Genomic DNA, 57,671 nt, shown 5'->3' on the forward strand with positions numbered 1-57,671 from the left:
GTGTGCGTATGGATGACGCATTGCACGTCATGGCGCGCCCCGTGCACGGCGCTGTGGATAACGTAGCCGGCGGCATTGATGCCGTACTCGTCCTGTGGATTGCTCAGCACCCGGCCGTCCAGGTCGATCTTGACCAGGCTGGACGCGGTGATTTCGTCGTACATCATTCCGTAGGGATTGATCAGGAGGTGATCATCCGAGCCGGGGATGCGGGCGGTGATGTGGTTGTAGATGAGGTCGCTCATGCCGAAATGCGCGACCAGCCGGTAGCAGGCGGCCAGCTGGATGCGGGTATCCCGTTCCTCGGGGCTCATGGCGGAAACCGTGCTCATGGTTATTGCTCTCCCATTCAGTCCGTGGCTTTGACGTTGAAGTCGCGGACCACCTTGCCCCACGACTCGTATTCCGTTTTCATCATGGCGCCGAAGGCGGCGGGCGACGGAGTGGTGCGGACCTGAGCGCCCAGGTCCGCCAGCTTGTCGCGCACCGCCGGGTCCGCCAGCACCGCATTGACTTCCGTGGCCAGCTTTTCCTGGATCCGCGGCGGGATGCCGGCCGGGGCGATCAGGCCCAGCCAGGCGCCCATATCGAAGCCGGGGAACCCCTGCTCGGCCACGGTGGGCACGTCCGGCAGGCTCGGGACCCGCTCGGGCGTGCTGACCGCCAGCGCCTTCAGCCGGCCGGCCTTCACCAGGGCCAGCGAAGACACCATGGTATCGAAGGTGGCGTAGGTCCGCCCGCCCACGATGTCCGTCTGCGCCTGGCTGCTGCCCTTGTAGGGTACGTGGATCATGCTGGCGCCGGCCTTGGCGAGCAGGACGGAGGTCACCAGGTGGCTGGTGGTGCCCACGCCGGTCGTGGCGTAGGTGTACTGATTCGGCCTGGCCTTCACCGCCGCGAGGAATTCGCTCAGGTTGTGGGCGGGATTGTCCGGGCTGACGACGAACAGGTAGGGCAGCCAGGTCAAGAGGCCGATGGGCGCGAAGTCCTTGCGCGCGTCGTAGTTGAGGTTGGGATAGACGTGAGGGTTGATGGCCTGCGGCGCGGAGGCGCCGATCATCAGCGTGTAGCCGTCAGGCTTGGCGCGCGCGCCCAGGCCCGCGGCGATGGAGCCGCCCGCGCCGGGCTTGTTCTCGACGATGAACTGCTGGCCCAGGCGCTGGGCCAGGCGGTCGCCCAGCATGCGCGCGACGGTGTCGGTCGCCGTGCCGGGCGGGAAGCCCACCAGGATGGTGACCGGCTTGGCGGGATAGGGGGCCTGCGCGCACGCCGGCCCGGCCGCCGCCCATGCCGCCCCGGCAAGCAAGGCCGCCAGCGCGGCGCGGCGCCATGAAGGACGAGCCGTCCCGGGGGCGGGTTGCCTCCCGCCTCGCGTTATCGCATTGCGCATCGTTGTCTCCAGTCATTGTTCTGATGGCGGGAGAGCGCCTGCGCCTGCCCGCAACGGGCTCCTCTCGGGTAGCCCGTCGCCGTCCACGGTCGCACAAGCCCGGGCAGCCTTCAATGATGCTGGCGGCCAAGCAGATAGCTCGAAATGGCATAGACGGCGGACGCCGGGCAGGCGTCCGCCGGAGGGATCAGGCCGTCAGGCTGATCCAGGTCGTCTTCAGGTCGCTGTACTTGTCCAGCGCGTGCAGCGATTTGTCGCGGCCGAAGCCCGATTGCTTGACGCCGCCGAAGGGCACGGTGATGTCGCCGTCGGCGTAGCAGTTGACCCAGACCAGGCCGGCGCGCAGGCGGCGCGAAAGCCGGTGGGCGCGCGACAGGTTGGCGGTCCACAGCCCGGCGCCCAGGCCGTAGACCGAGTCGTTGGCCAGCCGGACCGCATCGTCCTCGGTGGCGAAGCGCTGGGCCGCGAGCACGGGGCCGAAGATTTCCTCGCGCACCAGGCTGTTGCCCTGTTCCGCGCAGTCGAAAATGGTCGGCTCGATGTAGTAGCCGCCGGTGGCGCCCCGGGCCTGGCGGCCGCCCAGGCGCAGGCGAGCGCCTTCGGCGGCGCCCGCCTCGATGCGGGCGAGCACGCCGCGCATCTGCCGTTCGTCGACCATGGCGCCCATGGCGGTGGCGGGATCCAGCGGGTCGCCCGGCTGCAGCGCGGCGGCGTGGACGGCGACTTTCTCCATGAAAGCGTCGTAGATGCCGTCCTGGACGTAGAGCCGGGATCCGGCGATGCAGACCTCTCCCTGATTGGAGAAGATGCCCAGGGCGGCGGCCAAGGCGGCGCGGTCCAGGTCGGGGCAGTCCTCGAACACGATGTGGGGCGACTTGCCGCCGCACTCCAGCCAGACGCGCTTGAGGTTCGACTGCCCCGAATACTCCATGAAACGCTTGCCGGTGGCCGTGGAGCCGGTGAAGGCGATGCAGTCCACGTCCGGGTGCAGGCCCAGCGCCTGCCCGGCCTGCGCGCCCGTGCCGGGCACCACGCTGAAGACGCCCGCGGGAATGCCGGCTTCCTCCGCCAGCGCCGCCAGGCGGATCGCCGACAGCGAGGCCTGCTCGGCCGGCTTGAGGATGACGCTGTTGCCGGCGGCCAGCGCCGGCGCGACCTTCCAGGCGGCCATCATCAGCGGATAGTTCCAGGGCACCACGGCCGCGACCACCCCCAGCGCCTCGCGCGTGATGGTGGCCAGCGCGTCCGCGCCGGTGGGCGCGATCTCGTCGTAGATCTTGTCTATGGCCTCGGCGTACCAGGCGTAGCAGCGGGCGGTTTCTGGCACGTCGAAGGCGAGCGCATCGCGTATCGGCTTGCCCATGTCCAGCGTTTCGAGCAGGGCGAGTTCCTCGCGGTGCGCTTCGATCAGCGCCGCCAGGCGCAGCAGGCGTTCCTTGCGCTGGCGCGGGGCCAGGCCGCTCCACACGCCGGCCTCGAAGGCGCGGCGCGCGGCCAGGACCGCGCGGTCCACGTCGGCCGCGCCGCAGGCGGCCACGTCGGCCAGCTTGCGGCCGTCGATGGGGCTGGTGGACGCGAACGTGGCGCCGTCCGCCGCGTCGCAATAGGCGCCGTCGATGTAGGCGCGGCCGTTGAACGACAGGGAGGCGGCCTTGGCGCGCCAGTATGCGGTGTCTTGGGTCATGGCTATGCCTGCTTGTGGTTGGCGCGCGCCACCATGGCGTCGAGCAGCACGTTGCAGCCGGCCTCCAGGTCGGCGGGCTTGGCGTCTTCGATTTCGTTGTGGCTGACGCCGTCCTTGCACGGCACGAAAATCATGGCCGTGGGCGTGACGCTGGCCATGTAGACGGCGTCGTGGCCGGCGCCGGTGACGATGTCCATGGCGGCCAGGCCGCGGCGGGCCGCGCCGTCGCGCACCTTGCCCACCAGATCGGGATCGAAGGGCGTGGGCGCGAAGTACTGCACGTCCTTGACGTCCACTTCCACGTTGTGGCGTTTGGCGATCTCGGCGCAGGTTTCCTTCCAGCGCTGGTCCATCCGGGCGAGCGTGGCCTCGTCCTCGTGGCGCAGGTCCGCGGTGAAGCGCACCTGTCCGGGGATGACGTTGCGCGAGCCGGGATGCGCGTGGATTTCCCCGACCGTGCCGCGGCCGTGCGGCTGGTGGTCGTTGGCGATGCCGACCACCGCCTGCAGCAGGTAGCTGGCGGCGTACAGCGCGTCGCGGCGGATCGGCATCGGCGTCGGGCCGGCGTGCATTTCCATCCCCGTGACGACCACGTCGTACCAGCGCAGGCCGAGCGACCCGGTCACCACGCCGACCACTTTCTCTTCATGCTCCAGGATGGGGCCCTGTTCGATATGCGCCTCGAAGTACGCGCCCACCGGGCGTCCGCCCACGGGATCGGGCCCGGCGTAGCCGATCGCGGCCAGTTCGTCGGCCACCGACTTGCCGTCGCGGTCCGTGGCGGTAAGCGCCACTTCCAGCGGGAATTTGCCGGAGAACACGCCGGAACCCATCATCACGGGCACGAAGCGCGAGCCTTCCTCGTTGGTCCAGATCGCCACTTCCAGCGGCGCCTCGGTCTGGACGCCATGATCGTTCAGGGTGCGGATGACCTCGAGCCCGGCCAGCACGCCGTAGCAGCCGTCGAACTTGCCGCCGGTGGGCTGGGTGTCGATATGGCTGCCCGTCATGACGGGAGGCAGGTCGTTATTGCGGCCGGCGCGGCGCGCGAAGATATTGCCCACCTGGTCCACGCGCAGCGTCATGCCGGCTTCGCGCATCCAGCCCGTGACCAGATCCCGGCCCTGGCCGTCCAGCGCGGTCAGCGCCAACCGGCAGTTGCCGCCCTTGGGCGTGGCGCCGATCCGGGCCAGATCCATCAGCGACCGCCACAGCCGCTGTCCGTCGATAGAGATAGTCGTCGTCATGTCGAAAGTCCTTGCTAGTCAGTGGGCGGCGCGGGCCAGCGCCGCTTCGCGGATGCCCATCAGCGTTTCGCCCGGCGAGATGCCGTTGGCGTCGTACCGGATCTCCAGCAGCGCCGGAAGGTTCTCGCGCTGCGCGAAGGCCAGCGCCCGTTCGAAGGCCGGACCGAAGTCGGCGGTATTTTCCACGGCCTCGCCAAAGCCGCCGTAGCCGCGGATGATCTGGGTGAAATCGGGGTTTTCGAAGGACAGCGCGATGGCGCGCGCCGGGAACTCGCGTTCCTGGTGGGCGCGGATGGTGCCCCAGATGCCGTTGTTGAACACCAGCACCACCACGCCCAGGCGGTATTGCAGCGCCACGCCCAGTTCCTGCATGTTCATCTGGAAGCAGCCGTCGCCGGCGTAGCAGACCACGGTGCGCTTGCGGTCCTCGAGCTTGGCGGAGATGGCCGCGGGCAGCCCGTAGCCCATGGATCCGACCGTGGGCGTGAGGCTGGTGCCGGGGCCGGCGTAGCGGCGGTAGCGGTGCGGGTACAGGGCGTAGTTGCCAGCGCCCACCGTGATGCAGGCGTCGGCCGGGACATGGGCGTCGACATAGGCGGCGGCCTCGTCCAGGCTCATGGGCCCGGGCGAAGGCAGCGGCGCCAGGCTGTCGACGAGCTCCTGGTGGGCGGCGCGCACGGCTTGCCCGCGAGGCACGGCGTGGCCGGGCGCCAGCGTGGCGGCGGCGGCCGCGAAGCTGGCCACGTCGGCCACGATGGCCTGCGTGGGCGAGAACACGCGGCCGAGTTCGCCGGCCTCGGGATAGACGTGGATCAGTTTCTGGCGCGGCAGCGGGCTTTCGATCACCGTATAGCCTTCGGTGGTGGCCTCGCCCAGGCGGGTGCCGACCGCCAGCACCAGATCGGCGTCGAGCAGGCGCTGGCGCAACGCGGGCGTCATGGCCCAGCCCACGTGGCCGGCGGCATTGGGATGGCGCTGGTCGAAGGCCTCCAGGCGGCGCCAGGCGGTGCCGACCGGCAGCTCGAAGCGCTCGGCGAAACCGGCGATCTGGTCGATGGCGTCCTGGTTCCAACCGTTGCCGCCCAGCAGCAGGAAGGGGCGCTCGGCCGCGTCCAGCAGCTGGGTCATGCGCGCCAGGTCGGCCGCGCCCGGATGGCTGCGCACGCGGGTGTAGCGGGGCAGATCGGCCACGCTGGCGCGGCCCCACAGCGTGTCTTCCGGCAGCGCCAGCACTACGGGGCCCGGCCGGCCGCTGGTGGCCACCGCGAACGCGCGCGAAATGTACTCGGGGATGCGGTCGGTGCGGTCGATCTGCGCGACCCATTTGGCCATCTGGCCGAACATGCGGCGGTAGTCGATTTCCTGGAAGGCCTCGCGTTCCATGAAATCGTTGCCGACCTGGCCGACGAACAGGATCATCGGCGTGGAGTCCTGGAAGGCCGTGTGCACTCCGATGCTGGCGTTGGTGGCGCCGGGGCCTCGCGTCACGAAACAGATGCCGGGTTCGCCAGTCAGCTTGCCGTAGGCCTCGGCCATGTACGCCGCGCCGCTCTCCTGGCGGCAGACGACGGCCTCGATGGCGTCGGTGTGCTCGTTCAGCGCGTCGATGCAGGGCAGATAGCTTTCACCCGGGATCATGAAGATGCGGCGCGCGCCATGGATGCGCAATTGCTGCATCAGGATCTGGCCGCCGTTGCGTTCGGGGATTGCGGCTGGCGTCATTCGGTGTCTCCTTGTTGCGGGACGGCCTGCGCGCGGCGCTCGGCGGCCCATCGTTCGAATTGGTAGTGGCGCGCCAACAGGCGGCGCGCGGTGTTGTAGGTGGGCGGGTCTATGCGTTCGGCGTCGTTGCGGCCGGCGCGTTGCGCTTCGTGGCGCGACACGCAGTCGTGGGCGGCGGCGACCTCATCGGGCGCGGGCGTGAACACGGCGTGGATCATCGGCACCTGTTCGGCCACGGTGGCGCACTTGGACTTGAGGCCCAGGCGTCGCGCCCAGCGCAGGTCCGCTTCCAGCGCCGGCATGTCGCGATAGTTGAACGGGCAGTCGATGGGCAGGACGCCCGCCGCCGTGCAGTCCACCAGGAAGCGGGCCCGCAGGTGATGCAGCTCGATGCCGTCCTTGCCGCGCTCGGCGCCCAGGCTGGCCGTCAGGTCTTCCGCCGCCAGCAGGCACGCGGACACGCGCGGGCTGGCGGTGAGAATGTCGTACGCGCGATGCACGCCCAACGCGGATTCCAGCGTGGGCACGATCTCGGTGCCGCCGGCGGGCAGGCCCAGTTCGGCCTCCAGCGCGGTGATGGCCTGGTCCAGCGCCGCGATCTGCGCGGCGCTTTCGGCATGCGGAAGGAACACGGCGTCCGGCGCGCCGGGCATGACGCCGCGCAGGTCGGCCAGTCCGTCCTCGTCGAGCTTGTTGATGCGCACGGCGGCCACCACGCCCTGGGCGCGGCAGCGGGGGAACAGCGCGGCGATGCGGGCCCGGGCGGCCGGACGGTCGCCCGGCGCGGTGAATTCCTCCAGGTCGGCCACCAGGGCGTCGGCGCCGCTGGCCAGGGCGGCCGCTTGGACGTCCGCATCCATGCCGGGCACGAACATCCAGCTGCGGCGCAGGGCCGCGGGGCGCAGGGTGGGTTTAGCAGGGTTCATTGCACATGCCTCGGCAGGAAGAGCACCAGTTCAGGAACGAAAGTCAGCAGCAGCATGACCGCGGTCATGGCCAGCATCATCCAGGACAGCGGGCGCAGCGTCTGCATCATGTTGATCCCGCCGATCTTGCAGGCGGCCATCAGGTCGACCCCGACCGGCGGCGTGTTGGCGCCGATGGCCATGTTGATGGACAGCAGGATGCCGAAGTGCACAGGATCAATGTTGTAGTGCGCCAGGACCGGCATGACAACGGGCGCGACGATGATGATGACCGGGATCGCCTCCATGAAGGTGCCCAGCAGCAATAGCACCACCGTCAGCACGAGCAGCACCGCGACCCGGCTGTCGGTCCAGTCGACCAGCAGCGAGGACAGGGCCTGGGGCACCTGTTCCGCCACCAGCACCCAGGCGAACAGGCCCGACGCGCCGATGATCAGCAGGATGGAAGCGCTGCTTTCGCCGGTGGACTTGAGGTTGTCCCACAGAGACTTGAGGCTCAGCGTGCGGTACCAGAAGAAACCGATCAGCAAGGCGTAGACGATGGCGCTGGAGGCGGCCTCGGTCGCGGTGAAGATGCCGAAACGGATGCCGCCGATGATCAGCACTGGCACCATCAGCGCGGGCAGGGCGTCGACCGCGGCGGCGCGCAACTCGGGCCAGCTGAACGGCTGCCCGCCGGCCCAGTTGTGCTTGCGCGCCTGCCAGATTGCCACGCCGATCAGCGAGAGCCCCAGCAGGATGCCCGGCACGATGCCGGCCAGGAACAGCTTGCCCACCGAGGTGTCGGTAATGGTGCCGTACACGATGAGCACGATGCTGGGAGGGATGATGGTGGAGGTGGCGCCGGCGCTGCCCACCAGCGCGCAGGAGAACCCCTTGTCGTAGCCGCTGCGCGCCATGGCGGGCAACAGCAGGCTGCCGATGGCGACCACGTCGGCGACGCCCGAGCCGGACAGCGCGCCGAACATCAGGCAGGCCAGCACCGCGACGACCGCCAGCCCGCCCTTGATGTCGCCGACGATGGCGGCGCACAGGCGGACGATGCGCTGGGTCAGGCCGGCGCCGTTCATCAGCTGGGCGGCCAGGATGAAGAGCGGAATGGCCAGCAGCGTGAAGCTGTCCAGCCCCACCACGTATTGCTGCGCCGCGACCATCATGGGCGCGGAGTCGTAGACGGCCAGGTAGGCCAGGCAGGAAAGCACCAGGCCGAAAGCGATGGGCATGTCGATCAGCACCGTGACCGTGAACACGCCCATCAGGAAGAGAGCACCCGAAGACATTTTTGTCGATCCTTTACTGCTGCGGCGGGGCCGGGGAGAACATTTGCGCCAGGTGCACGACCACGGTGATCGCGCAGGCGAAGGGCAGCGCCAGGTAGACCGTGCCGGCCGACACGTCCAGCGCGGGCAGGGTCTGGTCCATCGTCAGCTCGGCCAACTGCCAGCCGGCATAGCCCAGCGTGGCCAGCCCGATGATGATGAGGGCCTGGTTGAGGCGCTCGAACGCGGCCAGGACCCGGGGATTGCGCACCATGAAGGGCAGCAGGCCCGCCATCAGGTGCGAGCGTTCGAAGCTGCAGGTGACGCCGCCGATGAAGGCGGACCAGACCAGCACCAGGCGGGGCAGCTCCTCCGCCCAGTGCGGCGTGGTGTGGGTGACGAAACGGGCGAACACCACGTAGGAGATCAGGATCGCCAGCAAGGCCACCGCCAGGGCGGCGAAGGCCTTGCTGATGCCCGACAGGATCGCGGACAGTCGGTTCAGCATTACTTGGCCTCGCGGTACTTCTGGACCAGCGCCATCAGTTCGGGGCCGTAGGTGGCCGAATAGGTCTTCCAGACCGGTTCGACGGCGGCGGCGAAGGCAGTCTTGTCCACTTCGTTGACCTGCATGCCCTTTTCCTTGAGCTGGGCGATGAACTGCTGGTCGCCGTCGCTGATCATCTTGCGCTGCGCGTCGCGCCACTTGTCGGCTGCGGCCTGCACCACCTGCCTGTCTTCGGCCGACAGGCGGTTCCAGATCGGCTTAGAGATGATCAGGTTCGCCGGTCCCCAGACGTGGCCGGTCAGGGACAGATACTTCTGCACTTCGAAAAAGGACGAGGTGTAGATGATGGACAGCGGGTTTTCCTGGGCATCGAACACCTTTTGCTGCAACGCGGAGTACAGTTCGCCGAAGGCCAGCGGAGCCGGGTTGGCGCCCAGCGCGGTGAAGGTATCCAGGCGCATCTTGTCGGGCGTGACGCGGGTCTTCAGGCCGGCCAGGTCGGCGGGCTTGGCCACCGGGCCGCGGTTGTTGGTGACGTGGCGAAAGCCGTTCTCCCACCACGAGACGATGACCAGGTTCTTCTTGTCGGCCAGCTTGGCCAGCGCGGCGCCGAGCTCGCCGTCATAGGCCTTGTAGGCCTGCGCGGAGCTGGACCAGGTGTAGGGCAGTTCCACCACGCCGAACTTCGGTTCGATCGGCTGCAGCGAACCGGAGCCGATGATGGCCGCTCCCTGGCTGCCGATCTGCAGGCCTTCGAGCATGGTCTTTTCATTGCCGAGCTGGCCGCTGGGGAACAGCACGAAGTTGACGCGGCCGGCGGTCTTTTCCTTTACTTCGGCGGCAAAGCCCTCCGCAGCCTTGTTCCAGCTGTGGTTGGGGGCCAGCACGTGCCCGAGCTTGATGTCGAGGGCATGCGCGGACAGGGGCGCCAGGCCGGCGAGTGCGAGCAGGGCGGCGGCCAGCAGGGTCTGTTTCTTTTGAGGAGCGGTGGTCATGGCGGAACTCCAGGAGCAGGGTGGGTAAGGGTTGGTTCGGATGGGCGGCAGGGTCAGTAGGACTGGGCGCGCATCGAGGCGGGCCGTCCGGGCAGGGCGATGCGGGCGCCGGTGTCGGCCAGGCCCTCGTCGCTCACGGCGAGCACCTGCATTTCGGCATCCAGGAAATTGCCGACATACAGGTAGCGGCTATCGGGACTGAAGGCCAGGCCTTCGGGCAGCGCACCGACTTCGATGGCGCCTGCGCGGGTCACGGACAGTCCGTCTATGCGCAGCAGCACGATCTGTCCGCGCGGATGGTGGAACCACTCGCTGGACGGGTTGTTCGAGCCTTGCACGATGGCCACGGCTGCATGGCGGCCGTCGGGGCTGATGGCGATGCCTTCGGGGCCGTCCTCGACCATGATGCGGTCGATCACGCGGGGCGGCGTGGCGCGCAGGTCCACCACGCTGATGGAATCCGCATGGCCGTCCGAGGCGGTCGGGCTGCCCATGTCCACCACCAGCGCCAGGGCGCCGTCGGGCGACACCACCAGGTTGAAGGGAACGAGGCCGGTCGTCATGTCCTCGGCGGGATCGTGCGTCACGCGGGGCATGCCGCCGATGTCGTCGATGCGCAGCACGGCCAGGCGGTGGGTGTCCATCTTGACCGCGTAGGCGCGGCGGCCGTCGGCGGCAAAGGACACCGCCACCACCGGCGTGCCCATATCGATTTCCCCGCAGACCTCGGCACGGCCATCGGCGATGCGCAGCACCGATACGGAGCGGCCGGCCTTGTTCGCCACCAGCGCCAGCGTGCCGGCGCGGTTGATGGACAGGCCCGAGGGCTGCAGGCCGACCTGGAGCTTCTGCTTCACCTGGGGCGGCCGGGCCACGAGGTCGATCACGTACAGATCGCGTCCGGGCTCGGGCTCCCAGCCCGCGCCGTCGGCGCGTTCCGGCCAGGCCATGGAATCGGCGACCAGGCCCAGGCGCTGGTCCGGCGTGACCGCCAGGTTGACCGGCGGGCCGAACAGCGAATTCGGCAGCGGCAGCGTGGCGATCAGTTCGGGCTCGGCCGGGTTGGCGCCCGCATCGAAAACGCACAGGCTGTCGTTGCCGGGCGCAAGAAAGCGGATCCGGCCGTCGTCCCAGGTGACCTTCTGGTCGTTGCCGACGAGCAGGAGCTGCGGGCTCGCGGTACGGTTCATGCCGCCATCTCCTGGAGCTCGGGCACGGCCAGCGTGGCGCCGATCAGTTTCTGGGTATAGGGATGGACCGGCGCGAAATACACCTGCCCGGCGGGCCCGCGCTCGACCACGCGGCCCCCTTGCAGCACCACGATCTCGTCGGCGATGTGCTGCACCACGGCCAGGTTGTGGCTGATGAAGAGATAGCCCAGGCCGCGCTCGCGCTGCAGTTCCATCAGGAGATTGAGGATCTGCGCCTGGACGGAGACGTCCAGCGCGGAGGTGGGCTCGTCGCAGATCAGCAGCTGCGGTTCCAGCATCAGGGCGCGGGCGATCGCCACCCGCTGGCGTTGGCCGCCGGACAGTTCGCGCGGGTAGCGCGCCGCGAAGGCCGGCACCAGGCCCACGGCGTCCATCATCCGGCGCACGGACGCGGCGCGCGTCGCGGCGTCGCCCATGCCGTGCACACGCAGCGGCGCAGTGAGGATTTCGTTGATGGTGCGGCGCGGGTTGAGCGAGGAATAGGGATCCTGGAACACCATCTGGATCCGCCTGGCGCGGGCGCGGGCGGGCATCGCCGCCAGCGGCCGGCCGTCCAGCAGGGCGCGGCCCTGGGACGGGGCCAGGAGGCCCAGCATCAGCTTGGCGATGGTGGACTTGCCGCTGCCGGATTCCCCCACCAGGCCGACGGTGCGGCCGGAGGGCACGAGCAGGTCGATGTCGTGCAGGATGCGGGGCGCGGGACGGCGCGAGAACAGGCTGGCGCGCCCATACTGGAAAGACAGGCCGTGCAGGCTGACGCTGGCGCTTTGGGAAGAATGTAGAGTCATGCCGAGAGGGCTCCGTGGCGCAGCGCGCCGGGTTTCACGCAGTAGCAGCGGTGGCCGCCCTCGACGCGGGCCGTGAAAGGCTGGCCGCAGCGCGGTTCGGCCGCGGGGCAGCGCTCGCGGAACGCGCAGCCGACGATGGCGGCGTCCAGCGAAGGCACGGCTCCCGCGATGGTGGGCAGCTCGGCCCGCGGCTCGGTGCGGCCGGGCTGGGGGATGCAGTTCAGCAGCATGGCCGTGTACGGATGGCTGGGGCGCTCCAGCACGGCCTGCACGCTGCCGGACTCGACGATGTCGCCGGCATACATGACGATGACGTGGTCGGCGATGCGCGCGACCAGGCCCATGTCGTGCGAGATGAACACCATGCCCAGGCCGAACTCGGCCTGGATGTCGCGCAGCAGGTCCAGCAATTCCGCCTGCACGGTCACGTCCAGCGCGGTGGTGGGTTCGTCCGCGATCAGCAGCTCCGGCCCGCACATCAGCGCCATGGCGATCATCACCCGCTGGCGCAGGCCGCCCGACAGCTCGAAGGGGTATTGCCGCATGCGTTCCTGCGGATTGACGATGCCCACGCGGCGCAGCAGGTATTCGGCGCGCTCGGCGGCCTCGCGGCGGCTGACGCGCTTGTGGCGGCGCAGCACGTCGATCAGCTGGGTGCCGATCGGGAACACCGGGTTGAGCGAGGTCATCGGATCCTGGAAGATCATGGCGATGCGGGCGCCGCGCAACTCGGCCAGCGCCGCGGGCGCCAGCCTGGCCAGATCCTGGCCGGCGAACTCCAGCGCGGCCACGCGGCGGCGGGCGGCCGCCGGCAGCAGGTCCAGCAGCGCCAGGGCGGTCAGGGATTTGCCGCAGCCCGATTCGCCCACGATGCACAGCGTCTTGCCGCGCTCCAGGCTGAAATCCACGGCGCGCACCACGTGCTTGACGTGGGTGGGCGTCTGGATGTCGATATGCAGGTCCTGGACCCGCAGCAGAGGGTGGCTGGTAGCGTTCATGGGGTCAGCCCTTTTTCATTTGGACGGCGCGCAGGGATTCGCCCACGCGGTTCACGCACAGCACCAGGACGAACAGCACGACGCTGGGGATGACGACCAGCGAAGGCTGGAACAGCATGTTTTCCTTGCCCTCGGCGATCATCAGGCCCAGCGAGGGCATCGGCGCCGGAACGCCCAGCCCCAGGAACGACAGCGAGGCCTCCAGCGTGATGGCCATGGCGGCGTCCACCGTGCCGATGATGAGCAGGTTGCCCACCAGGTTGGGCAGGATGTCGCGCCAGATGATCTGCAGATGGGTGCAGCCCTGCAGGCGCGATGCGGTGACGAACTCGGCGTTGCGCAGGCCGGCCGCCATGGTGCGCGCCACCAGGGCGTACCGTTCCCACAGCAGCAGGCCCAGCACCAGCACCACGACGGTGAGCGAGGCGCCCACCACCGACACCACGGCCAGCGCGACCAGGATGATGGGCAGGGCCAGGCGGGCGGTAATGAGGAAGGAGACGGCGCGGTCCACCGGGCCGCCGAAGTAGCCGGCGACCACGCCCAGCGTGGTGCCGATCAGCCCGCCCATCAGCGCCACGGACAGGCCGATCAGCGCCGATACGCGCACGCCGTACAGCGCGCGCGCCAGCACGTCGCGGCCGAGCTGGTCGGTGCCCAGGATGTGGTTCCAGTTGCCGTCCTCGCCCCAGACGGGCTCCTGCAGGCGCGCCAGCAGGTCCTGCGAGTATGGGTCGTGCGGGATCAGGTAGGGGCCGATCAGGCCGGCCAGAACCAGCAGCGCCAGCATGGCCAGGCCGAAGCGGCGGCCGTAGAGGGCCGCGCGCTCGCCGCGGGAGACGGGGGGCAAAGTAGAGGCGATACTGCTCATGACGACACTCGCACGCGGGGGTCGAGCCAGCCGTTGATCAGGTCGGCGACCAGGGTCAGGACGATGTAGATGAGGGCGAAGATCAGAATCAGCGCCTGCATGGTGGGAAAGTCGCCGCGCAGGATCGAGGTCCAGGCCAGCAGCCCGGCGCCATTGATGGCGAACACGGTTTCGATGACGACCGAACCGGCCAGCAGCGTGCCCATCTGGGCGGCGGCCAGAGACACCAGCGGCCGCAAGGCGTTGCGCAGCGCGTACTTGAGCACCACGCTGGGGCCGCCCAGGCCCATCGCGCGGGCGGTGCGTATGTAGTCGGTGGCCAGCACGGTTTCCATTTCCGACTTCATCAGGCGCAGCATCGCGGGCATGGCGAACAGGCCCAGCGCGACCACCGGCATGATGTAGTGCTTCCAGCTGTCGAAGCCCGAGGCCGGCAGCCACTGGTTCCGGACGCTGAAGACGATGATCAGGAGGAAGGCCAGGCAGAACGGCGGCATGGCCTGGGCGCAGGCCGACAACAGCATGGTGGCGCGGTCGGCCAGCGAACCCTTGCGCAGGCCGGCCAGCACGCCCAGCGGAATCGCCAGGAGCAGGGCGAACAGCATCGCGGCCAGGCCCAGCTTGGCGGTGGCGGGGAAATGCTGGCCCAGCAGTTCGGCCACGGGCCGGCTGAAGTAGAGGCTGTCGCCGAAATCGCCGCGCGCGACGCCCGCCAGCCAGCGGCCATACTGCAGCAGGATCGGATCATCGAAGCCATGCAGCTGCGATAGGCGCGCGGCGTCGGCCGCGCTGCCTTCGCCGGCGAGGCGCGCCGCCGGGTTGCCCGAGGCGAACACCAGCGAAAAACTGATCAGCGACACGAATACCACCAGCAGCGCGGACACCAGCAAGCGGCGGAACAGGAATGCAATCATGGGTCAACCTTTCGGTGGCCTTCTCCCCGGAGCGCGCAGGCGCCGGGGAGAAGGGCCGCGCCGGGCGGGCCGGCAAACCGGATCAGTTCCAGGCGGCCTTGTAGAAACGCGGGAATTCGTCGCCGTCGACCGAGAAGTTCAGGTCCTTGGACTGCACGGCGTTGAGCGAGTGGTTCCACAGGGGCACCCAGTAGGCCTGTTCCGCCACGATCTTCTGCGCCGCGCCGTAGTTCTTGGCGCGCAGCTCGCGGTCCACCGTGGTGTCGGCGGTTTCCAGGTACTTGATGACTTCGGGGTTGCGCGCCTGGTCGTCCGGTCCGCCGCGGAAGAAGTTACTGGTGGACAGGGCCGCGTCGGCGATGCCGTAGGAGCCCCAGTTCGACGACAGCATGGCGATCTTGCCTTCGCGCCAGTTGGTCATCGCGGTGCCGTATTGCTGTTCGACCAGGTTCAACTTGATGCCCGCCTGGGCCATCTGCGCGGCGGCGGCGTCGAGGATGGCGCGCGGCGGGGCGGAGATCACCAGGTCCAGCGTGACGCCGTTGGGGTAGCCGGCCTGGGCCAGCAGCTGTTTGGCGCGCGCCGGATCGTACTTGTAGGCCTGGACGTCGCCGGCGCAGCCGAACTGGGCCGGGTTGCAGGCCGCGTTGATGACCTTGGACGCGCCGCCCACCAGCGCGCGGCGGATGGCCTCGCGGTCGATGGCGTGGTTGATGGCCTGGCGCACTTGCTGCTTGGCCAGCGGCGACTTGCCGTCGTCGAAGCGCGGGTTCAGCGAGATGTAGCTGATGCGCATGATGCTGCTGCTCTTGACCGTGACGGAGGGCTGTTTCTCCATGCGCTTGGCCACGTCGGGCGGCACGCGCCAGATCCAGTCCAGCCCGCCGGAAAGCAGTTCGGCGTACTGGGTGTTGGCGTCGGGCAGCACCCGCACCACCAGCTTTTGCACGGCCGGCTTGGCGCCGAAGTAGTCTTCGTAGCGTTCGTACACGTAGCGGCTGCCGGGCTGGCTTTCCACCAGGCGGTACGGGCCGGTGCCGATGGGCTTGGCGCCCATGTCGGACTGGTTGGCCTCGTAGTATTTGCGCGGATAGATCGGCAGGTTTTCCGACAGCATTTCCAGCGCCAGCGGGTACGGCGTCTTCATCTTGATGCGCACCGTGTCGTCCGACACCTTCTCGGCCTTGGCGATCCACGCGACCTGATTCTGGAAGCGGGCCTTGTAGCCCTCGGACGACACGAGGTTCAGCGTGTACAGCACGTCGTCGATGGTGAGCAGCGAGCCGTCGTGGAATTTCACGTCCTTGCGGATGGGCAGTTCGATCGTCGTGTCGTCCACGAACTTGTAGCCCGTGGCGATGGCCGGGCCGAACTCGCCGGTATCCTGGTTTTTCTGCAGCAGGCCCGAGAAGACCATGCGCGCCAGCGCCAGGCCGGGGCGGTCCGATTCCTTGTAGGCGTCGAGCGTGGCCGGGGCCGCGTCGAAGGCGATATTGAGGGAGTTGTCGGCCTTGTTGGCCTGGGCGGCGTGGACGCCAAGCGCAAGTAGCGCCGCGCTCACTAGCTTTACGGTACGGGTCGGCTGCATGTTTTCACCTTGATATGTTTTAGTGGGGCACTGCGGGTGCTGCGGTACTGCGTATCGACGGGCAAGCCGCTCCCCTTGCCGCGGGCGGCGCCAGGGCGCCGGCGGTGCATGCACTGTCGCTTGGGAGAGGCGGGCGTCTGCCGCCCGGCGGGGATTAGCGGGTCATCGTGTCATCGGATCCCAACGTTGCCGAAGTCTTCCCGCAGGCGCGCCAGAATGCCGACCAGGTGGTCGTGCATGGCGTGGCGCGCGCGGATGGGATCGCGGTCGACGATGGCCGCGAGGATGCGTTCATGCTCTTGCTGGGCTTCGCTCCACACCTTGGTGGTCACGAAGTGTTCTTCCAGCCGGTGGAATACGGGGCTCAGCGTGCTCAGATGCCAGATATGGGAAATCGCGGCGGCCAGCGCGGCGTTGCCGCAGGCCGCGCCGATCGCGCTGTGGAAGGCGCGGTCGTGCTCGCTGGGCGATTCGGTCAGGGACATGCCTTCGTGCGCCGCGCGGATCGCCGCGATCTGCGCCGGCGAAGCCTTCTGCGCCGCCAGCGCCGCGCATTCGGGTTCTATCAGCAGGCGGGTTTCCAACAGGTCGAACGGCCCGATGTCCGCCCCATCGGCGGGCGCGGGCGCTTGCGGCGCTTCTTGGTAGTGGCCGTCCTCGCGCATCGCATTGACGAATACGCCGGTGCCGACCCGCACTTCCACGTAGCCCTCGATTTCCAGCGCGATCAGCGCTTCGCGCACCGACGCGCGGCTTACCTGCAGCTGTTCGGCCAGTTCGCGTTCGGCGGGCAGCCTGCCGCCCGCGGGGAAATCGCCCGCCTTGATGCGCGCGGCGATCTGGTCGGCGATCATGCGATAGAGGCGGGTGGAGGCTACGGCCTGGAGAGCGGTCATTGTTGCGTCGGTAGGGTTGGTCGGGACGTAGAGCGTAATGGGTCTGCCAGGTCTTGTCTTGCCCAGGGGCGGCGTTCCGCCACAGTGTCTGGATATCTGGTGGCCCAGTGGTCAGGCCACTGGACGAAATGTACCGGAGGTATCCCGGCTTGTGAACCGGGGCGGACGGCAATTCTTTGATTCCTAGGGAAAACCACTAGCGGGCCGGCCGCGCCAGACGCGCGCGGCCCGCACGCGGAAGGAGAGGTTCAGGCGGAGGCCAGCCCTGCGAAGAAGCGGGATGCGTTCGATTCGAGGCCTTCGATGTAGTAGCCGCCTTCCTGCACGATCAGGCTGGGCAGCTTCAGGGCGCCAACCTCCCGGCCCAGCCGCTCGAAGCCATTTTCGCTGACGGCGACCTTGGCCTGCGGGTCTTTTTCGAAGATGTCGAAACCCAGGGACAGGACCAGCGCGTCCGGCTGGAACAATTCGATGGCGCGCCGCGCCTGCTGGAGCTTTTCGAAGAACACGGATTCGGGCGAGCCGTGCGGCATGGGCAGGTTGATGTTGTAGCCGTAGCCTTCGCCCGCGCCTCGCTCGTCTTCGTAGCCGGCGACCACGGGATAGAAGTTCTGGGGGTCGCCGTGTATGGACACGTACAGCACGTCGCTGCGTTCGTAGAAGATCTCCTGGATGCCCTGGCCGTGGTGCATGTCGGTGTCCAGGATCGCCACGCGCGGAAACCGGGGGATGAGGCGCTGCGCGGCGATGGCGGCATTGTTCAGGTAGCAGAAGCCGCCCGCGGCGTCGCGCCGCGCATGGTGGCCGGGCGGGCGGCAGATGGCGTAGGCGTGGCGGTCCCCGGCCAGCAGCGCGTCGGCGCCAGCCACGGCGCATTGCGCGGACCAATAGGCGGACTGCCAGGTGCGCGGCCCCACCGGGCAGCTGCCGTCCGCCAGGTAGCGGGCGGCCTGGGCGAGCACGCCGCGCAGCGCGTTCGGTTCGCGCACGAAGACGTTGGACACGACCTCGTCGCCCCAGTCCTCGGGCAGTTTTTTCCAGTCGGCGTGCGCTTCCTGCAGGAAGCGCAGATAGTCCAGCGTATGCACGGCGGAGATCGGGCCGGCGCCTTGGTCGGGCGGCGGCTGCACATCGAAGCCCAGGCGGCGCGCGGCCTGGGCCAGCGCGTCCAGCCGGGAAGGCACTTCCTGCGGAGTGCGCATCTTGCCCCGCGAAAAATAGGTCTGCGGATGGTGCAGTTTCTGATCGTCGTGGAAGTACGCCTTCATGCTTGATGACCCTTGATCTGGAGGTGGATGCGGCGAGGCCCGGGGCGGTGCCGCGCCGGCTGCGGGACTTGCCGGGAAGTGATGACGTTATACGTCCGTATCGTCCCCAAGCAAAACGGATTTCCGCGGACGCGGTCCGGATCAGGGTAATCCCGCGAGGGCCGAGCGCCTAGCTGGCCAGCCGTGGATTGAAGGCGTCGTTCAGCGCGTCGCCCAGCAGGTTGAGCGACAGCACGGTCAGCACGATGGAGAGACCGGGAAGCGCGGCCAGGTACCAGGCGGTGCGCAGCATCTCGCGCGCGTCGCCGATCATGCTGCCCCAGGACACGGCGTTGGGATCACCCATGTTCATGAAGGAGAGCGCCGATTCGATGAGGATGGCGTTGGCTACCAGCACCGAGGTCGTGACGATCACGGGGGGCAAGGCATTGGGCAGGATTTCCAGGAAGGCGATGCGGAAATGACTGAACCCGATGCTGCGGGCGGCCTGCACGAATTCCGCCTCGCGCAGGGCGCGGAACTCGGCGCGCACCAGCCTCGCCACCACGGGCCATGAGGCCGCGCCGATGGACAGCGCAATCACCGCCACCGACGGCCGGCCGATTGCGACGATGACCACCACCAGCAGGAACGAAGGAATGGTCTGCAGCAGTTCGGTGATGCGCATCAGCACGGCGTCGGTCCAGCCGCCCGCATAGCCGGCGGCCGCGCCGACCGCGATGCCGATGGCCAGGCTCAAAAGGGCGGCGGTGACGCCCACTGTCAGCGATACCCGGGCGCCGTGCGCCAGGCCGGATGCGATGTCGCGCCCCATGGTGTCGGTGCCCAGCCAGAATTCCGGGTCCTGGCCGGGCCACAGAATGGGAGGGCCGACCATGTCCAGGGGGTCATGGGGAAAGAACCATGGCGCGGTGGCCGCGGCCAGCAGGATCAGTAGCAGCAGGATGGCGCCCATCGCCGCGGCGGGATTGGCCAGCAGGCGCCGCAACGCGCCTTGGCGGGAATGGGGCCGGCCGGCGGCGGGCAGGGAGGAGGAATTCGCATGCATGGCGTATCGGGGCGGGGGAATGGCGTCAATGGGCGCGGATGCGGGGGTCCAGCAAGGCGTGCAGCAGATCGACGAGCACGTTCGCCAGGATCACCAGAAGGGAGGACAGGATCAGGATTCCAAGCAGGACGACGTAGTCGCGGGCCATCACCGATTCGTATGCCAGGCGGCCCAGGCCGGGCCAGCTGAAAACGGTCTCGACCACTACGGCCCCGCCCAGCAGCGTGCCGAAGTTCAGTCCGGCCACCGTGGTGACGGGAATCAGCGCGTTGCGCAGGATGTGGCGCCGCGCGACCGTCCAGGGAGCGAGGCCCTTGGCCCGGGCCGTGCGCACGAAATCCTGGCGGCTGACTTCCAGCATGGAAGCCCGGGTCAGGCGCGCGAAGATGGCGACGTAGAAACCCGCCAGCGCCAGGGTCGGCAGTACCAGGTGGCGCGCCACGTCCAGCGCGTGCGTCAGGCCGGTGGCGGCGGAGCCGATGGTGGATACGCCGCCTGGCGGCAGCCAGCCCAGCTGCACCGACAGCAGGATGATGGCCATCAGGCCCAGCCAGAAGCCCGGCGTGGAATACAGCAGCAGCGCTGCCAGCGACAGCACTCGGTCGGGCCAGCGGCCCGCGAAACTGGCCATGAGCGCGCCCAGCGCGATGCCGGCCGCCAGCGCGCAGCCCAGGGCGCCGAACATCAGCAGGACCGTATTGCCGAGCCGGCTGAAGATCAGGTCCGACACCGGTAGGTTGTACCGGGGCGAGACGCCCAGGTTCAGGCGGGCCAGGTTGCCCACGTAGGCTTGCAGTTGCCGCAGCACGGGCTGGTCCAGGCCGAAATGGCTGCGCATGGCGGCCATGCTGGCCTCGGTGGCGGAGCCCGATTCGGCCGCGATCACGTCGGCGGCATCGCCCGGCACGGCCTGCAGCAGGAAGAAGCTGAGCAGGACGACGCCGATAACGGTCGGGACCGCCTGCAGGAGGGAGCGCGCGATTGTCCGCGCGGCGCGTAGCGTAGTCATGGAGGCGTTCCGCGGCGCTTTATTGCAGGTACACGTCCGCCAGATTCGACTCCACCCCGTCGGCGGTCAGCGAGTGGTCATGGACGCGTTGGTTGGCGATGGTGATGAATTCCGGCTGGTACAGATTGAGGTCCGGCACTTCGCGCGCCACGATCTGCTGGAACTCCTTGAACAGTTCGACGCGGCGCGCCGGATCGTTCTCCACCGCGGCGGCCTCCAGCAGCTCGTCCACCTTGGGATTCCGGTAATGCGTGCCATTGGAGAACGGCACGCCCTTGATGAAGTTCTTCGACCAATACAAGCGCTGCACGCCCACGGTGGGATCGAACAGATTGCTGGCGCCGTTGGTGGTGAAGGCGAAATCGCGGTCGGTATAGACCCGTTTGATGAAGGCGGACGCATCCTGTGAACGGACGGCCACCGCGATGCCCACGCGCGCCAGCGTGGTGCGCAGGTAGTCGGCCAGGCGGGCGCCGTCCGCGCCGATCGGGTTGTAGTCCAGCGGCACGCGGAAGCGCACGCCATCGGCTCCCTTCGGGTAGCCGGCCTCGTCCAGCAACGCATTCGCGCGCTTCAGGTCGTACGGGTAGGGCGAGGGCGCTGGATCGTTGTAGGCCTTCAGGCCCGGCGCGATGGGGGAATAGGCGACCTGGCCCACGCCGTAGTTCACCACCTTCAGGATCACGTTGCGATCCACCGCGTGCGCGACCGCCTGGCGGACCTTTTCATTGCCGAAATGCGGGTCGTCCAGGTTGAACTCCAGCCGCGTGACGTTGTAGGAGTAGCTGTTGCCCTTGGTCTCGAAGCGCAGCGACGGCACGGTCTTCAGGCGCGCCAGGTCGGCCAGCGGGACCGGCGTGCGGTAGCCGAGGTCGGCCGTGCCGGTCTCGAAGGCGATGGCGGCGGCGGCGGGGTCGGCCACGATGCGCACGATCAGGCGGTCGATATAAGGCTTGGGCTTGTCCCAGTAGTCCGGATGGCGTTCATAGACGATATGGCTGCCGCGCACCCATTCCTTGAACTTGTAGGGGCCGGTGCCGATCGGCGCGGACGTGGCGGGATTGGTGAGCGGGTCGGTGCCCTCGTAGATGTGCTTGGGCACGATGGGCGTTTCGGTGGCGACGAAAGCGCGGATCAGGTAGGGCGCGGGCCGGGACAGGCGCAGGACGACGGTATGGTCGTCCGGCGTTTCGATGGCGGTCACGTTGGCGAAGGTGTTGCGGCCGCGCGGATGGATGCGCTTGAGCAGGCCGATCGAATACGCCACGTCCGCCGCGGTGAAGGGCTGGCCGTCATGCCACTTCACACCCTGGCGCAGGGTAAAGGTATACACGGTGCCGTCCGGGCTGATCTGCCATGCGGTGGCCAACTGGGGTTCGGGCTTGAGGTCGTAGTCGTACTTGAGCAGGCCCTCGGTCACCTTGGCGCTCACGCTGAGGATCGGGGTGGCGACATTGCCTACGGTCACCAGGGCGGTGGGCTCGGACGGCAACAGCAGCGTCAGCGTGCCGCCGCGAACGGGTTCGGCCTGGGACGCGGGGGCAAGGGCCAGCAGTGCGCCGGCAAGGGTCAGTTGTAGAAACGAACGGCGAGGGAAGGTCATGATGGGTAATTGAGATCGATGTCGAGTGGGGCGCACGGGCATGGCCGGGGCGCGGGATCAGGGTTGGGTGGCTGTCCGGCCATATGCCTGCGTGGCCTGGGCGGGGCTGACCAATCCGTCGCGCAGGTCGAGGTCCAGGCGCGCCGGGTCGCGGGCGGCGGGATCTCCCAACCCGCCGCCCCCGGGCGTATGCACCACCAGCCGTTCGCCCGCGGGCACCAGTTGGCGGCCCTTGGCCTGCAGCGGCCGGCCTCCGGCAAGCGCCAGCTGCCCGCCAGCGCCGGCCCGGCCGCCCAGCGCGCCGCGCGCCGGATGTTTCACGCGGTCGAAGGCGGCGGCGATGATCATCGCGGCGTCCGGATCGGCGTGCCGCAGCACGATCGTCTGCCCCAGGCCGCCGCGCACCGTGCCGGCGCCGCCCGAGTCCTGGCGGTATTCCTTGCGCTCGAAGACCAGGGGGTTGGCGCTTTCCAGGATTTCGAGCGACACGTTGCGCACGCCGCTGGGATAGGACGTGGCAGACAGCCCATCCTTGCCGGGCCGCGCTCCCGTGCCGCCGGTCGAGAAGCTCGTCGCATTGAAGCGCGGACCGGCCAGCAGCGCAGCCTGTTCCTCGGGCGCCGCGCCGGCCAGCGGCTCGCCGCCGACCAGATGCAGGTTCCACAGGGACGAGGCGCCTTCGGCGGGCACCTGGTCGGGGCGCGCCTGGCGCAAGGCGCCGAAGACCGCGTCGGGCAGCAACTGCCCGATGATGTGGCGGGCGGTCACCGCCGCGGGAAAGCGCGCATTCAGGATCGAGCCCTCGGGCGCGGAAACCTCGACCAGGGAAAGCGAGCCGGCATTGTTCGGCACGTCGGCGCCGATGAGGCAGCGGATGCCGAATGAGGTGTAGGCATCGGTATACGCCTTCACCACGTTGATGCCGCGCGCCACGCTGGGCGAGCTGCCGTCGAAGTCGACGCGGATCCGCTCGGCCTCGATGGTGACGCTGGCCTGCAGCGTGATGGGAGCGTCGTAGCCGTCGATCACCAGCGTGTTGCGCCAGGTGCCCTGGGGCCATTGCGCAATGGCCTGGCGCATGGCGCGCGCCGATTGCTCGATGATGTATCCGCCCAGCGCTTGCAGGTCGGCCAGCCGGAACTCCGCCAGCAAGGACTTCAGGCGGCGCCCGCCGATATCGTTGCAGGCGACCAGGGCATACAGATCGCCTTCCACCTGCTCGGGTTCGCGCACGTTGGCGCGGATGATGGCCAGCACGCCCGGGTCCGCCTCGTGCCGGCGGAAAAAGCGCAGGATGGGCAGGAACAGCCCTTCGTGGTAGACCTCCAGCCCATCGGCGCTGCTGCCGATGCCGCCGATATCGATCACATGCAGGGTCGAGGCGAAGAGCGCAACCAGCGCGCCTTCATGGAACACGGGCGACACCATCGTCATGTCGAACAGATGGCCGGTGCCTTTCCAGGGATCGTTGGTCAACAGCACGTCGCCGTCTTGCAGCGTCTCGGGCGGGAACGCCTTCAGGAAATGCTTGACGGACTCGGCCATCGCATTGACGTGGCCCGGCGTGCCGGTGACGGCCTGCGCGATCATGCGTCCGTCCGGCAGGAAGACGCCGGCCGACAGGTCGCCGGCTTCCCGTGTCGCGGTGCCGAACGCCGAGCGGATCAGCACTTGCGCCTGCTCCTCCACCACGGACAGCAGCCGGTTCCAGGCCAGCTGGTAGCGGATGCGTTCCTGGGCGGCGGGTTGGGTTGGCGTGCTCATGATGCGATTTCCTTGTTGGTGGTGAGTTCCTGGCGCGGCGCGGACGCGCCGATGTCGTCCAGGACCAGCGAGCCGAGACGGCTGCGGCGGGCCTCGAAACCGGCGGGCACGAAGGTGGTCGTTTCGTCTTCCACCACGAGCGCCGGGCCCGTCAATGTCTGCTCCGCGTCCAGCGCGGACCGTTCGAAGCAGGGCACCTCGGTCCATGCGCCGCTTTCGAAGTCATAAAGCCTGCGCGCGCCGGCCTGGCGGGCCGCGGTGCCGGGGCCGCTGGCGATGCGGTCGGTTTCGGCGGCGCGGCGCTCGCCAGCCTGCGCGGCGACGGACCAGCTGACGGCTTCGGCGGCGACGTGAGGCAGGTTGCGGCCATAGAGCTGGGCATAGCGCTGCGCGAAGGATTCGGCCAGCCGGGCGCTGGCATTTGCGTCGAAGGGGCCTTCCGGCAGATCCACGGCGATCTCATGGCCCTGTCCGCTGTAGCGCATGAAGACCACGCGCTTGTGGCTCAGGGCCGCGCGCGGCGCGGCGCGGCGCACCACCGCGTCCACGTTCGCGGTCAATTCATCCAGCAGGGCCTGAACCGCCGCATGGTCGATGCCGGCCAGGCGCTGGTGGAAGCTGCGGACCGCCTGGTAGGCGATCGGCGCCCAGAGGAAGCCGACGGCGGAGCCCACGCCGGCCGACTCGGGAACGATGACCCGCGAGATGCCCAGCTTGCGCGCCAGTCCGGCAGCATGCAGGGGCGCGGCCCCGCCGAAGGCGATCAGCACGTGCTCGTCGGCGGATTTGCCCAGTTCCGAGGCGTGCACGCGCGCCGCGTTCGCCATGTTCTCGCTCACCACTTCGACTATCGCGTGGGCGGCCTGCGGCGCTTCCAGCCCGCTGGGCACGGCCAGATGCGCCTGTATCGCGTCCTTGGCGAGATCCGGCCGCAGGCCGACCTTGCCCACCGCGAAGCGTTCGGGCGCGATGGTGCCGAGCAGGGCGTGGGCGTCCGTCACGGTGGGCAGTTGGCCGCCGTTGCCGTAGGAGGCGGGACCGGGCGACGAGCCGGCGCTGTCGGGCCCCACCTGGATGGACCCCAGGTGATTGATGCGAGCGATGGAGCCGCCGCCCGCGCCGATCTCCACCATCTCGATCACCGGGATGCGGATGGGCAGGCCGGAGCCTTTCAGATGGCGGTGCACGCGCCCGAATTCGAAGCTGCGGCTGACCTGGGGCTCGTAGTCGTCGATGTAGCAGATCTTGGCGGTGGTGCCTCCCATGTCGAAGGACAGCGCGCGGGCGGCTCCCGTCTGCCGCGCGACGTGCTGCGCCAGGATGGCGCCGCCGGCAGGACCTGACTCGACCAGGCGCACCGGTTCCTCGATGCCGGTCTGCAGCGTGGCGATCGCGCCGCCCGAGGTCATCAGAAATGGCTCTTCGGGCAGGCCGCGAGCGCGCGCGGCATCGTTGAAGCGGCGCAGATAGCCCGATACCTGCGGCTGCACATAGGCATTGGCGCTGACGGTGGACAGGCGGGGGTACTCGCGGATCTCGGCGCACACGTCGGACGACAACGAGACCCACAACTGGGGCGCATGCTTGCGCAGCAGGTCGCGGATGCGGCGCTCGTGCTCCGGGTGGGCGTAGCTGTGCAGCAGGCAGACGGCTACGCTCTCGATTCCGGCCTCGGTCAATTCGCGCGCCAGCGCGATGACTTGCGCCTCGTCCAGGGGCGTCAGCACACGGCCCTGGGCATCGACGCGCTCGGCAATGCCGTAGCGCCAGGGGCGTGGCACGAGCGGCTCCGGCTTGTCCAGGAAAATGTCGTACTGCGCGAACCGGTCTTCCAGCCCGATCTCGACCAGGTCGCGGAAACCCGCGGTGGTCAGTAGCGCGGTGCGGGCGCCCTTGCGTTCGATGAGGGCGTTCGTGGCCAGGGTGGTGCCCAGGATCAGGAGGCTGATCTGGGGCCAGCTCGCGCCGGCCTGTCCGAGCAATTCCTGGATGCCCTGCAGAACGGCCGTTTCGGGCGTATCCGGGGTGGTGAGCAGCTTGGCGGACCAGCGGCGCTGTCCGCGTTCCAGCACGATATCGGTGAAGGTGCCGCCGACATCGACAGCGACGCGGACGGAGGGTGCGGCGTCCGGGGTAGGGGGTATGGGCATATGCGGCAACTGGAATCAGGTCGTGGAGGCCCGCGCGGCGCGGGCGGGCCAAGACCGATGATGCTAAGCAGTCGCGGCTCCGGCTTGAACGACGGATTTCGAGTTTGCATATGAGAAAAAGCGCGCGGCGCTTTCCCCCGGGAAGGTCAGCCGGGGCTGCCCGATAGCGCCAGGATCAGCGCCAGGCACAGCAGCACGCCGAACGCGGCCAGCGCATAAGGCAGCAGCGTGACATACACGCCGCGCTCCTGGCCCCGGCCATGCGCAAGCCCGGCGGCGATCGACATCCGTACCGGCGAGAAGATCCCCAGCGAGGTGCCGGAAACGTGCAGCAGCGCGGCGGCGGCGGGCACGCTCAGCCCGGCCTGCAGAGCAAGCGTAAGCTGGGACGACATGAACAGGCTGTTCGGCGCGTTGCCGCTGTTGGCCAGGATGCCGAATGCCCCGGCGAGGATGGGCGTGATCAGCACGGTCCAGTCCCGCAGGCTCGCGAACAGCCCGTCGGCGAAGGCCTGCGAGATGCCCGCGCCCGCCAGCACTTCGGCCATCATGGCGAACAGGAACACGGAATACACCGCATGGCGGCCGGTGGTCCAGGCTGCCCGCGCCTGCCTGGCCAGTACGGCGGGTTGCCGGCGCAGCGCCGCTATCGCCAGCGCGCCCGCGATCAGCCAGCTGCCCGCATGGACGAAGGGCTTCCAGCCGGGCAGGTCGGGGTAGGGGCTGTACTCGGCCAGCGCGGACAGCCCGCGATTCAGGCCCGGTAGCAGCCGTGTCGCGACCAGCCAGGCGATCATCACGATATAGGGCAGCGCGCCGCGCGCGGCGGCCAGCATCCCGCGGCGGTCGGGGCGGCGGTCGAGCAGAAAGCGCAGCACGATCAACGGGCCATAGGCCGACAGCAACGCGGTCTCCGGCCCCAGCACGGCGGTGGCGGCGGACAGCGCGGCCAGGCTAGCGGCCATCCATCCCGCTTCGCGCCAGTATTCCGGCGCTTCGGCGCGCAGGCCCGCGCGCGCGGCGGTGCGCCAGTACAGCAACATCCAGAGGGCCATCAGCAAGGCTACCGGCACCATGCTGTAGAGCGCCAGCTCCGAAGCCGGCACGCGCGCGTAGGCCGAGGCCAGCAGCGTGCCGCTGCCCATGGCGCCCCAAGGAATCAGCGTCTGGCTCAACAGCGCGAACACCATGGTCTCGCGCGGCTGCAGGTTCAGCGGCCGGATCAGCAGCACCGTTCCCAGCATGCCGACGCCAAAGCCGGTGGCCGATTCGGCGAAGGGGCCGACGAGGAAGCATGCAAAGAACAGGCGGCGGCGCCGCGCAAGCGCATTGCCCAGTTCGGCCACGCCGGGGCCCGCGCTCTTGCCGGCCGGGCCGCGGTCCTGCGCGGCCATGTGCCAGAACAGCAGGCCGCCCAGGATATAGGGCGTGATGATCCCGCCGATCCAGAGCCCGCGCGCCAGGGCCGCGCCGAGCTGGCCGCCCTCGAATGGCGCGGGCGCCGCGCCCAGCGCCACGGGCAGCGCGACCGCCAATCCCAGAATGGCGGCCGCCGTGGTATTCACGCGTCCGCTGGCGATGGCGGCGATGACGGTCAGGGCAGGCAGGGACCAAAGCAGGTAGGTCATGTAGGGGTGTCCGCGGGGCAGGGGCCGGGTTGCGCGTTGCGGGTAGCAGTGTATGACGGGGCGCAGGGCCGCGTTTCGTGGCCGAGGCCCGTGGCCGCCTGCTTATCGTTCTATTCATGAAACGGTGATTGCCAAATTGAAGTCTACCCGTAGCTTCGTTCTATTTTTATTATTTCTCCAGCCATCAGGCTCATGTTTCGGCCCGGCGCCGCCGGCTAACCACCAAGGAGAGTTCCATGTCCGCACCCGCCAACTTCAATGGCCAACGTCCCGTTATCGATCCTGCCGACGCCGTCATGCTGCTGATCGACCATCAAAGCGGCCTGTTCCAGACCGTCGGCGACATGCCGATGCCCGAGCTGCGCTCCCGCGCCGCCGCGCTGGCCTCGATGGCCACCCTGGCCAAGCTGCCGGTCATCACCACGGCTTCCGTGCCGCAGGGTCCCAACGGCCCGCTGATCCCCGAAATCCACGCCAACGCGCCGCATGCGCAATACGTCGCGCGCAAGGGCGAAATCAACGCCTGGGACAACCCCGAGTTCGTCGCCGCCGTGAAGGCGACGGGTCGCAAGACCCTCATCATCGCCGGCACGATCACCAGCGTATGCATGGCGTTCCCCGCGATCAGCGCCGTCGCCGAGGGCTACAAGGTATTCGCCGTGGTCGACGCCTCCGGCACTTACAGCAAGATGGCGCAGGAAATCACGCTGGCGCGCGTCGTGCAGGCGGGAGTGGTGCCGATGGACACGGCCGCCGTGGCGTCCGAATTGCAGAAAACCTGGAACCGCGAAGACGCGCAGCAATGGGCGGAGGTCTATACCAAGGTGTTCCCGGCGTACCAGTTGTTGATCGAAAGCTATGGCAAAGCGCAGGAAGTGGTGAAGAATAACGAAGTGCTGGATTCGCAGCGCTGATCCCGGCTCTTCGTTTCCGCCGTCCGGGCCCAGGTCCGGGCGGCGATTCCGTTTATCAGGAACCCCATGAAAACCTGCATCTACCGATTCCTGCTCGCGGCCGCCTTGGCCGGCGGCGCGGCCCAGGCCGCCGCGGCGGGCGTGGACTACCGAATCGACCCCGAACACACGGAGGTCGTGGTGACCTGGAGCCACCTGGGCTTCTCCACCCCCTCGGCGCATGCCGGCGGCATACGTGGCGTAATCCGCTACGATGCCGCCAACCTTTCCGCCTCGTCGGTGAAGCTGGACGTGCCGCTGGCGAACTTCACGTCCCATATCCCCAAACTGGACGAGATGCTGCGGGGGCCGCAGTTCTTCGAGGCCGCCAAGTATCCGGCAATCGGCTTCCAGAGCACTTCCGTCGAGGACAAAGGAGACGGGCGGCTGCTGATCCACGGCACGCTGCGGATCAAGGACCGCGAAAAGCCCATCGTGCTGGAAGCCAGGCAGAACAAGGCCGGCGTGCACCCCATGGCCCAGCGGCCGGCGATCGGCTTCGACGCGGCCACGGTGGTCAAGCGCAGCGATTTCGGCGTAGAGGCCTACGCGCCCGACGTCAGCGACGACGTCGCCCTGCGGATCACGGTGGAGGCCCTGGCCGACGCGGCGCGCTGACTGTCTTTATCCGATAGGCGGCCCGTCCGCCGGCGCCCCGCAGAACTGCAGGAAGCGGCGCAGCGGAGGCTGCCGTTCGGCGGCGCGGTGCCACGCGATGATCGTGGGCGGGTTGTGCTCCTGCAGCTCTATCGGCAGGATGACGGCCTCGCCCGTGCCGGTCAGCCGTTGCGCCGCCGCCAAAGGCAGCATGACCAGGTAATCCGTGCGGCGGATGAATTCATCGGTAAGCAGCAGGTCGCTCATCTGGATGCCGAGCGGCGGCAGTCCCAGGTCGGCTCCGAGGAACAGCGCGGTCAGCTTGTCGTGCATCATCGTGCCCGGCCGCGGCTTGCACCAGGGCTGCGCGTGCAGGTCCTTTAACGTGAGCCGGCGCCGGCCGGCCACCGGCGAGAGCCGCGCATTGGCGACGACCACCAGGGGCTGCGGCGGCATCAGCCGCAATCGGCCCAGGCCGGGAGCGATCAGATCGGGGGCGTCGTAGCACACCAGCGCATCCAGCTTGTCGTCCTGCAGCAGGTCGGCCATCGCGCGGTAGCCGCCGGCCTGCACATCGAGCGACACCGCCGGCTGCGCCTGGTTGAAGGCATGGATCAGGGGCGCCAGGCTCAGTTTTCCCATGTCGGTGGCCACGCCGATGCGCAGTTCGCCCTGGTGGCCGCTGCGCACGTCCATGACCGCCTGCGCCAGCCCGCGCGCCTGCGCCACCACGGCTTCCATCATCGGCAGGACCTGCCGGCCCATCTCCGTCGGGCGCTTGGCGTTGCCGAAGCGCTCGAACAGCTTGAATCCCAGCTGCAATTCCAGTTCGGCCAGCGTTTTCGATACGGCGGATTCGCTCACGTTCGCGGCCGCCGCGACCTCTTTGGCCGAGGGGGCGTCGCGCAGGGCCAGCGCGATCTGCAAGTGGCGCAGCTTGAGGCGGGACGCCAGCGACTCGATCGGCGGCGGCTTGAGCATTTACTCAACTCCTTCTGCAAATAATTCACTATACGGTAAATCCACTCGGCCCGATCATTACGGGAGGAACTGCGGCCATGCAGCGCTTCGCTGGACCAGAGCCGCGTGAACAGGAGACCGCCTTGCTTCATCGCCCCCGACTTCTTGCTTTCATTCTTGCCGCCGCCACGACGGCATGCCTGCAACCGAGCGCCATGGCCCAGGATGCGGCCGGCGGCGACAAGCTCGTGCGCCTGGTCGTCGGCTATGCGGCGGGCGGAGCGGCCGACGCCGTGGCCCGCGCCTATGCCGAACAATTGCAGGCGGCGGGCTACGCGAACGTCATCGTCGAGAACCGTCCCGGCGCCTCGGGCCGGGTAGGTTTCGACGCGGTGAAGCGCTCGAAGGCGGACGGTTTGACGCTGTATCTCGGCTCGTCGCCGATGTTCGTGATATTTCCGCTGACCTACAAGAAGCTGGGATACGACCCGGATCAGGACTTGCGCCCCGTCGCCCTGGTGGCGGACGTGCCGACCGCCGCGGTGACGGGCGCCGGCCAGCCTTACGGCGGCATGGCCGAGTACGTGAAATGGGCCAAGCAGGGGCGCGCCAAGGCCACGCTCGGCCTGGCAACCCAAGGCAGCCCCGGGCAGCTTGGAACGATCGAGATGGGCAGCCAAAACGGCCTGGAGGTCGTGCCCGTGCTCTATCGCGGCGCTGCGCCCATGCTGGTGGACGTCGCGGGCGGGGAAGTATCCATGGGATGGGACGCGGTCGCCAGCATGCTGCCGCTATACAACGCAGGCAAGGTAAAGTTCCTGGGCGTGGCGGGCAGCCGCCGCCTGCCCACGCTGCCCAATGTGCCGACGCTGCTGGAACAGGGCTTCCCCCAGTACCAGCATGCCGCGAGCTGGTACGGCGTGTATGCGCCCGCGGCCACGCCGGACGCCACCGTCGCGCAGCTGGAACAGGCTTTTCTCGCGGCCGGCAAGCGCCCGGCCTTGGTGGAGAAGCTGCAGGCCGGCGGCTTCCTGGTCGAACCGCAGGGGGCTCAAGCCGCCAAGCGCCGCATCGGCGTCGAGCGGGCGCACTGGGCCCCGATCGTCAAGGCCGCCGGCATTTCCTTCGACGAATAGGCGGGACGCAGACGCGATGAGCGATTCTCTTTGCGAGTTGAGCGCGGTCGAGGCCGCGCACTTGATCCGCGCCCGATCAGTTTCTCCGGTTGACCTGGTGCGCGCCGCGCTCGAACGGGCCGAACGCCTGCAGCCCGTCCTGAACTGCTTCATTACGCTGTGCGGCGAGCGGGCGATGGCCGAGGCCAGGCGCGCCGAGGCGGCGCTGATGCGCGGCGATGCCGTGGGCATGCTGCACGGGCTGCCATTTACCGTAAAGGACCTGGTCAATACCGAGGGAGTGCGCACCACTTTCGGCGCCGTGCCGTTCGGCGAGAACGTCCCGGCCGAGGACGCCGTGGCCGTCGCGCGCCTGCGGGAGCAAGGCGCCATACTGATAGGCAAGACCACGACCCCGGAGTTCGGCTCCAAGTCGATGACCGACTCGCCGCTGTTCGGACGGACCCGCAACCCGTGGAACCTGGAGCGCACCTGCGGCGGGTCGAGCGGCGGCGCGGCCGCCGCGACGGCGGCCGGCATCACCGCCTTGGCGGTGGCCACGGACGGAGGAGGATCGACCCGCATTCCCGCGGCATGCAACGGCGTGGTCGGACTCAAGCAGAGCATCGGCGCGATTCCCCACAGCCAGGCGCAGGACGCCATCGGCAACCAGACCTACGTCACTCCGACCACGCGCACCGTCGCGGACACCCGGCTGATGATGGCCGCGATGGCTGGCCCGCATTCCTGCGACCCGTGGTCGCTGGGCGCCCCCAAGGCCGACTACGCTTCCGCGGCCGCCAATCCCGATGCCTTGCGCGGCAAGCGCATACGCTACTGCGCCGCGCCGCCTGGCCGCCCCGTGGATGCCGACGTGCGCCGCCTGTTCGAGGCCGCGCTCGCTCGCCTGGAGGGATTGGGAGCGGAAATGGAAGCGTTCGACGGCGCCGGTTTCGATGTCGAACCGATCTGGCGCGTGATCAACCATACAGTCTGGCGCGCTCGCTTCCTGCCCTTGATCGCGGAGGCGCCGGACGCCTACAGCCCGACGTTTCAGCGGCAAATCGCCTCGGCCGCGCAATTCAGCGCGCAGCAGTATCAGGAAGCCATGTTTGCGCGCACCACGCTCTATCGCAAGGTCCAGGCGCTGTTCGATCAGGCGGACCTGCTGGTGATGCCGACGATGTCGCGCACCGCCTTGCCGCTGGGCGCCGATATCTTCGATTCCATCGTCATCGACGGCCGCGCGTACGACGACATCCGAGCCCATTGGTATCCCTGGACCATGCTCTTCAATCTTACCGGGCACCCCGCGATCAGCGTGCCCTGCGGGTTGGCGCAGGACGGCCTGCCCGTGGGACTGCAGCTGGTCGCCCCTTGGCATGCCGACCCGGATCTGCTGCACGCGGCGGAAGCGTTCGAGCAGGCCTGCGCGCCGCTTCCGCGGGTTCCGGTAATCGCCCAGGGCTAAGTCCGGCCCGCAAGCGCCGCGCGCCATGTCCCGCCGGCATTCCGGCGGGGACATGGCGCGCGGTTTTCGTGCCGGCAGCGCCGGCGGCGGAATCAATGCCCGCCGTAGATATTGCCGGCGATGCCGCCCGCGACGCCGCCGATGGCCGCGCCCGTCCAACCGCTGCCGCCCGCGATGGCGGCAATGCCGGCGCCCGCCGCGGCGCCGATGGCCGCGCCCGACAGGGTGCCTTGCTGCTTGGAACTCATGTTCGTGCAGCCGGCCGCAGAGACAATCGCAATGCCGAAAACAATCGATCGAATGATGTTCATGATGGACTCCTGGGCCTAAGGCGCGCGCTTCGTGCCGGGAACGACGATTTCGAACCAAAGGGTTTCAACCACGGGACGATCCAGCTTCGCGGGGTTGGCCGCATACCAGTTGTCGAGGCTTTCGCGCACGGAGTCCAGGGTTTGCGACTGGAGGCCCCTGGCGAAGCGGGGCACGAGTGTCTGCGCGTCGGTGGGGGCGTGGCGCCGCTGGTACGCCTGCTCAACTTGAAGGAGATTGGCCATGCCCAGCAGGTAGGCCTTTTTCAGGTTCGCATCGGACTCTGTCCACTGCTTGCCGGTGATGATGGGGGCTCCCTCGGAATTTGCCGCGGTGCCGGGGGCGGCGACCAGCAGCGAGAGGGCAAGGGCTGCCGGACCGAACAGGTGTTTCACTTTCATCGCATCGCTCCTCTAGGGAACAAAAGATAGAAAAACAACGTTCTGACGCCATGCGCGCGGGTTCGCTTCGAGAGGGCAAGCGACAAGCGGCATCGACAAATTTAGGCTCGAAAGCAGGCGTATGCAAGGGCTGCATGCGCGCGCCGCCGCGCCCCGCGGCCGCGATTTACCTCGTCGGAATGATTGGTGTAGAGTTTCATTAAATAAAATTGAGTTTATTAAATGAAATAAATGATCATGAGCGATTTCCCTGAAGCCACACTTGTCGACCATCTTTCCTGCCTGCGCCGGCAGCCCATCGTCCCGAGCACGCGCGAGCGGCTGGCCCAGGCTTTGCTGGACTGGTTCACGGCGGGCTGGTCCGCTAGCCAGACCCCCGCGGCGGAGCGGTACCGTCGCGTGGCCGAAGACTGCCACCCCGGCCGCGGCGCGGCGCCGGTGTTCGGCCATACGGCCATGAACGCCAACGGCGCCGCCTTCGCCAATGCCGCCATCGCGCATATCCGCGAGATCGACGACGCGCATCGCGCCGCCATGCTGCATCCGGGCGTGGTGTCCATCACGCCGGTGCTGGCCTTGGCGGCAGCCGGCGCATTGACCCAGCGCCAGGTCGCCGACGCGGTCATCGCGGGCTATGAAGTTTGCTTGCGGGTAGGCGAGGCGTTGGGAGCGGGGCATGCGGCCGGCTTTCATGCCACCGCGACGGCGGGGGGCACCGGCGCTGCAGCGGCCGCGGGCGTGGCGCTGGGCCTGCAAGCCGGGCAACTGCATCACGCGCTGGGCATCGGCGCCACGCAGGCCGCGGGCTTGTGGCAATTGGTGGACGACGGCGCACATGAAGCCAAGTCGCTGCATCCGGCCTTCGCCGTGCGCAACGGGATGGCGGCGGCCTATGCGGCGCGCGCGGGCCTGCCCGGGGCGCGCCGCTATGTTACGGGGGCACGCGGGCTGTACCGGCTGCTGGGCGGAGACGGCCCGCTGGACGCGCTGGACGGCGGCCTGGACGCGCCGGAACGGCTGAATACCGCCACCATCAAGGCCTGGCCTTGTTGCGCCCAGCTATTCACGCCGCTAGACGCGATCCGTGACCTGCTGGAGGCCCACGGCACGGCGCCGGACGAAATCGAGTCGGTGGACGTGGAGATTTTCACGCACGCGCTCAAGATCGCGGGCGTGGACTGGCCCGCCAAGCCGGCCGAAACCTGCTTTAGCCTGCGCTACGTGGCCGCGCGCCTGCTGCTGTCCGGCAAGCTGGGCATCGAGGACATGGAGGCTCCCGACCTGCAGGCGGACGAACTGCTGGCCATGGCGCGGCGCATCAAGGTGCGGACCAGCGAGGAATTCCAACGGGAATTTCCGCGGCTGCGCCCCTGCCGCGTCACGCTGGCGCTGAAGAACGGCCGCAGGCTCGAAGCGCTGAGAAAGCTGCGCCGGGGCGATCCGGAAGACCCCTACACCTGGACCGGGTTGCAGGCGCGCATGCGCGCGTTCGCGCCCATGATGGACGACGCTTCGGCCGCGGCCATCGTGGCCTGGTGCGAACGCTTTACCGACGCGGGGCAGGACGGCGAGGCCTGCGCGCCGCCGCCGGCGCTGTTCGGCCCCGCAAGGCGGTAACTGAGGCCGTGCCGCGGCCTCAGGAACAGGCCTTCGGCGTCCAGGCCGCGGGCGGGGCGGTGCGGAACCCCTGCTGCGCGAGCTCGTGGCGCGCGATCTCCACGGCCTTGCGCTGCGCGGCCTCGTTGTGGCGCGAGGCCAGGCCCAGCACCACCAGCGCGCCGACGAAGGTGTCGTCGCCGTCGAAGACCGGGACGGCCACCGACGCCATCTCGGCCACTCGCTCCGAGCGCGTCATGGCATAGCCTTTTTCATGGATGTCGCGTTCCAGCGGCGTCGAACCGCCGGTGTAGGCGCGTAGCACGTGCGCCGACGAGCCGCCGTCCTTCAGGCTGATCCGCTTGCCCACTTCCACATGATGGCGCACTTCCTTGGAGGTGTTCTCGCGGTACAGGCAGATGCGGTCGTCGCCACTGCGCACGTAGACCGCCACGGTTTCGCCGGTCTGTTCCATGACGTTGCGCAGCACCGGCTGCAGGCGCGAACCGAGGTCGAAGGTGTCGCGATACAGCATGCCCATATGCAACAGCGCCGGTCCCAGCGCGTAGGTGCTGCTGTCGTAGCGATGAATCATGCGCGCCTTGGTGAACACGCCCAGCAGGCGCAGCAGAGTGGCTTTGTCCAGGCCGGTGCGGTCGGCCAGGTCGCGCAGCGACAGGCGCAGGCTGTCCTCGCTGAAGCACTCCAGGATGGAGATGCCGCGTTCGAGCACGCCGGCGGGCGGCTTAGGGGATTTCTCGCTTGACACGGTTTCCTATGCTTCCTTATAGTTTCGATGAATAAAACATATTTTAATCAATGAAATGAAAGGCGACTACCGGACCAGGGACTTCCGCCTTCATTCACCAGGAGACCAGCATTGCGCGGATAGGGAGCAGGGCCCGGCCGCGCGATCCACAGCATTATGCCCAATCAGATCGATGCATTCCTGGCGTCCCTGGCCGCGATCGTCGGCCAGGACCATGTCTTGACGGGGGTGGCGGACACTGCCCGCTACACGGCGGACTGGCGCCGCAATTTCCCCGGCGCCGCGCTAGCGGTGGCGCGTCCGGCCGGCACGGAACAGGTGTCCCGCGTGGTGGCGCTGTGCGCACGCCATGGCGTGGCGGTGGTGCCGCAGGGCGGCAATACCGGGCTGGTCGGCGGGTCCACGCCCGACGCGTCGGGCCGCGAACTGGTGCTCAGCCTGGACCGTATGACGGCGGTGCGGCGCGTGGACGCGCTGGACAACAGCATCACGCTGGAGGCGGGCTGCACGGTCCTGGCTGCGCAGCAGGCGGCCGCCGCGGCCGGCAGGCTGTTCGCCTTGTCCCTGGCCTCGGAGGGCAGCGCCACGGTGGGCGGCGTGGTGTCCACCAACGCTGGCGGCGAGCAGGTGCTGCGCTACGGCAATACGCGCGACCTCACGCTGGGCCTGGAAGTGGTGCTGGCCGATGGCAGCGTGCTGGAACAGTTGGGCACGCTGCGCAAGGACAACACCGGCTACGACCTCAAGCAGTTATTCATCGGCGCGGAAGGGACACTGGGTGTGGTCACGGCGGCGTCGTTCAAGCTGTGCGCGCAGCCCGCCAAAGTGGTCACCGCCTGGGTCGCGGTGCCCACGCCGCAGGCGGCGGTGGACCTGCTGGCGCGCCTGACCGGCGCCGTGGGCGAGCGCGTCACCGCGTTCGAGCTTATCGGCCGCCAGACGCTGGTCCAGGTGCTGGCGCATCCGCTGGACGGCATGCGCAATCCGCTCGGCACGGATACGCCCTGGTCGGTGCTGTTCGACGTCTCGGAAACCTCGGCGCAGATGGATCCCGAGCCCGTGGTGCATGCCGTGCTGGAAGCCGCCATGGAGGCGGGCGCGGTCACGGACGCGGCGATTGCCGCTTCCGGCCGCCAGGCGCACGAACTTTGGGCGCTGCGCGAGCACGTGCCGGAGGCCCAGCGGCTGGACGGCCCGTCCATCAAACACGACATTTCCGTCGCGGTGTCGCGCGTTCCCGAATTCATCGCCGCGGCGGGCGCCGCGCTGGAGGCCTTGATGCCCGGCATCCGGATCGTGTGCTTCGGACACGTGGGCGACGGCAACCTTCATTACAACCAGAGCAAGCCGGCCGGCATGGACGATGCCGCCTTCCGGGCGCGGGAGGACGCGGTGCACGACGTGGTGCATGGCGTGGCCGCGCGCCTAGGGGGATCGATTTCCGCCGAGCACGGCATCGGCCGGCTCAAGCAGCAAGCCTTCCTGCAGTTCAAACCCGCCGTGTCCTTGGAGGTCATGCAGCGCATCAAGCATGCGCTGGACCCCCGCGGCACTTTCAACCCGGGCCGCCTGTTGCCGCGTCCCGTCCACCAGCCTTCCTAATCTTCCAGGATCCCGCCTCATGTCCGTTTCCGTTTTCGATATGCAATCGCTCCAGCACCTGTGGAGCACCGATGAGCTGCGCGCCATTTTTTCCGAGGAAAATCGCATCCAGAAATGGCTGGATTTCGAGGGGGCGCTGGCCGAGGCGCAGGCCGAGCTGGGCATCATTCCCGCCGAGGCGGCCCGCGAAATCCGCGCCCAGGCGCAGGCCGGCAACATCGACATCACCCAGATGTCGGCGGAAATCCGCCGCATCAAGCATTCGCTGGTGCCGGCGCTCAAACAATTGCAGGCACGCTGCGGCGAAGACCACGGCGAATGGCTGCACTACGGCGCCACGACCCAGGACGTGGTCGACACTGGCGTCACGCTGCAGCTCAAGGAGGTGCACGCCGTGATCCTGCGCGACGTGGCGGCCGTGGGCCAGGAGCTGGCGCGGCTGGCCCAGGCGCATCGGGACACGCCCATGGCGGGGCGCACCCACGGGGTGCAGGCCTTGCCCATCACCTTCGGCCACAAGTGCGCCGTGTGGCTGGACGAACTGTCGCGCCATCACGAGCGGCTCAAAGAGTGCGAGCCGCGCGTGCTGGTGGGCATGGTAGTGGGCGCCGTCGGCAGCCAGGCGTCGCTGGGCGAACAGGCCGAAGAGGTGGAGCGCCGCACGCTCGCCAAGCTCGGACTGGCCGCGCCGTCCATCAGTTGGGCCCCCGCGCGCGACCGCTTCACGGAATACGCGCTATTGCTGGCGATGCTGGGCGCCACCTTGTCCAAGATCGGCAACGAGCTTTTCAATATGCAGCGGAATGAATTCGCCGAGGTGGAAGAGGCGTTCTCGGCGGGCAAACTGGGCTCTTCGACCATGCCGCACAAGCGCAACCCGACTTCGGCCGAGAACCTGGCGGGCCTGTGCCGGCCGCTGCGCGCCAGCGCCGCGCTGATGCTGGAAGGCATGGTGCAGGAAGGCGAGCGCGACGGCATCGCCTGGAAGATCGAATGGAAGGCGCTGCCCGAATGCTGCCTGATCGCCGGCGCCATGCTGTTCCAGGCGAAGAACCTGCTGGCCGGGCTGCGGGTGGACGCCGAGGCCATGGCGCAGAACCTAGACCGCATGCGCGGCTATCTGCTGTCCGAACACGTGATGCTGGAGCTGTCGGAGCGCGTGGGCAAGCAGACCGCGCACGAATGGATCTACGAAGCGTCCATGCACGGCATCACCAACAAACTCGATTTCGCCCAGGCGCTGCGTCAGCACAAGGACCTGGCCAGCCTGCTGGGCGAAGACGAGATCCAGCGCCTGACCGATCCGGCGGGCTACCTGGGGCAGTGCGCCGCCTCGGTCGACCGGGTGGTGACAACGCAGCGAGCCGCCTGGCTGGGCGCCTGAGGGCGGCGGCCGGCATACGAAAAACGACAGGAGACAAACACCATGCGCATTTCTTCCCCTAGCCCTCGCGGCAGGCGCCGCGCCCTGCGCGCCGCCCTGGCCGCGGCGCTGTCCATGACGGCCCTGGCCGGCGGCGCCGCCAGCGCCGCCTATCCCGAGCGTCCCATCACGTTGGTGGTCGGTTTTCCGCCGGGCGGTGGAGGCGACCTGTATGGGCGGCTGATCGCGACGGCCATGGGCAAGACCATCGGCCAGACCGTCATCGTCGAGAACCGGCCCGGGGCCGGCGGCAACATCGCGGCCGGCCTGGTCGCCAAGGCCGCGCCGGACGGCTACACCGTGCTGCTGGCGATGAGCGGCAACCTGGCGGTGTCGCCGGCGCTCAAGCCCCAAACCCTGCCGTACAAGGTACCGGACGACTTCGCGCCGGTGGGGCTCATCCTGGAAGCGCCGCACGGCCTGTTCGTGGCGACCCAGTCGCGCTTCAAGACGGCGCAGGAAGTGATCGACGCGTCGCGACAAAAGGAACTGACCTTCGCTTCGACCGGCACCGGGGCGGCCGCCCATATCGGCATGGAAACCATCAAGGAACTGGGGCACCTGAAGCTGCTGCACGTGCCCTACAAAGGGTCCGGTCCCGCCATCACGGACATGATAGGCGGGCAGGTGGACATGTTCTTCGCCACCGCCTCGCCGCTGGTGCCGCAGGTGCAGCAAGGCCAGTTGCGCGTGCTGGCCCTGACCGGCAGCCAGCGCAGCCCCGTATTGCCGAACGTGCCGACCTTCAAGGAGCTGGGTATCAATATGACGATGACCCAGTGGTACGGGCTGGCCGCGCCGGCCGGCACGCCGCCCGAAGTATTGAAGGTGCTGTCCGACAACCTGTCGCGCGCGCTGAAGGATCCCGCCGTGCAGAACACCATCCGCAAGGACGCCGCGATGGAGCGCGACCTGCCGCTGGACCAGTTCAGGCAGTACATTGAGGAAGACATCGCCAACTACCGCAAAGCCGCCACGCCCGGCCTGCTGAAGCAAATCGGCCAGTAGCAAGTCCTTCCTTTTCCCGAAATTCCCGGAGATTTCCTCATGCTGCAGAATTGGACCGAGACGCTCGCCAACAACCGCAAGGCCGGCGAGCAACTGGGCAAGCACAACCCGCAATTGCTGACCGCGTTCCGCGCGCTGAACCAGGCGCAAGGCGCCACCGGCACGCTAGACGCCAAGACGCGCGAACTCATCGCACTGGCCGTGGCCGTCACGACGCGCTGCGACGGCTGCATCGCGGCGCATGCCGACGCCGCCCGCAAGGCCGGCGTGACCGAAGCCGAACTGAGCGAAGCGCTGGCCACCGCCATCGCGCTGAACGCCGGGGCGGCCTATGTCTACTCGCTGCGCGCGATGGACGCGCTGTCGGCCTCACAGGCTTGAAGGGAGGGCGCTCATGTACACCACCCTGATCGATGCGGAACACCTGGCCCGCGCGCTGGCAGGTCCGGGGCAGGACAGCGTGCTGGTCTTGGACTGCGGGTTCGACTTGACCGATCCCGAAGCGGGACGGCGCCAGTACGAGGCCGGCCACATTCCCGGCGCAGCCTACGTGCACCTGGACGAGACGCTCAGCGGCCCCAAGACCGGCATGAACGGACGCCATCCACTGCCGGACCGCGAGGCATTCGCGGCAGCGCTGGCGGCGCTGGGCGCCAACCGCGACACGCAGATCGTCGCCTACGACAACGCTGGCGGCATGTACGCCGCGCGCCTGTGGTGGCTGCTGCGCTGGATCGGTCACGATGCCGTGGCCGTGCTGGACGGAGGCATGGGCGCTTGGAAGGCCGCAGGCCAGCCGCTGTCCACGGAACCACCGGCGCCGCGCGCGCCCGGCGACCTTGCGGCGCGCGCCGGCCGCCAGCGCACGCTGACGTATGCCGAAATGCGCGAAGCCCTGGAGTCGGGCGGCCGTGTGGTGCTGGACGCCCGCGCGCCCGACCGCTACCGCGGCGAGAACGAAACGCTGGACAAGGTGGGCGGCCATATTCCGGGCGCGCGCAACCGGTTCTTCCGCGACAATCTGGGTGCCGACGGACGTTTCCTGTCCGCGGAGCAATTGCGCCAGGCGTTCACGGAGCGCATGGACGGCCGCGCGCCCGACGCCGTGGTCAACCAGTGCGGCTCTGGCGTCACGGCCTGCCACAATCTGCTCGCCATGGAGATCGCCGGCCTGGCCGGCGCGGCCCTGTATCCCGGCTCGTGGAGCGAATGGAGCGCCCAGCCGGGTGCGCCGGTCGCCGCGGGTCCTGACGCCTAGCAACATGAATCGCGACACCGCCATTTCCTCGCGGCCCGACACCGGCCGCAAGCCTCACAGCGCCCATTGGGGCGTGTTCTCCGCCGCCTGGAAGAACGGCGTCCTGGACGTCCGGCCGCATCCCGGCGACCCGGATCCCAACCCGCTGATCGACAACTTCACCAACGCCCTGGACCATCCGGTCCGGGTCACCGCGCCCATGGTGCGGCGCGGCTGGCTGGAACGTGGCCCGGGCCCGGACGCGCGTCGGGGACGCGACGGCTACGTGCGCATGGAATGGGAGGAAGTGCTGGACCTTCTGGCGGGCGAGCTGACGCGGGTCAAGGAGCAGCACGGGCCCGAGGCCGTGTTCGGCGGATCCTACGGCTGGTCCAGCGCGGGTCGCTTCCACCATGCGCAAAGCCAGGTGCACCGGTTTCTGAATACGGCCCTGGGCGGTTATGTGCGTTCGGTCAATAGCTACAGCGCCGGCGCCTCCGCAGTGATCCTGCCGCACATCCTGGGCAGCATGGACGACGTGGCGCGCCGCAACGTGACCTGGGACCAGATCGTCGAACATACGGACGTGGTGCTGGCGTTCGGCGGCATGGCGCTGAAGAACTCGCGCGTGGCCAGCGGTGGGATCAGCCGGCATATCGAGCGCGATTCGATGCGTCGGGCGGCGGCGCGCGGCTGCCGCTTCATCAACATCAGCCCGCTGGCCTCGGACTTTCCGGATGACGCGCAGGCCGAATGGGTGCGGGCCGTGCCCGGGACCGACGTGGCGCTGATGCTGGCGCTGGTCCACGAACTGGTCGCCAACGGCCTGCACGACCGGGCCTTCCTCAGCAAATTCTGCGAGGGCTGGAACGTCTTCGAAGACTATCTGCTGGGCCGCCGGGATGGCCAGCCCAAGACGCCGGCCTGGGCGGCGCCCCTATGCGACGTGCCCGCCGACTGGATCGCCGACACTGCCCGCAGCCTTGCCGGCAAGCGGGTGCTGATCACTGTGGCGCATTCGCTGCAACGCGCCGAACATGGGGAACAGCCGGTCTGGATGGGGGCGGTGCTGGCGGCCGCGCTGGGGCAACTGGGCCTGCCGGGCGGCGGCTATGCCTACGCGTTGGGCACGCTGGCGCACTATGGCAAGCGCAGCAACGCCGTGCCGGTAGCCTCGCTGCCGCAGGGTGTGAACGGCGTGAAGGCGTTCATCCCGGTGGCGCGGATCTCGGACATGCTGCTGCACCCCGGCGAACCCTTCGACTACAACGGCAAGCGCATGCCGTATCCACATATACGGCTGGCCTATTGGGCGGGCGGCAACCCCTTCCACCACCACCAGGACCTGGCGCGCCTGAGGCGCGCCTTCGCAACCCTGGACACCTTCGTGGTGCACGAAATCGGCTGGACCGCCACGGCCCGCCATGCGGATATCGTGCTGCCCTGCACGATGACGCTGGAGCGCGAAGACATCGGGGGCGCGCCCACAGACCCGCTGATGGTGGCGATGCACCGCCTGGCCGAGCCCAACGGACTGGCGCGCGACGACTACGACATCTTTGCCGACCTGGCGGCCCGGCTGGGCGCGCGCGAGGCCTTCACCGAAGGCCGCAGCAGCCGCGAATGGCTGCGCCACCTGTACGAGAAGACTCGCGTGGCGCTGGAGGAGTGCGGCCTGGACGCGCCGGATTTCGACGAATTCTGGACGCGGGGCGAACTGGTCCTGCCGCAGCAGGACGACGACGGCGGCATCCTGCGCGCCTTCCGCGACGATCCGGCCGGCAAACCCCTGCCCACGCCCAGCGGCAAGGTGCAGATCAGTTCGCCGGTGGTGGCCGGCTTCGGCTACGCCGACTGCCCGGGCCATCCCGCCTGGCTGCTGCCGGCGGACGCGCCCACGCCGGAACACCCCTTGTGCCTGGTCGCCAACCAACCGGCCAGCCGCCTGCACAGCCAGTTCGATTTCGGCGCGCACAGCGTGTCGCAGAAGCAGCAGGGCAGGGAAGTGTGCTCCCTGCATCCGCAAGACGCTGGCGCCCGCGATATCGTCGACGGCGACGTGGTGCGCCTCTTCAATGCGCGCGGCGCCTGCCTCGCGGTCGCGCGCCTGACCGACGGCATCCGTCCCGGCGTAGTGCAACTGCCTACGGGCGCCTGGTACGACCCGGACGACGCCGAGGCCGAGCATCCGCTTTGCGTGCACGGCAACCCCAACGTGCTGACGCGCGACGTGGGAACCTCGTCCTTGGCGCAAGGCTGCTCCGGCCAACTGACCGCGGTGCAGGTGGAGCGCTATGCAGGCCGGGCGCCGCGCGTGCGGGCGCACGAGCCTCCGGCCATCGTCGAGCGTCGGCCGTCCGGCGCAGCGTCCGGACTTTTGTAACGCCGGGTGAGCCGCGCCCGCGGCGCTCCGGCCGCGGGTTACACATACTGCCAATTTTCATTAAATAAAACAGCTTTCGCGGGGCAACTGATTTAGTTGTACACATTGCTTACGGCGGCGTCCGGCAGCATGGCGCCTCAAGACCGGCAGCGATAGAAGACAAATAAATCGGAGGAGAAGTCATGCGTACGTTCAATCGCAGGGCCGCCGCATTGCTGGCGAGCGGATTGATGGCGTTGCTGGCAGGGTGCGCCGCGCCGGGAAGCAAGAAGGAAACGATCGACATGTCCGGGCTGTCGCAGCCGGTGGAGATCGTGCGCGACCGGCACGGGGTATCGCATATCTATGCGCAGAACCAGGAAGACCTGTTCTTCGCCCAGGGCTTCAGCGCCGCGCGCGACCGGCTGTGGCAGCTGGATCTGTGGCGCCGCCAGGGCGAGGGCAAGATGGCCGAGCAGTTCGGCCCGCGCTTCGTGGAGCAGGACCGGGCGGCGCGCCTCTTCCTGTACCGGGGCGACATGCAGGCGGAATTCGCCAGCTACCACCCGCAGGGCAAGGCGATCCTGACTTCGTTCGCCGCGGGCATCAACGCCTACGTGGATTGGGTCAAGGCGCATCCCGACCAGATGCCGCCGGAATTCAAGCTGACCGGCACCCAGCCCGGCTACTGGAGCCCCGAAACCTCCCTGATCCGGATCTACGGCCTGACGCGCAACCTCACCGAGGAAGTGAGGATGGCGCAGCGGCTCGCCACGCTGGGCTTGAATACCGTCCAGGGCCTGAGCACCTTCGAGCCGCCCCTGGCCTTGCAGGTGCCGGCGGGCCTGGACGTGAAACTCGTGGACAACACGATCCTGGCCAATTACACGCTGGCGCGCAGCGGCCAGAAGTTCGTCGCCGCGGACTTCCCGCGCAGCCCGCTGGCCCAAGCGCAGAAGGAAGAGCTGGCCCGCAGCTTGTCGGCGGGCCAGCTGGCGTCGCTGGATCCGGCGTTCGACCCGATGGCGGCGCGCTACGAAAGCAATAACTGGACGATGGGCGGGCAGCATACGGCCACCGGCAAGCCGATATTGGCGGGCGACCCGCACCGTTCGATCACCATGCCGTCGCTGCGCTACATGGTGCACCTGAATGCGCCGGGCTGGAACGTGATCGGCGCCGGCGAACCCGCATTGCCCGGCGTCTCCATGGGGCACAACGACCGCATCGCCTTCGGCTTGACGATCTTCGCGTTCGGCGACGAGGAAGACCTGTACGTCTACGACACCAATCCGGCCAACGCCAACGAGTACCGTTACCGGGGCGGCTGGGAAAAGATGCGCCAGGTCGACGAATCCATTCCGGTGCGCGGCCAGACGGCGGCGGTGCGCCAGCTGAAATTCACCCGCCACGGCCCGGTGATCCATGAGGATCCGGTGCGGCACAAGGCCTATGCGCTGCGCGCCGCTTATCTGGAGTTCCCCGGGACGGCGGCCTACCTGGCCAGCCTGCGCCTGAACCAGGCCCAGGACTGGAACGAGTTCGTGGCGGGGATGGAAAAGCACTACACGCCCAGCGAGAACATGGTTTACGCCGACGTGGACGGCAATATCGGCTGGTTCGGCGGCAGCATCGCGCCGATACGGCCGCGCGCCGACTGGTCCGGCATGCTGCCCGTGCCCGGCAATGGCGATTTCGAATGGCGCGGCGTCCTGCCCGGCAATGCGCTTCCACGCGTGTACAACCCGGCCGAAGGCTACGTCGCCACCGCCAACGAATACAACCTGCCGGCGGACTTCCGCTACAAGGAAATGTCGGCGCGCACCTGGGCCGAGCCTTATCGCGTCCAGCGCATACGGGAGGTGATCGCCGATGGCAAGGGGCTCACGGTCCAGAATTCGCAGGCGTTGCAGTTCGACAATCTGTCGATTCCCGCGCGCACGCTGACGGGCTACGCCAAGTCCCTGAACTCGGCGGACCCGGCGGTGGGCCAGGCGCTGAGCCTGCTGAAGGATTGGGATTACCGCGTGGGCACGGAAAGCACGGCGGCCACCGTCTATGAGTTCTGGCTACCGGAAGTGATCAAGCGGGTTTCCGATCTTTACGTGCCGGCGGCGGGCCGCAGCGTCTTCGGCGACCTGTCCACGCGCAAAACCCTGGAGAAGCTGGCCGCGCCCGACGCCGCCTTCGGGCCGAGGCCGGAGCAGGGGCGCGACGCGCTGTTGCTGGAGGCGCTGGGCGAGGGCATGCAGAAGCTGCGGGCCAAGCTGGGTTCGGATCCGGCGCAGTGGCAGTGGGGCAAGCTGCACCACATCCAGTTCGAGCACAGCCTGGCCAGCCTGCTGCCTGCGGAAACCGCCAAGGCCTATGGCACGCCGCGCTATCCGGTGGGCGGGGACAACGACACGGTGCATCGCGCCACGTTCCGCAAGACGGACTTCCGCCAGATCAGCGGGGCGTCCTATCGCCAGGTGATCGACGTGGCCGACTGGGATAACTCGCGCGTCCAGAACGTGCCGGGGCAGTCCGCGGATCCGCGCAGCCCGTATTACCAGAACCTGCTCAAGGGCTGGGCCACTGGCGAGTACTTCCCCATGGCGTTCAGCCGGGCCAAGGTCGACAGCGAGAAGGCGGATACGCTGACGCTGCGGCCGGCCCGGAAGTAGGGGAGTTGCAACCTAAGCTGTCCGCGGGCGCGGCCGGCCTCCGCTTGCGGCCGGCCTCGTTGTCTGATTGACAAGGGTGCTTACGCACGGTTTCCGGTCGCACCCGCCCGCGCCAGTTAAGGTCTCGATAGCAGTGGGCGCCGCCAACCCGGCGGCGCGTTCGAGCCCGGAGCCGGGCGCGCGGCAGCGCGCGGGCATCCAGGCCTTGGAGATAGAAGGGACCGATGCATTCTTCGCCGTCATATCAATCCGCAGCGCATAAATCCTCATCCAACCAGCCCATGACGTGGCTGCAAGAGCGCAAGCAGTTCGTCAAGGCGCTCCTGTCCAATCCTGCCGCCATCGGCGCCGTGGCGCCATCCGGTCCGGCCCTGGCGGCGGCCATCACGGCGTCCATCCCGGCCAATGCCGGCAAAGTCCTCGAACTCGGCTGCGGCACGGGCGTCTTCACGCGGGAAATGCTGCGTAAAGGCGTCGATCCGTCGCGCCTCGTCCTGGTCGAGCAGGACGAGGTCATGAGCTCCAGCCTGCGGACGCAGTTCCCCCAGGCCGCGGTGCTCCAGGTTTCGGCGCAGGAGCTGTCGCGGCACAGCCATCCGGAGCTGGACGGCATCGGCGCGGCCATTTGCGGCCTGCCTTTGCGGAACATGAGCGGGGCGCACCACCATCGGCTGCTGACCGCCGTGTTCGACGCCATGGCCGAGGGCGGCTCGATGGAACTGTTCACCTACGGCGTGCGCTGCCCGATTTCCGCAGGCGTGCTGGATGCTTGCGGCCTGTCCGCCCGCAGAATCGGATTCGTTCCGTTCAATCTGCCGCCGGCATCGGTGTTCAGCCTGGCCAGGCGGGCATAAACGCCATTCGGCATCACTGAAACTTGGTATTTTGCGGCCCCGGACGCATCAATCCGGAACCGGCCGCCGCCCTGGGTTACTCAGCGCGCATTGGGACGAGGTTCGCGGCCGCGCGGCCATGAACCCGCCCAGGCCACGTTCCAGGGGTGATGCCAGATGGTCCAGCTATCCAGCTTTCTTTCCGCATCGGTGCAGGGCGGCCGCGTCCAGCTGGACGACACCGCGACGAACGCGCAGGGGCGCGGCATGTTCGGCCGCCTGAAGGACCGCATCGTCCAGGGTTCCGAACAGGTAAAGGAGTCCAATCACAGGGCCAACAGCGTGTTCGCCCAGGCCCTTGCCAGGGAGTACGGCTACAAGGCCGCGGCGGCCGCGGTAGACCGGGTGATAGGCAGGGACTACACCGCCACGCTCAACAAGACGAAGATCGACAAGATGATCTCCGTGGCGCAGGGGCTGTCGGGCGTGGGCAAGGCAAGGGACCAGGCGCGCAACGTGTGCCTGAACTCCTGGCCACGGGTCTCTTCGGGTTTCAATATCCAGCGCACCGGACATTCCGCCGTGGCGATCTCCAACACGATGTCGCCCAATTCGTGGAGCCATGCCAAGGAGTATGTGAGCTGGTGGCCCGCCAAGAGCGACGTCGAAGTGAGCCGCAACCGGGCGCTGGAAATGCTGCCGGGCGTGGGCGGGCATTTCGAAGCCCGGCCCGGCATGAGCGCGCCCAGCTACGATAGCGATCGCGGAGATGAAATCTCCGAAAAGACCAATCTGAATCTGCAACGCGGGCAGGCGGCTAGGGATGTCCTGAAGACCGCGGCCCGCCTGGAGCGCGCCGGCGACAAGGATCCGCTGGGCGCTACCCGGCAGGAGCACGCCGAGGAGCTGGGAGAACTGGGCTTCGATGAGGACGTGACGCTCCAAGACCTGCAGGCCGCCGCCCGGTTTTTCCCGCGCGATTCCCAGGAACTGGTGTCCGGCAGGACCTGGGGAGCAGGCGCGGAGAAAGTATTCTTCCCGCTGGCGGGGCGCAATGGAGAGCACGGCAGCGGCGGGCTCCAGCCGCGGACGACCCTGTTCGGCCTGGCTGAGCACGACATGCTGGCCGACGCCAATCAGCTCAAGGCGGACGCCGAGCAAGGCCTCATCGGCTATTCCAAACTCAGCACCACGCAGAATTGCGCGGCCGTGGCGGCGCGTTCCCTACAGGCCGGCGGCTCCAACATCTACGTGCCGTTCGAGGCCGCCTGGATCACCGAGGATCCGAACAAGACCTACGCTTACGCGCTGCAGCTGCAGGCCGCGATAGACCAACTCAACGACCAGGCCGGCAGCGTCAAGGCGCATTGCGCGGCCGCCTGGAGCAAGGCGCCCGCCGAAGCCGATGCGATCAGCATCCTGCGCGCCACGCTGCTCGTAAGAGCCGACGATCTGGACGCGTACGATCAGACCCGCCAGCAAGCCCAGGGCGTCGCTGCCGACCAGCGCATCCTGGGCCTGAGCGCCGACGTGGCGCATGCGAAGGGCAGGGTGCAGGAAATGGAGCAGGAACTGGCAGGCCTGGAGACAAAGATCGTCGCGACCCAGAAAGAGGTCAACGGCCGCTCGGAGAAAGTCAGGCTTGCCGCCGACAGCCTCGCGGCGCGAGCGGCGAGGCTGCAGCCGGACGACGCCAAGGCCGCCGCAAAGCTGAACGCGGACCGCAAGAGCCACCAAAAAGACCTGGCGGCGCTGGAACTCAGGCGCGGCGAACTGGCCACGCAGCTCGCGCTGAAGCCGCGCCTGGAGCAACGAATCCTCGCCCTCGACGAGGATCATGAAGCCCTTTCCGACCTGCTCGAAGACCGGAAGGCATTTCCCGTCGAGGCGGCGCAACTCCGGCCCGCGGGGGAGGAGGGGTACTACGCGGCGCAACGGCGGGGGCTGCAATCCTGCGTGGAAGGCCTGGCGGATCAGTTCGACGCCCACATCCAGGGCCTGGACGCCAGGCAGCAGCGTCAACTCGCGCCTCTGGGCCGCGCCGTGTCGGAGTTGCGTGACGCAGTGAACGCCGGGGGCGGCATGCAGGCCTTGCTGTCCAAGGCCAAGCCGCTAGTGGAAACCCTGCATGCGCTGACGAGCGGCGCGCCCGCCGCGGACCAAATCGCCATCCTCGCCGCCGGTTCATTGGTGGAGGCCTGCGAAATCCTGATCACGCTCGATCAGGACCGGCGCGCCTGATTCCATCCGGCCCTTCATTAAAAAGAGAGAATTCCATGCCCAGCCCATCCTGCCTTGCCTTGCTGCAGGCCTTGAGCAAGACCATCGGCCTCGACCTGGCGTTCGACGAGCGCCGCCACTGCATGCTGATGCTGGATGAAGACATCCTCATCTCCATCCGGAGCCTGGACGACGACACGCTCGGGCTTTACGGCCTGCTGTCCGAATTTCCGCAACCTTTGCCCGCGGAGGACCTGATGCAGCTGTTGTCCATGAATTTCCTGCTGATGGAACGCTGCGGCATGTCGATAGGGCTGGACCGCGCCACCGACGCGGTGCTGTTGCTGGAACGTCTGCCGGTTGCAATGGTTTCCGCCGACGACATAGGAGACCGGGTGGCCCAGTTCGCCGAGCAGGTGCGCAAGCTGATCGATTGGCTCGGCGCACGGGACGAGCCCCGGCAATCCGCCGAAGGTCGGGCGGAGCCGGAAACGTCGTTCATGCCGGCATTCGGGCAGATCGTTTGAGGCTGCATAGGATCAGTCGGGGCGACGAACCCCTTGTGCCCGCATCCGGCGGTGCAGGGTCGAGCGCGAGATTCCCAGCCAATGGGCGGCCAGCGTGACATTCCATTCAAAACGGGCCAACACCCCCGTCAGGTCTAGCTCTGAACGCGCCTCCGAATCGGCTGCCTTGCTCCCGCCGGACTGTAAGGCGGGTGGCAAGCAATCGAGTGACGCCTCATCCGAATCACAGAGCGCCAGCGCGTAGCGCGCTACATGGTGCAATTCACGAATGTTGCCCGGCCACCCGTGACGCAGCAGCGCGGCACGTGCGGCCGCCGACAGGCGAGGGCAGGGCGCGCCCGCCGAAATCGCCGCCTCCTGGAATGCATGATCGATCAACGCGTTGAGATCGTCGCGTGAGCGCAGCGGAGGCAGCCGTACGGCTGCTCCCTGGATGCGGAAGTGCAGGTCGGCGCGGAAAGTCTTGTCGCGCACCATGCCTTCGATATCGCGGAAGCTGGCCGCGATCAGGTTGAAGTCCACCTGCACGGGCTGCGACGCGCCCACGGGAACGAACTCCTTGTCGGACAGCACCTGGAGAAACCGGCTCTGCAACGCCAGCGGCATGTCGCCGATCTCGTCCAGAAAAAGCGTGCCGCCGTCCGCTTCCAGGATACGTCCGCGGGCGCCTGCCTTCGATGCGCCGGTGAAGGCGCCGGCGCGATAGCCGAACAGTTCGCTCTCGATCAGCTCCGCCGGGATCGCGGCGCAATTGATCGACACGAATGAACCCGTGCGGCGTGGCCCGGCCTCATGAAGCGCGCGTGCCAACGCCGACTTTCCCGAGCCGCTGTCTCCCTGCAGCAAAATGGGCAACCCGCGGGCATACAGCCGCTGCGCAATGCGCATCTGCTCTTGCGTGTCGGTATCGGCACCCGCGATCTGGGCTATCGTCGGCGCCGCCTTCCGGCTCGTTGGCGCCGCCGGTGTGCCGGTGGCCGACGGATAGATGGAACGCCGGCGTTCCCGATGGTCGATCTGGATACTGAGGCGCCGGCCGGCGTGCTCGATGACGGGCGAATCGCTCAGCGCAATCCGAAGCAGGGCGTCGATTTCATTCATGCCCGCTAGGCGTTCGCCAAAGATGCGCGGGTCGGCGCCAAGCATCTCGAGGGTGAAAGGCGTGGCATCCAGCACGCGCCCGGCATCGTCCAGCGCCAGACGGCCTTCGCCGGCCGGGTCGCAGAAATCTCCCGTGGCCGACAGGCGCACCAACACCCGGCCGACGTGCCGTAAATCGAAGCTGCGGTTCTCGATGCGGCGGGCCGACGCTTCCACCACGCGCCGCGCGATCTCATGCACCATACGGTTCGAAGGCTGCAATGAGGTCACGTTGAGCACGGCGGCGAGGTCGCCTCGCTCGCCAAAGATCGGGGCGACGGTGCACGACAGGCCCGACAGCCGTTGGGCGAAATGGTCTTCCATCACCACGGACACCGGCATGCGCGTCTGAATGCACAGGCCGATGCCGTTCGTGCCCTGCGAAGACTCCGAAAACATCGCGCCGGGCTGAATCAACGCCGAGCGGCACACGTCGTCCAGGGCCGGGTCCGAGCGGACGAGCATGAGCGTCCCGCCGGCGTCCGCCAACATGAGCAACTGCACATGGCTTCCAAGCTGGCCAAGCATACGGCTGAGTTCGCCGTGCGCGAGCGCCTCCAGGCTCTCGGTGGGCGCCCGGACGGCATCCAGCTCTGCCTGCGTGAGTACGTCCGGGCGGGGCACGCGATCGGGGGACAGGCCGTAGCGCTCATAACAGCGTTGCCACGAGTCGTGGATCAACGGCGCGGTGTCCATAGGGCAGGGCAGCGTCTGGGACGAGGCGAGGGCGCTCATGGCAAAACTCCGAAGAGAATTCGTCCGGATGAGTATAGAAGACGGCCCGCCAGGCACCGCCTGCCGGGCCGGGGTCAGGCAGGCCTCAACGCGCGATAGCCTTGCGTACCGCCGGCATGACTTCCGACGCCAGCCGCGACATCGTCTCCCATTCCCAGGCGCGATTTGCGCCGGCCCCATCCATGGACGCCATCAACAAGCCATGGAATGGACCGACATTCTGGCGGAAGGACAACAGTTTGTCGGTCACAGTCTGGGGCGAGCCGTAGACGACCATGCTCTCGATCAGGCTCTCCACCGTCACCGACTCGTCGGGCTGTTTCGGATCCGCCTTCATGACGGCGGTGTAGTTGGCGGATTTGAGGACACGCCAGAGGTAGTCGAAGTAGTAATAGTTGCTGCCTTCCGGATTCATCACCCGGTCGCGGGCCTCGGCGTCCGTCGGCGCAATGAGGATATTGCGGGAGACGCGCCAGTCTTCGCCAGTCGCCGGACGGTTCGCCAACTCGCAGCCTTCCTGATACTTCTGCCAATGGCTCTTGACCACATACTCGGGGCAAAAATTGGCGCTCATCGGACCGAAACCGCGTTGAGCCGCCACTTTGACGCTGCTGGAATAAGGAGACATGGCCGTCATGGTGATTTCGGGATGCGGCCGCTGATAGGGCTTGGCAATATAGCCCACGCCAAGCTCAGGGATGACCATGTCCTTGAGCGAGATCTGCCAGTGCTTCCCCTGTATGTCGTAGGGCGGATCCTGGCGCCACAGTTGCAGGATCGTGTCGATCGCCTCCATCATCCGCTCGTTCCGGTATTCCCCGTCCAGGACCTTGAACAACTCCATGTCGCTTGCAAGGCCGCCCGGCCCGATGCCGAACATGAGGCGCCCGCGGCTCAAATGATCGAACAGGGCCACTTCGGCGGCGACCACGGCCGGATGGTGGTTCGGAAGCGCAATGACGCCGGTCCCGAACTTGATGCGCTTGGTCCGATGGATCAGCGAAGCCAGAAACATGAGCGGCGCCGAGATCGGTTCCGTGGTGCAGGACATGTGTTCGCCGACCCAAAACTCGTCGAAGCCCAGTTGGTCCGCGTACACGACCTTGTCTGCGTCTTCTTCAAGCGTTTCGGCCATCGGGCGGCCGGGCGGGTGCAAGGGCATTGCGAACATGCCGAGTTTCATGGTGTATCTCCTTGTTTTGCTTTAAGTATTTGAGCGGCCAGGGGTAGCCGCCCGGGTGAAATTCAAGCGCCGAGCATCGCCAGCGGAACACTGCGCCCGCCCAGCCAGACCAGCGGGTGCTCGTCGGTTGCGGCGGGCGCGGGCAGCACCACTTCCCGAACCCGGGCGATGAAAAGCGTGTGCGTGCCGTAGGACATCGTTCGGTCGACCTCGGTGAACAGCACGGCGCGCGCGGCGGGCAGCCACGGAAGGTCCTTCCCGCCAACGTCCCGGACATCGCGCCAGTCGGACTGGGTGAAACGTTCAGCGCGCAGGTCGGAGCGGGAAAAGGCGTCCAACAGGTGAACCTGGTCTTTCGCCAGAAAATTGATGCAGAGCCGGCCGCTCATTTCCAGGACGGGATGGATGCCCGCCGTGCGGTTGACGGCAACCAGGACGGCCGGCGGATCGACGGTGATGGAGATCACCGCGGAAGCGGCCATCCCGTGCGGCGTTCCTGCCGCATCGCGGCTGGTGATCAGGGCGACCGTGGATGGCACATTGCGCATGGCCTCCTTGAGGCCAGGAATGGGCATGTTCATGAAGACTGTCTCCTTGTACGTTCCCGCTCGGTTGGCGGGATGTGTACGAATGGAGATGCAAAGACCGTGCCAGGTCGGTCCGCCTGGGGCGAACGCGGGGACGGGCGGGCGAATTGTGTGTCACGCTACACAGGATTGCGACACTGTCCGTGTCATTGCGCCATAAGCCAGGTCGGTTGTTTGTAGCCTGATCGCCTGGGCACATGAATTACGCATAATGTGTATTATGTAAAGTAAGAAATATGGCTGGATCCAGGCCACCGCCTATCTAGCGTTTGCGCGCCTTGACCTGCCGATTGTCTTCCGTCATAACTTCAACCCAGGCTAGATACGTTGCGATAAGACAATAGTCCCTGGCTTGCCCGCGCGCTATCCGAAAAGCGAAACCTCCGGGAGTTTGCAATGCCGGTCCAACCCGTCTATTTGCAGCACCTCTATTCGGGGCTTGAGCCTTTGCAGGCGTTCGACGTCGTGTACGGCGGCAGCTTCGAACATCGCCTCGTGTCGTCCAGGCCCGCGACGATGGAGCATCAGCGGCTGGTCCTGGGCGATATCCGGCTTGAAACCGGACGCTATGAGTTCCCCGTCATTGCCCACGGCACCATGCCCAAGGACGGGATCTGCATAGGATTCATGGCCGAGGGCGGCGAACTGACCCGATGCAACACGGCCGCGATAAACGCCGAAGAAATCCAGCTCTACCCTGCCGGCGTCGAACTCCTGTACCACGCAAGCGGCAACTCGCGCTGGGTCAACTTCACCGCGCCGGAAGAACGCATTCAGGAGGTAGCCATCGCGCGCACGGGCCGGCCTGTGTGGGTGCGCAGGCATGCCTTTCATTCCATACGCCTGCGGCCCGGAGGGCGGCTTCGGCTGACGGCGCTGACCAGCGATGCTTTGGGGCTTGCGCGCCGTCTCCAGGCGGATGGGGGCATGGCGGCGGAACTTGCCCGCGAGGTTTGCGAATCCTTGCTGGCGGGCTATGTCGACGCGCTCTGCGCGGCAGGCCCGACGGGCAAGACGGAAAAAATGGCGGTTGAACAGCGGCATTACCATTTGATCGCCGCGTGCGAGCGATTGGTGCTGTCGGGCGAGGCCATCGATATTGCGCTCAGTGACGTGGCCGGGCGTAGCGGCTACACCTTGCGTTCGCTTGAAATGATCTTTCGCCGCAGCGTCGGAATGTCCCCGGGGCGCTGGTTCATGACGGCGCGGCTGAACGGCGCCCTGCGCGACTTGCTGACTGCGAACCCCGAATCCACGGTTTCCGAGATTGCGATGAAATGGGGTTTTCGGCACATGTCGCGGTTCTCGGCCTATTACCGGAAAACATTCGGCGAACTGCCGAGCGCTACCCTCGCCCGCTCCGCGACCCGCCATTGACCGCGCGGGCGCGCCGCCCATCAGAAGCTCACCGCCAGTCCCACCGAGAAGCCGGACACGTTGTTGCCGAATACATAGCGTCCCACCAGGCGGGTGCGGGTAATGAACACATCGTAGGCGCTTGAATCCAGCTCCAGCCCCGCGCCCACGGAAGTCAGGCGGTCGAAGCCCAGGATCCCCTTCTGGTCGCCCAGGAATTCGGAGTGCGTCAGTTCCAGCACGTAGCGCAGGGGCCGCTGCAGCAGGATGGCGCCGGTGGGCGCGCGATAGCGGGCCCACAGATTGGCGGACTGGGCCACCGCATTGCCGCTGACCGCGGCCGAGCTGTCGAAACTTTGCAGGCGGATATCGGAATAGCGCAGTTCCACGTCCACCTCGTAGCCCGGCCGGTAGTGTTCGTAGTCCAGCATGATCGAACCGCCCAACCCGTACGCATTGAGCGAACCGCGGTCCAGGAAGTCGATATCCTTGCCGGTGCGCTGGCCCACGTACCAGCTGGCCGCGCGGAGGTCGCTCGTGACGTTGCCCAGCGCGAAGTTGAAGATGGGGCGCAGCTTGAGTTCGTCGGTCAGCTTGAAATCCCAGCCTATGCCGCCCGTGGCGGAAATGCTGTTCCATTTGGTCGGGATGCGGCGCGTTTCCGCGCCCTGCGTGGCGACGAAGGTCGGGTCGTAACGGCTGCCGGCCAGCACGCCTTCCAGATAGATCGGGACGGAATCGGAGATCGTGTCGCCGCCTCCCAGCTGCGTCATGAAGAACTCGTTCGATCCCGTGGTCGATCCGCCTCCGCTGCCGATATTCAGCGAACTGGTCGTGATGTCGGGAACGATGGAGAACGACATCAGCGCCAGCACGCCGTTGGCGCGTTTTTGCAAGTCATCCTGGCTCAGCCTCAGGCCTTGCTGCCCCCAGGCCGTCGCCGGCGCGGCGCAGGTCGCGGCCAGCGCCCAAGCGCCCGCGCGGCTGGACGCCCTCTTCCTGAACCCCACGATTCTCGTTTCCATAGGGATCTCCTAGCTGCCTCCGCCGACAGGATCGACCATGGATTGCCGTTGGGAGACCAGCAAGGCATCGCTCTGGTCGATCCGTATCGTCCCGATCCGGGGGAACTCGAAGTCTACGATGATATAGAGGGCGGTGGTCATGACGATGGCATAGACCACTTGATGCAGCAGGGTGTTGCGCTTGGACGAGGCCAGGTTCAGGCCGACCAGGCCGGCCGCGACCAGCGTCAGGAAGCCCAGAAAGACGTAGGCTGCGATGGGAGGATGCACCTTTTGCGCGACGGTCTGGGCGGAGGCAACGTCGAACATCTCGTTGACCGCTCCGACATACGATGCGGCGAAAGGCGGCACGCTGGCGCGCGCAGCCTGCATCGACGTGGTCCAGATCTCCTTTTGCAGGGCTCCGACGTGGGCGGCGATCGCATCGCGACGTTCCAGGTCCGCCACGTTGCGGTAGTAGTTGATGCGCTCATCCACATAGCGGCGGAACTGGTCGCGCAGGCGCGGCTGGATGCCCGTTTCCATCATGTCTATGCGCAGCCATGCGGTTCCGATGGCGTTGACTTCCTGGACCAGCAGGTCGCGGCGCTCCGCCATGCGCTGGGCCGCCCCGGAGAAGGTGAAGGCGACAAGCAGGCCCAGCAGCGCAAAAACCGAGCCTTCGATGACCGCGGCTCCCGAACCGCTTTTTTCGTCGGCGCCCCGCCCCAGCCATTTCCCGATCTGCATGGCGATCAGCAAGAGCACGAAGAACGCGGCGGCCAGTCCCGCAAGAAGAAGTGAATAATTCATTTCATCACCCTATATATCGTTATCGCCAATGGAATACTCTGGTCACGCTGGATCTTTTCGCCGAGCCCCGCGGCAAACCGTCATTCATCGCCAGGCGCTCCCGATCTGAAAACGGCACTGTGCCGCGGGTGAACTGGCCGTCGCCGCGCAGGCCCAGGGTCCATCGCGTGGCGACCGGCAGCCAGGTGTATCCGCGCGCGCGGTAATTCTCGAAGGACTGGTCGCTGCCCAGCCAGCTGCGCGAGAACTGCGCCTCCAGTTCGGCGTAGGTTCCGCGGTTGGGATAGAACATGTTGTCGCGGGTGTCGTAGTCCACCACCAGCCCGGCCTTGCCTATGCGCCCGGACATTTCCGCTTGCGACAGTTCGCTTGCGGTGGCGCCGGTGAACCGGGTGTTCGAACGGAAGTAGGTGTAGCGCGGGCCGATGTACCAGGGGCTGTCGGCTATCCGGGCCAGGACTTGCTGGACCAGGAACGTGCCCTTCACCTCGTAGCTGCGCCCGTGATTGAAGGCGCCGTAGTACTCGAGATTCGCGCGCCCCTGCGCCAGCGCGCCAAGATAGCGATAGCGGTCCGCGTCCCAGCTGTGGAAATGGAACAGCGCGCCGCCCCGTGTGCCGTTGTCCGTGGCCAGGGCGCCGATGCCCGTGATATTGGGCGGGGCCTTGCGCTCGCCCTTTGCCGGGCTCTGCGGATCGCCGCTGGCATCGGGCTCCGAAAAATACAGCAGCATGAGCCCGCCGCCATAGCCGACGGCGGGCTCCGTAATGATCACCGGCACCGGCAAGGCGCCCTGGTGCTTGAGCAGAAAGTCGCTGGTATCGAAATCGCCGTCGTCGCCGTCGGTGAACGAAAGCGGCTCGCCCTGCGCCGTGCCATGCGCCAACAGGCCGCTCAGTATCATGACCATGGCCATTCGTGTCATCTCGAATCGACGCTCTCGTCCGCCGGAATCGACAGGCCGGCCGCAGGCTGCGCCCGCGGGCCGGCTGCTCCGCCCTTCCCTACTTGCCCTGTTGTTTGGAGGCTTCCTCGAAGTGCTTTTCGATGGCGCGGTCCACTTCCGCCTGGACCTGGTCCACGCTGAATGAGGCGGGGCGCTGGCTTGGCGGATACTCGATGAACGTCTGCAGGAATTGCGCCGCCTTCATGGAAGCGATGAGCACCAGGTAGTCATTCTTGACCAGCCAATCGTAATATTGGTCGGAGACCACGTCGGCGCGCTCATAGGGGTCCATTCTCAGGTTGAACAGCTTGGGCACGCGCAGGCATACGAACGGATCCTTCCATACCGCGAAGCCGCCCGGGGACTGCTGCTCGCAGAAGACCGCTTTCCA

Annotated in this window: 50 protein-coding genes (2 of these 50 only partly in view); 16 read left to right on the forward strand and 34 right to left on the reverse strand. The window is 67.7% G+C overall.

The features are described from left to right. The 23 genes from JL37_RS27845 to JL37_RS27955 all read right to left on the reverse strand — a co-directional run. A protein-coding gene (locus tag JL37_RS27845; RefSeq protein WP_043548461.1) for a class II aldolase/adducin family protein crosses the window boundary here: on the reverse strand, positions 1-332 show its 5' portion. The gene continues 421 nt to the left of window position 1, outside the view; only the first 332 of its 753 coding nucleotides appear in the window; the start codon lies at positions 330-332; its stop codon lies off the left edge, out of view. Between the two features lie 17 nt (positions 333-349). After that, positions 350-1,390 (reverse strand): tripartite tricarboxylate transporter substrate binding protein, encoded by a 1,041-nt coding sequence (locus tag JL37_RS27850; RefSeq protein ID WP_052097641.1) that lies wholly within the window; start codon positions 1,388-1,390, stop codon positions 350-352. Positions 1,391-1,577: 187 nt separating this feature from the next. Further along, complete coding sequence (locus JL37_RS27855; protein WP_043548462.1) at positions 1,578-3,074, reverse strand: aldehyde dehydrogenase; 1,497 nt, start codon at positions 3,072-3,074, stop codon at positions 1,578-1,580. Between the two features lie 2 nt (positions 3,075-3,076). After that, a complete protein-coding gene (locus tag JL37_RS27860) occupies positions 3,077-4,321 on the reverse strand; it encodes a Zn-dependent hydrolase (RefSeq protein ID WP_043548465.1) in 1,245 nt (414 codons plus the stop codon). Positions 4,322-4,339: 18 nt separating this feature from the next. Further along, positions 4,340-6,043: a thiamine pyrophosphate-binding protein gene (locus tag JL37_RS27865; RefSeq protein WP_043548466.1), complete on the reverse strand. Its 1,704-nt coding sequence runs from the start codon at positions 6,041-6,043 to the stop codon at positions 4,340-4,342. Continuing rightward, positions 6,040-6,969 (reverse strand): CoA ester lyase, encoded by a 930-nt coding sequence (locus JL37_RS27870; RefSeq protein ID WP_043548468.1) that lies wholly within the window; start codon positions 6,967-6,969, stop codon positions 6,040-6,042. Before JL37_RS27870 ends, JL37_RS27865 begins: the two co-directional genes overlap by 4 nt. Next, complete coding sequence (locus JL37_RS27875; RefSeq protein ID WP_043548469.1) at positions 6,966-8,249, reverse strand: TRAP transporter large permease; 1,284 nt, start codon at positions 8,247-8,249, stop codon at positions 6,966-6,968. The genes JL37_RS27870 and JL37_RS27875 overlap by 4 nt, the downstream gene beginning before the upstream one ends. A 13-nt stretch (positions 8,250-8,262) precedes the next feature. After that, positions 8,263-8,736: a TRAP transporter small permease gene (locus JL37_RS27880; RefSeq protein ID WP_043548470.1), complete on the reverse strand. Its 474-nt coding sequence runs from the start codon at positions 8,734-8,736 to the stop codon at positions 8,263-8,265. Next, a complete protein-coding gene (locus JL37_RS27885; protein WP_043548471.1) occupies positions 8,736-9,731 on the reverse strand; it encodes a DctP family TRAP transporter solute-binding subunit in 996 nt (331 codons plus the stop codon). Before JL37_RS27885 ends, JL37_RS27880 begins: the two co-directional genes overlap by 1 nt. A gap of 53 nt (positions 9,732-9,784) precedes the next feature. After that, positions 9,785-10,921 carry a YncE family protein gene (locus tag JL37_RS27890; RefSeq protein WP_043548472.1) on the reverse strand — a complete coding sequence of 379 codons (1,137 nt, stop codon included), beginning with the start codon at positions 10,919-10,921 and terminating at the stop codon, positions 9,785-9,787. Next, positions 10,918-11,730, reverse strand: a complete 813-nt coding sequence (locus JL37_RS27895) for an ATP-binding cassette domain-containing protein (protein WP_043548473.1) — start codon at positions 11,728-11,730, stop codon at positions 10,918-10,920. Before JL37_RS27895 ends, JL37_RS27890 begins: the two co-directional genes overlap by 4 nt. Continuing rightward, entirely contained in the window at positions 11,727-12,728 is a 1,002-nt protein-coding gene (locus JL37_RS27900) for an ABC transporter ATP-binding protein (RefSeq protein ID WP_043548474.1), read from the reverse strand. The genes JL37_RS27895 and JL37_RS27900 overlap by 4 nt, the downstream gene beginning before the upstream one ends. Before the next feature lie 4 nt (positions 12,729-12,732). Then, positions 12,733-13,599, reverse strand: a complete 867-nt coding sequence (locus tag JL37_RS27905) for an ABC transporter permease (protein WP_043548475.1) — start codon at positions 13,597-13,599, stop codon at positions 12,733-12,735. Further along, positions 13,596-14,513: an ABC transporter permease gene (locus JL37_RS27910; RefSeq protein WP_043548476.1), complete on the reverse strand. Its 918-nt coding sequence runs from the start codon at positions 14,511-14,513 to the stop codon at positions 13,596-13,598. Before JL37_RS27910 ends, JL37_RS27905 begins: the two co-directional genes overlap by 4 nt. Before the next feature lie 82 nt (positions 14,514-14,595). After that, positions 14,596-16,101 carry an ABC transporter substrate-binding protein gene (locus tag JL37_RS27915; protein ID WP_043548478.1) on the reverse strand — a complete coding sequence of 502 codons (1,506 nt, stop codon included), beginning with the start codon at positions 16,099-16,101 and terminating at the stop codon, positions 14,596-14,598. Between the two features lie 170 nt (positions 16,102-16,271). Continuing rightward, on the reverse strand, positions 16,272-16,997 hold the full coding sequence (locus JL37_RS27920) for a FadR/GntR family transcriptional regulator (protein WP_043548481.1): 726 nt from the start codon (positions 16,995-16,997) through the stop codon (positions 16,272-16,274). Between the two features lie 248 nt (positions 16,998-17,245). Beyond that, complete coding sequence (locus JL37_RS27925; RefSeq protein ID WP_043548482.1) at positions 17,246-18,265, reverse strand: histone deacetylase family protein; 1,020 nt, start codon at positions 18,263-18,265, stop codon at positions 17,246-17,248. Between the two features lie 169 nt (positions 18,266-18,434). Then, the gene (locus JL37_RS27930) at positions 18,435-19,313 is read right to left on the reverse strand and encodes an ABC transporter permease (protein WP_043548483.1); all 879 of its coding nucleotides are present in this window, start codon (positions 19,311-19,313) and stop codon (positions 18,435-18,437) included. 25 nt (positions 19,314-19,338) lie between these two features. After that, a complete protein-coding gene (locus JL37_RS27935) occupies positions 19,339-20,322 on the reverse strand; it encodes an ABC transporter permease (protein ID WP_043548484.1) in 984 nt (327 codons plus the stop codon). Between the two features lie 19 nt (positions 20,323-20,341). Beyond that, complete coding sequence (locus JL37_RS27940) at positions 20,342-21,925, reverse strand: ABC transporter substrate-binding protein (RefSeq protein ID WP_043548485.1); 1,584 nt, start codon at positions 21,923-21,925, stop codon at positions 20,342-20,344. Between the two features lie 57 nt (positions 21,926-21,982). Beyond that, positions 21,983-23,689 carry a hydantoinase B/oxoprolinase family protein gene (locus tag JL37_RS27945; protein WP_043548486.1) on the reverse strand — a complete coding sequence of 569 codons (1,707 nt, stop codon included), beginning with the start codon at positions 23,687-23,689 and terminating at the stop codon, positions 21,983-21,985. Next, positions 23,686-25,839 carry a hydantoinase/oxoprolinase family protein gene (locus tag JL37_RS27950; protein WP_052097642.1) on the reverse strand — a complete coding sequence of 718 codons (2,154 nt, stop codon included), beginning with the start codon at positions 25,837-25,839 and terminating at the stop codon, positions 23,686-23,688. The genes JL37_RS27945 and JL37_RS27950 overlap by 4 nt, the downstream gene beginning before the upstream one ends. A gap of 146 nt (positions 25,840-25,985) precedes the next feature. Next, positions 25,986-27,467 (reverse strand): hypothetical protein, encoded by a 1,482-nt coding sequence (locus JL37_RS27955; protein ID WP_043548487.1) that lies wholly within the window; start codon positions 27,465-27,467, stop codon positions 25,986-25,988. A 236-nt stretch (positions 27,468-27,703) separates the two neighbouring features. Between JL37_RS27955 and JL37_RS27960 the strand changes: the two genes are divergently transcribed. Together JL37_RS27960 and JL37_RS27965 are read left to right on the forward strand one after the other, a co-directional pair. Continuing rightward, a complete protein-coding gene (locus tag JL37_RS27960) occupies positions 27,704-28,381 on the forward strand; it encodes a hydrolase (RefSeq protein WP_043548489.1) in 678 nt (225 codons plus the stop codon). Between the two features lie 66 nt (positions 28,382-28,447). Beyond that, entirely contained in the window at positions 28,448-29,038 is a 591-nt protein-coding gene (locus JL37_RS27965; protein WP_052097643.1) for a YceI family protein, read from the forward strand. 6 nt (positions 29,039-29,044) lie between these two features. On the opposite strand, the gene JL37_RS27970 is transcribed toward JL37_RS27965, so the two are convergent. Then, positions 29,045-29,998: a LysR family transcriptional regulator gene (locus JL37_RS27970; RefSeq protein ID WP_043548490.1), complete on the reverse strand. Its 954-nt coding sequence runs from the start codon at positions 29,996-29,998 to the stop codon at positions 29,045-29,047. A gap of 122 nt (positions 29,999-30,120) precedes the next feature. On the opposite strand from JL37_RS27970, the gene JL37_RS27975 reads away from it, so the two are divergent. Together JL37_RS27975 and JL37_RS27980 are read left to right on the forward strand one after the other, a co-directional pair. Further along, on the forward strand, positions 30,121-31,113 hold the full coding sequence (locus JL37_RS27975) for a tripartite tricarboxylate transporter substrate binding protein (RefSeq protein ID WP_043548491.1): 993 nt from the start codon (positions 30,121-30,123) through the stop codon (positions 31,111-31,113). A gap of 16 nt (positions 31,114-31,129) precedes the next feature. Beyond that, positions 31,130-32,563: an amidase gene (locus JL37_RS27980; RefSeq protein WP_043548492.1), complete on the forward strand. Its 1,434-nt coding sequence runs from the start codon at positions 31,130-31,132 to the stop codon at positions 32,561-32,563. 92 nt (positions 32,564-32,655) lie between these two features. Here JL37_RS27980 and JL37_RS27985 read toward each other — a convergent pair whose 3' ends face one another. Further along, positions 32,656-32,874 carry a hypothetical protein gene (locus JL37_RS27985; RefSeq protein WP_043548493.1) on the reverse strand — a complete coding sequence of 73 codons (219 nt, stop codon included), beginning with the start codon at positions 32,872-32,874 and terminating at the stop codon, positions 32,656-32,658. Between the two features lie 15 nt (positions 32,875-32,889). Further along, positions 32,890-33,273: a hypothetical protein gene (locus JL37_RS27990; protein ID WP_043548494.1), complete on the reverse strand. Its 384-nt coding sequence runs from the start codon at positions 33,271-33,273 to the stop codon at positions 32,890-32,892. A gap of 237 nt (positions 33,274-33,510) precedes the next feature. Between JL37_RS27990 and JL37_RS27995 the strand changes: the two genes are divergently transcribed. Then, complete coding sequence (locus JL37_RS27995; RefSeq protein WP_043548806.1) at positions 33,511-34,890, forward strand: MmgE/PrpD family protein; 1,380 nt, start codon at positions 33,511-33,513, stop codon at positions 34,888-34,890. Between the two features lie 19 nt (positions 34,891-34,909). Here the strand turns inward: JL37_RS27995 and JL37_RS28000 are convergent, their stop codons facing one another. Next, a complete protein-coding gene (locus tag JL37_RS28000) occupies positions 34,910-35,638 on the reverse strand; it encodes an IclR family transcriptional regulator (RefSeq protein WP_231570444.1) in 729 nt (242 codons plus the stop codon). A gap of 156 nt (positions 35,639-35,794) precedes the next feature. Here JL37_RS28000 and JL37_RS28005 point away from each other — a divergent pair, with 156 nt between their 5' ends. The 10 genes from JL37_RS28005 to JL37_RS28050 all read left to right on the forward strand — a co-directional run bounded on the left by JL37_RS28005 (position 35,795) and on the right by JL37_RS28050 (position 49,516). Next, positions 35,795-37,240: an FAD-binding oxidoreductase gene (locus JL37_RS28005; protein WP_043548495.1), complete on the forward strand. Its 1,446-nt coding sequence runs from the start codon at positions 35,795-35,797 to the stop codon at positions 37,238-37,240. Between the two features lie 19 nt (positions 37,241-37,259). After that, entirely contained in the window at positions 37,260-38,624 is a 1,365-nt protein-coding gene (purB, locus tag JL37_RS28010; RefSeq protein ID WP_043548496.1) for an adenylosuccinate lyase, read from the forward strand. 42 nt (positions 38,625-38,666) lie between these two features. Next, positions 38,667-39,671 (forward strand): tripartite tricarboxylate transporter substrate binding protein, encoded by a 1,005-nt coding sequence (locus JL37_RS28015; RefSeq protein ID WP_043548498.1) that lies wholly within the window; start codon positions 38,667-38,669, stop codon positions 39,669-39,671. Between the two features lie 39 nt (positions 39,672-39,710). Then, positions 39,711-40,052 (forward strand): carboxymuconolactone decarboxylase family protein, encoded by a 342-nt coding sequence (locus JL37_RS28020; RefSeq protein WP_043548500.1) that lies wholly within the window; start codon positions 39,711-39,713, stop codon positions 40,050-40,052. A gap of 13 nt (positions 40,053-40,065) precedes the next feature. Continuing rightward, positions 40,066-40,929 carry a sulfurtransferase gene (locus tag JL37_RS28025; protein ID WP_043548502.1) on the forward strand — a complete coding sequence of 288 codons (864 nt, stop codon included), beginning with the start codon at positions 40,066-40,068 and terminating at the stop codon, positions 40,927-40,929. Positions 40,930-40,933: 4 nt separating this feature from the next. Beyond that, positions 40,934-43,291: a molybdopterin guanine dinucleotide-containing S/N-oxide reductase gene (locus tag JL37_RS28030; RefSeq protein WP_052097644.1), complete on the forward strand. Its 2,358-nt coding sequence runs from the start codon at positions 40,934-40,936 to the stop codon at positions 43,289-43,291. A 230-nt stretch (positions 43,292-43,521) separates the two neighbouring features. Continuing rightward, positions 43,522-45,936: a penicillin acylase family protein gene (locus tag JL37_RS28035; RefSeq protein WP_231570455.1), complete on the forward strand. Its 2,415-nt coding sequence runs from the start codon at positions 43,522-43,524 to the stop codon at positions 45,934-45,936. 281 nt (positions 45,937-46,217) lie between these two features. Then, the gene (locus JL37_RS28040; protein WP_043548504.1) at positions 46,218-46,790 is read left to right on the forward strand and encodes a class I SAM-dependent methyltransferase; all 573 of its coding nucleotides are present in this window, start codon (positions 46,218-46,220) and stop codon (positions 46,788-46,790) included. 156 nt (positions 46,791-46,946) lie between these two features. After that, positions 46,947-49,010: a hypothetical protein gene (locus JL37_RS28045; protein ID WP_043548505.1), complete on the forward strand. Its 2,064-nt coding sequence runs from the start codon at positions 46,947-46,949 to the stop codon at positions 49,008-49,010. A 35-nt stretch (positions 49,011-49,045) separates the two neighbouring features. Beyond that, complete coding sequence (locus JL37_RS28050) at positions 49,046-49,516, forward strand: CesT family type III secretion system chaperone (RefSeq protein WP_081955236.1); 471 nt, start codon at positions 49,046-49,048, stop codon at positions 49,514-49,516. Between the two features lie 12 nt (positions 49,517-49,528). Here the strand turns inward: JL37_RS28050 and JL37_RS28055 are convergent, their stop codons facing one another. From JL37_RS28055 to JL37_RS28065, 3 genes are all read right to left on the reverse strand, one after another. After that, a complete protein-coding gene (locus JL37_RS28055) occupies positions 49,529-51,391 on the reverse strand; it encodes a sigma-54-dependent Fis family transcriptional regulator (RefSeq protein ID WP_197064658.1) in 1,863 nt (620 codons plus the stop codon). 85 nt (positions 51,392-51,476) lie between these two features. Next, entirely contained in the window at positions 51,477-52,574 is a 1,098-nt protein-coding gene (locus JL37_RS28060; protein ID WP_043548508.1) for an LLM class flavin-dependent oxidoreductase, read from the reverse strand. Between the two features lie 62 nt (positions 52,575-52,636). Then, positions 52,637-53,155, reverse strand: coding sequence for a flavin reductase family protein (locus JL37_RS28065; RefSeq protein WP_052097646.1), 519 nt, complete (start codon positions 53,153-53,155; stop codon positions 52,637-52,639). Positions 53,156-53,557: 402 nt separating this feature from the next. On the opposite strand from JL37_RS28065, the gene JL37_RS28070 reads away from it, so the two are divergent. Then, a complete protein-coding gene (locus JL37_RS28070) occupies positions 53,558-54,538 on the forward strand; it encodes a helix-turn-helix transcriptional regulator (RefSeq protein ID WP_043548509.1) in 981 nt (326 codons plus the stop codon). Positions 54,539-54,558: 20 nt separating this feature from the next. Here the strand turns inward: JL37_RS28070 and JL37_RS28075 are convergent, their stop codons facing one another. From JL37_RS28075 to JL37_RS28090, 4 genes are all read right to left on the reverse strand, one after another. Beyond that, positions 54,559-55,542, reverse strand: coding sequence for a hypothetical protein (locus JL37_RS28075; protein ID WP_231570445.1), 984 nt, complete (start codon positions 55,540-55,542; stop codon positions 54,559-54,561). A 9-nt stretch (positions 55,543-55,551) separates the two neighbouring features. After that, positions 55,552-56,334: a hypothetical protein gene (locus JL37_RS28080; RefSeq protein WP_043548510.1), complete on the reverse strand. Its 783-nt coding sequence runs from the start codon at positions 56,332-56,334 to the stop codon at positions 55,552-55,554. Between the two features lie 19 nt (positions 56,335-56,353). Further along, entirely contained in the window at positions 56,354-57,244 is an 891-nt protein-coding gene (locus JL37_RS28085) for a BamA/TamA family outer membrane protein (protein WP_231570446.1), read from the reverse strand. Between the two features lie 94 nt (positions 57,245-57,338). Then, positions 57,339-57,671: the 3' portion of an arylsulfatase gene (locus tag JL37_RS28090; protein ID WP_043548512.1), read on the reverse strand. Its footprint extends 1,290 nt past the window's final position; 333 of the gene's 1,623 nt are visible here — the last part of the coding sequence; its start codon lies beyond the right edge, outside the window; the stop codon is at positions 57,339-57,341.

It is taken from the genome of Achromobacter sp. RTa, from assembly GCF_000757485.1.
In the GTDB taxonomy this organism is placed as follows: domain Bacteria; phylum Pseudomonadota; class Gammaproteobacteria; order Burkholderiales; family Burkholderiaceae_B; genus Achromobacter.

Coding starts and splice junctions, on each gene's coding strand:
- JL37_RS27850 (WP_052097641.1), bottom strand. CDS start 1,390: ATGCGCAATGCGATAACGCGAGGCGGGAGGCAACCCGCCCCCGGGACG.
- JL37_RS27855 (WP_043548462.1), bottom strand. CDS start 3,074: ATGACCCAAGACACCGCATACTGGCGCGCCAAGGCCGCCTCCCTGTCG.
- JL37_RS27860 (WP_043548465.1), bottom strand. CDS start 4,321: ATGACGACGACTATCTCTATCGACGGACAGCGGCTGTGGCGGTCGCTG.
- JL37_RS27865 (WP_043548466.1), bottom strand. CDS start 6,043: ATGACGCCAGCCGCAATCCCCGAACGCAACGGCGGCCAGATCCTGATG.
- JL37_RS27870 (WP_043548468.1), bottom strand. CDS start 6,969: ATGAACCCTGCTAAACCCACCCTGCGCCCCGCGGCCCTGCGCCGCAGC.
- JL37_RS27875 (WP_043548469.1), bottom strand. CDS start 8,249: ATGTCTTCGGGTGCTCTCTTCCTGATGGGCGTGTTCACGGTCACGGTG.
- JL37_RS27880 (WP_043548470.1), bottom strand. CDS start 8,736: ATGCTGAACCGACTGTCCGCGATCCTGTCGGGCATCAGCAAGGCCTTC.
- JL37_RS27885 (WP_043548471.1), bottom strand. CDS start 9,731: ATGACCACCGCTCCTCAAAAGAAACAGACCCTGCTGGCCGCCGCCCTG.
- JL37_RS27890 (WP_043548472.1), bottom strand. CDS start 10,921: ATGAACCGTACCGCGAGCCCGCAGCTCCTGCTCGTCGGCAACGACCAG.
- JL37_RS27895 (WP_043548473.1), bottom strand. CDS start 11,730: ATGACTCTACATTCTTCCCAAAGCGCCAGCGTCAGCCTGCACGGCCTG.
- JL37_RS27900 (WP_043548474.1), bottom strand. CDS start 12,728: ATGAACGCTACCAGCCACCCTCTGCTGCGGGTCCAGGACCTGCATATC.
- JL37_RS27905 (WP_043548475.1), bottom strand. CDS start 13,599: ATGAGCAGTATCGCCTCTACTTTGCCCCCCGTCTCCCGCGGCGAGCGC.
- JL37_RS27910 (WP_043548476.1), bottom strand. CDS start 14,513: ATGATTGCATTCCTGTTCCGCCGCTTGCTGGTGTCCGCGCTGCTGGTG.
- JL37_RS27915 (WP_043548478.1), bottom strand. CDS start 16,101: ATGCAGCCGACCCGTACCGTAAAGCTAGTGAGCGCGGCGCTACTTGCG.
- JL37_RS27920 (WP_043548481.1), bottom strand. CDS start 16,997: ATGACCGCTCTCCAGGCCGTAGCCTCCACCCGCCTCTATCGCATGATC.
- JL37_RS27925 (WP_043548482.1), bottom strand. CDS start 18,265: ATGAAGGCGTACTTCCACGACGATCAGAAACTGCACCATCCGCAGACC.
- JL37_RS27930 (WP_043548483.1), bottom strand. CDS start 19,313: ATGCATGCGAATTCCTCCTCCCTGCCCGCCGCCGGCCGGCCCCATTCC.
- JL37_RS27935 (WP_043548484.1), bottom strand. CDS start 20,322: ATGACTACGCTACGCGCCGCGCGGACAATCGCGCGCTCCCTCCTGCAG.
- JL37_RS27940 (WP_043548485.1), bottom strand. CDS start 21,925: ATGACCTTCCCTCGCCGTTCGTTTCTACAACTGACCCTTGCCGGCGCA.
- JL37_RS27945 (WP_043548486.1), bottom strand. CDS start 23,689: ATGAGCACGCCAACCCAACCCGCCGCCCAGGAACGCATCCGCTACCAG.
- JL37_RS27950 (WP_052097642.1), bottom strand. CDS start 25,839: ATGCCCATACCCCCTACCCCGGACGCCGCACCCTCCGTCCGCGTCGCT.
- JL37_RS27955 (WP_043548487.1), bottom strand. CDS start 27,467: ATGACCTACCTGCTTTGGTCCCTGCCTGCCCTGACCGTCATCGCCGCC.
- JL37_RS27960 (WP_043548489.1), top strand. CDS start 27,704: ATGTCCGCACCCGCCAACTTCAATGGCCAACGTCCCGTTATCGATCCT.
- JL37_RS27965 (WP_052097643.1), top strand. CDS start 28,448: ATGAAAACCTGCATCTACCGATTCCTGCTCGCGGCCGCCTTGGCCGGC.
- JL37_RS27970 (WP_043548490.1), bottom strand. CDS start 29,998: ATGCTCAAGCCGCCGCCGATCGAGTCGCTGGCGTCCCGCCTCAAGCTG.
- JL37_RS27980 (WP_043548492.1), top strand. CDS start 31,130: ATGAGCGATTCTCTTTGCGAGTTGAGCGCGGTCGAGGCCGCGCACTTG.
- JL37_RS27985 (WP_043548493.1), bottom strand. CDS start 32,874: ATGAACATCATTCGATCGATTGTTTTCGGCATTGCGATTGTCTCTGCG.
- JL37_RS27990 (WP_043548494.1), bottom strand. CDS start 33,273: ATGAAAGTGAAACACCTGTTCGGTCCGGCAGCCCTTGCCCTCTCGCTG.
- JL37_RS27995 (WP_043548806.1), top strand. CDS start 33,511: ATGAGCGATTTCCCTGAAGCCACACTTGTCGACCATCTTTCCTGCCTG.
- JL37_RS28005 (WP_043548495.1), top strand. CDS start 35,795: ATGCCCAATCAGATCGATGCATTCCTGGCGTCCCTGGCCGCGATCGTC.
- purB (WP_043548496.1), top strand. CDS start 37,260: ATGTCCGTTTCCGTTTTCGATATGCAATCGCTCCAGCACCTGTGGAGC.
- JL37_RS28015 (WP_043548498.1), top strand. CDS start 38,667: ATGCGCATTTCTTCCCCTAGCCCTCGCGGCAGGCGCCGCGCCCTGCGC.
- JL37_RS28020 (WP_043548500.1), top strand. CDS start 39,711: ATGCTGCAGAATTGGACCGAGACGCTCGCCAACAACCGCAAGGCCGGC.
- JL37_RS28025 (WP_043548502.1), top strand. CDS start 40,066: ATGTACACCACCCTGATCGATGCGGAACACCTGGCCCGCGCGCTGGCA.
- JL37_RS28030 (WP_052097644.1), top strand. CDS start 40,934: ATGAATCGCGACACCGCCATTTCCTCGCGGCCCGACACCGGCCGCAAG.
- JL37_RS28035 (WP_231570455.1), top strand. CDS start 43,522: ATGGCGTTGCTGGCAGGGTGCGCCGCGCCGGGAAGCAAGAAGGAAACG.
- JL37_RS28040 (WP_043548504.1), top strand. CDS start 46,218: ATGACGTGGCTGCAAGAGCGCAAGCAGTTCGTCAAGGCGCTCCTGTCC.
- JL37_RS28045 (WP_043548505.1), top strand. CDS start 46,947: ATGGTCCAGCTATCCAGCTTTCTTTCCGCATCGGTGCAGGGCGGCCGC.
- JL37_RS28050 (WP_081955236.1), top strand. CDS start 49,046: ATGCCCAGCCCATCCTGCCTTGCCTTGCTGCAGGCCTTGAGCAAGACC.
- JL37_RS28055 (WP_197064658.1), bottom strand. CDS start 51,391: ATGAGCGCCCTCGCCTCGTCCCAGACGCTGCCCTGCCCTATGGACACC.
- JL37_RS28060 (WP_043548508.1), bottom strand. CDS start 52,574: ATGAAACTCGGCATGTTCGCAATGCCCTTGCACCCGCCCGGCCGCCCG.
- JL37_RS28065 (WP_052097646.1), bottom strand. CDS start 53,155: ATGAACATGCCCATTCCTGGCCTCAAGGAGGCCATGCGCAATGTGCCA.
- JL37_RS28070 (WP_043548509.1), top strand. CDS start 53,558: ATGCCGGTCCAACCCGTCTATTTGCAGCACCTCTATTCGGGGCTTGAG.
- JL37_RS28075 (WP_231570445.1), bottom strand. CDS start 55,542: ATGGAAACGAGAATCGTGGGGTTCAGGAAGAGGGCGTCCAGCCGCGCG.
- JL37_RS28080 (WP_043548510.1), bottom strand. CDS start 56,334: ATGAATTATTCACTTCTTCTTGCGGGACTGGCCGCCGCGTTCTTCGTG.
- JL37_RS28085 (WP_231570446.1), bottom strand. CDS start 57,244: ATGGTCATGATACTGAGCGGCCTGTTGGCGCATGGCACGGCGCAGGGC.